Origin of the sequence: Metabacillus fastidiosus NBRC 101226 (assembly GCF_001591625.1) — a bacterium.
GTDB lineage: Bacteria > Bacillota > Bacilli > Bacillales > Bacillaceae > Metabacillus > Metabacillus fastidiosus.
On sequence record NZ_BCVG01000014.1, the window covers coordinates 1 to 57671 of the forward strand.

Here is a 57671-nt window from a genome sequence, read left to right on the forward strand (position 1 = left end):
GTCATCACGCTCAATTTCTTTCCAGACAAATTTATTTCCACCGATTAGCACTGCAAAATATCCTTTTTTATACTCAGATCCCAAAATACCTAAGTAATGCTGCACTTAGATAATATAGCTCTCTGGAATTTCTTCACTTTCCCATTCCTTATCGTTATAGGCCGACGTGGGACGATATACATTGATCCCGATCTTGAAGCAATTGAAAAGAAAATTTTATTAGCTGAAGAGTTCTGCCATTGCTATGCTCACCATATTTCGCAGATCAGAGCTGACAAACACATTGTTGGCAAAACAGAAGCTCAAGCAAAACGAATGTCAGCTTACCTTCTCATGCCAGCAAAGTTCATGGAAAATATTTATTTCACCGCAGCTGAAGAACCTGTAATGATTTCTGATATAGCTGATTATTTTGCTGCTACTGAGGAATTTGCCCATTTCCACCACCGGGTAGATGGATTTAGTAATGTTAAAGGTAATGTTGGAAGTATTGAGTGGTTGGAATAAAAATAAAACGACTACTGAAAACATAAAAAATTCGATTGCATGCATGAATTAGAACATGCTATACTTCATCCAAAAGTAAATACACTTTTTTAAAGAAACACATCCTCTTTCCTATTGAAAAAATAGAAAAGGAAGCTAATAGATTTGCAGTTGAACTTTTGTTCCTCAATGATAAATTAGAAGAATATTGAGGCACTAATATATTGATATATAAAATTTATGGAATTCTAAAGAATCATTATTCCCTAAATTTTTTTAATATATATCTAGTACTATTTACATTAGCCAAACTACTCACGTTATTTATTACGTGTTTTTATTTTAGGTGTTACTGGGTTATTAGCCCATTTATACATAAATTTTATATTTGAGTAATTTTATTTGAATGGAGGAATGAAATTGAGCTTCTTGAAAAAATTATTGGGACAAGACAACCTGTCTCCTGAAGAAAAAGAAGAAAAAAAGCAAACCGAAATACAATTAATGGAGAAGTATTTTGGAAAAAGCACTGGTTTTTTTAATAAGTTGAACCTGTCTCTTTATAGAACAACGATTCAATATTTTGAAGACTTTGTAATCAATACTGATGAAAAAGTCTTATCCGCTATTCTAGCTGAATATGACACACATGATACAGCTGAAGATATAAAAGGTATGCTTATTGCTACTAGTCAACGTCTAGTTTTTGTAACAAATAATCTTGAACATGGTAAAATAACTGAAATTTTTGAGTATCATAAAATAAGCCGTCTGGCATTAGCTCCAGATGAATTAGGCCAAAAAGAATTTTTAATATATTATGGCGATGCTCGTAAAAAATTTGATGATATTCTTAATGATGACCACTTTAAGAACTTTTTACAGATCGTTCGTAAAAAGATACAGGAAGCTAGAGCGAACAAAACATCATCCCAGTTCTAATACCGGTGCTTCAAAGAAAGATGATAAATATGGAAAATTGGCCCAATTAGGAAATTTACGTGATCAAGGGGTCTTAACAGAAGAAGAATTTCAGCAAGAAAAACTAAAGATATTAAATTCTTAGAGGTGCAATAATTTGAAGATTATTAAATGGATTTTAATTATTCTAGCTTTCTTAATTATACTTTCAAGCTTAATTATAACTCCCCTTGCATGGATTGGGTTATTAATATTTGGATTTGGAGTATATCAATCAGTTCAAAAAGATAAAGGAAAAGGGAAATTCTCAAAACCTGGATTAATAGTTGCATTAGGATTCGTATTTAGCTTCATTATGGCGATGGTATTTGTTGAACCAGTGTCAGAGACATCAACTAAACTTCAAGAAGAAAAAACTAATAATGAAACTATCGAAAAAGAATTAGCTGGACAGCAAGAAAAGGAAAAACTAGAACAAGAGAAAAAAGAAAAAGAGCTAGCTGAGCAGAAGGCTGCTGCTGAATTAAAAGCTAAACAAGAAGCTGAAGCAAAGGCTAAAGCTGAAAATGAAGCTAAAAAGCAGCAAGAAGAACTTGCAACAAACTTAGGTTTAGAGACTGTAACTATTTCACGAGTTGTTGATGGTGATACTGTTGAGCTATCAGATAGAAGAAAAATTCGATTAGTCGGTGTAAACACTCCTGAATCTACAACTAGAACTGAAGAATATGGTAAAGAAGCAAGCAATTATACTACTGATAAATTAGAAGGAAAACAAGTTTGGATTCAAAAAGATGTTTCTGACACAGATCGTTATAACCGTGATTTAAGAATCATTTGGTTAGCAATCCCTTCTGATGATATGAATGAAGATGAAATTCGTTCAAAAATGTTTAATGCTGACTTAGTTATTAATGGATATGCAGAACCCTCTACTTATCCACCAGATGTAAAATACAGTGAGTATTTTGTTAAATTCGCAAGAGAAGCAAGAGAAAATAATACTGGATTATGGGCATTCGGAGAAAATGGAACAACTAAAGGTGATTTAGATACGAAAGAAACTAAATCACCTAATACAAATCCAAAACCTGCTCAACCAGCTGAAGAACCTAAGAATCAAGCTACATCTAATGCAGGATGTAACATTAAAGGAAATCAAAGTGGAATTTATCATGTACCTGGTGGAGCATATTACGAAGTTACAAAAGCAGAAGAAATGTTTTGTTCCCCAGAAGAAGCAGAAGCAGCTGGGTATAGAGCGTCAAAGAGATAAATTAAGTAAAGCCCTCTTCTCGGCTTTGTTTAAATAAAAAATTAAAAGGAGCTAATTTATTATGAAACGTGTAACAACAGCTATTTTATCATTGTCTTTAATTTTAGGAGCTTCAGTTGTCTCCCCTTCTTCTATTGATGCAGCTGCAAAGTCTTATAAAAACTGTACAGAATTAAACAAAGACTATAAAGGCGGAGTTGCTAAAGATTCAAAAGTTACAAATAAAGGTGGAAAAACAAAGAATACTCCACATGTTTCAGCCGACCTTTACAATGCAAATAAATCAAAGGATAGAGATAAAGACGGGATTGCTTGTGAGAAATAAATAATAAAGAATTAGTCCTCTTGAGGGCTTTTCTTTTAAATATCACATCGAACATATATTCCTTTAAGGAGGGTGGTGATTAATTGAATGGTCCTCTTCATTTAAAAGTTTCTCTAAAATGACTAGAGTAAGGAGTGATTAACATGGCGAGTTTCAGAAAAAGAGGAGAAAAATGGGAGTATCGAGTAAGATATATAGACCCTTCTACTGGTAAGCAAAGAGAAAAATCAAAAGGCGGATTTAGAAGTAAAAAAGATGCACAAATTAAGGCTGCTGAAATAGAAAAGCAGCTTTATTTCAACCAATATTCCGTTATTCAAAATCAGGATATAGTAGTAAAAGATTGGCTGAAAGATTGGTTAAATGAATATGGTCCACAATGCCAGCCCAGCACTCTAGAAAATCGAAAAAACTATATAAACAATCAAATTATACCTAATATAGGGCATTATCGATTAAGTAATTTAAAAAGGTTAGATTATGAGAAATTCCTAAATGAATTATTAAAAAAATATGCAAAAACTACTGTTCAAACTATCCATTCTATTTTTTCTACAGCCATTAATAAAGCCGTTGAATTAGAAATGTTAACCCATAATAAATATCAAAATATTAGTCTAAAAAAAGAAAATGAGTTTTCCGAAGAAGACAGAAATTATTTAACAAAAGAAGAAGTTACTATTTTCATGGAAGCTGCGAAAAAGTCACAGTACCACCACTATATCATCGCTCTTCTTCTTCTTAGAACCGGACTTCGAAAAGGTGAAATGCTTGCCCTTTATTGGGATGACATTGATCTGGACAATAAAACTTTATCCGTCACTAAATCTAGAAACGAATTCGGCATAAAAAAACCGAAAACAAAATCAAGTATCCGCACCATCAGTATTGATAACACACTTATAGAAGAACTCAAAAAATATAAGACTTGGCAAAAGAAAAACAAATTAAAATATGGATTAGCGTATAGAGACTCAAACTTTGTAATTACTTGCCCAAACGGAGCTGAGATGGGTACTTTCGGAGTTAAAAGAGTAATGGAATCTATTCTGAAGAAAACAAATCTACACCACATTTCCCCACACAGATTACGTCATACACACGCAATCATGCTTTTAGAAAGTGGCGTAGATATAAAAACAGTTAGTGAACGTCTTGGGCATACAACTATCAATATGACAGCTGATGTTTATCTTCATATTACGAAAAAACATGAAGAAGAAAGCATATTAAAATTAGAACGTTACTTAAATGATTAGTGGGCAAATATATTTTGGTGGGCATTTGGTGGGCAAATCAAAAACAAAGGCCCACAAACCCTGCTACATCACGCGTTTAAACATCTTCTCCATCTCATACGTCGAATAATGTACAATAATCGGTCTTCCGTGCGGACATGTAAACGGGTCCGCGGTTTTTCTTAATGTTTCAAGAAGGGCGAATATTTCATCATTGCGCAGATGGTGGTTTGCTTTAATAGATGCTTTGCAGCTCATCATAATCGCTGCTTCTTCACGGAGCTTTTTAATGTCCGCTTTTTTGTCTTGGAGTACCTGTTCGATTATATCTGTAATAATTTCTGCTTCCTCGCCTTTTGGGAACCATTGGGGATGGGATCTGACGATATAACTGTTTCTTCCGAAAGGCTCGAGGAAGATACCGATTTGGGCAAACCTTTCGATATGTTCTTCGATAATCATTGCTTCATTGCTTGCATATTCGAAGGTAAGCGGGACTAATAATTCCTGGACTTCGTCGCTTACTTGTCCGACTTTTTCACGGAAGTATTCATATTTTATTCTTTCCTGTGCCGCATGCTGGTCGATAATATACAGACCGTTCTCGTTTTGAGCGAGTATATACGTGCCATGCATTTGACCGATCGGATACAGTACTGGAACTCGTTCCTTTTCTTCTTCAAAATGCTGTTCGGCATCTTCATTTACTATTTCTGCTTGCTCTTTTTCCACAGTAATACCAAATCTGTCTATTTCCACTTCTTCCTTTGTTTCCTGAATAAAAAGAGGTTCCTCATATTCCTTTACCTCAGCAGGCGATTCTTTTGGAATATATACCGTTTCTGCCGGCGTATGTTCAAAGGTCAATATTTGCTGTTCGTCTCTTTGAACTATTTTCCCCTTTGGTGCCTGGACACTTGGGATTAATTGCTGTTTGCTGAAAACTTCTTTAATTCCAGCCGCAATTAATTCATTCAGTTCCGCTTCCTTACTTAATCTTACTTCGAGTTTTGACGGGTGGACATTGACATCTACTAAAATCGGGTCCATCGTAATTTCTAAAAACACGATCGGATAGCGGCCAATCGGCAGCAGCGTATGATACCCTTCCTGAATCGCTCTCACCAATGAATAGTTTTTTATAAACCTTCCATTAATAATAGTAGAAATATAATTTCTTGATGCCCTCGTTATTTCCGGCAGAGTAATATAGCCGTTTACTTCAAAATCCAATGACTGTAATTTGAGCGGAATCATTTTCTTTGCGATATTCATCCCGTAAATGGCCGCTAATACTTGTCTTACATCTCCGTTGCCGTTTGTTCCGAAAATTCTTTTTCCGTTATGCATAAGCCTGATCGATACTTCCGGATGGGCAAGCGCAATTCTGTTTACGATATCGGTAATATTGCCGAGCTCTGTATGAACAGTTTTCATATATTTTAGTCTGGCCGGAGTGTTAAAAAATAAATTGGACACAGTGATATCTGTACCTTGCCGGCTTGAAGTAGATCCGTGTTTCTCTATTTTCCCACCATTAATAACAAGATGTGTCCCAGCACCTTCTCCAGTGCTCGTCTTCATACTAAGTTCAGAGACAGAGGCGATACTTGGCAAAGCTTCTCCTCTGAATCCTAACGTTCTAATCCGAAATAAATCATTTTCATCTTTAATTTTACTCGTTGCATGCCGGGAAAATGCATTCAGACAGTCTTCCGCTTCGATACCGTCTCCATTATCAAGGACGCGGATTTTGCTTAAACCCGCTTCCTCAATCTCGATTTCTACGACAGTACTGTTCGCATCGATCGCATTTTCCAATAATTCTTTCACGACGGATGCAGGCCGCTCCACAACTTCCCCTGCCGCTATTTTGTTCGCAAGCTGATCATCAAGAAGAATAATCTTTCCCAATCGTATCACCCCCGTTTTTATTTCAGCTTTTTCTGTAACTGGTACAGCTCATTCATCGCATCAAGCGGTGTCATTTCAAGCAGATTAATTAATTTTAACTGCTCTAAAATAGCCTGTTCTTTTTTAGACGGCTGAGAAGCTTTTTGTTTCACTGGTTCTTCTGTGAAAAATGAAAGCTGTGCTTCAGGCTCCTTCGTTTCCTTTACAACTTCTGTTACCGGAGTCTCTTTTTTACTTTCACTCTCAAAATGATCTAAAATTTCCTTCGCTCTCGCAATAAGTACATCAGGAAGTTCCGCCAGCTCTGCAACATGTATTCCGTAACTTTTATCTGCGGCTCCTTCTTCAATTTTATGAAGGAAAACGACTTTACCGTGCTCTTCAATCGCCTGTACATGCACATTTTTCAATGTCTTTAGCTCTGCTTCCAGCACTGTCAGCTCATGATAATGCGTCGAAAATAACGTTTTTGCACCGATATGTTCATGAATATATTCGATCATTGCTTGTGCAAGCGCCATTCCGTCATATGTGGACGTTCCTCTGCCGATTTCATCGAAAAGAATTAAGCTTCTTCCTGTCGCATGGACGATCGCATTTTTCGCTTCAAGCATTTCCACCATGAATGTACTTTGTCCAGAAATTAAATCATCTGCCGCCCCGATTCTCGTGAAAATCTGATCAAAAATTGGAAGTGATGCTTCTTCTGCCGGGACAAAACAGCCAATTTGCGCCAAAATAGCAGTAAGCGCAATTTGCCTCATATATGTGCTTTTACCAGACATATTCGGTCCTGTAATAAGAAGGATATTACGGTACTCAGACATAGTACAGTCATTAGGCACATATTCCTGTGCGTCCATTACCTTTTCCACGACCGGATGTCTGCCGTCTTTTATGAACAGCTCACCCGCTTTAGAAAATGATGGCTTTGTATAATGTCTTTTCTCACTTACTGTTGCAAAACATTGAAGAACATCAAGCTCGCTTAATAATTTCGCAAGCTCTTGCAGTCTCGGAATAAATGTTTTTACTTTTTCTCTTAATTCCACGAATAGATCATATTCAAGACCAACGATTTTCTCTTCTGCTTCTAATATTAAAGACTCTTTTTCTTTTAAATCAGGTGTAACAAACCGTTCTGCATTCGTTAATGTCTGCTTCCGTTCATATTGCCCTTCTGCTAATAAATGAAGATTCGCTCTTGTCACTTCAATATAATAGCCGAACACTCTGTTGTAGCCGATTTTCAACGATTTAATTCCTGTTTTTTGCCGTTCCTGCTGTTCTAATTCAGCAATCCACTGTTTTCCGTTCCGGCTAATATAGCGGTACTCATCGAGTTTTCCACTATAGCCGTCTTTTATAATATTTCCTTCTTTAATCGTGAGCGGCGGTTCTTCTACAATTGCTTGTCCTAAAATAGATGTGAGCTCTTCACATGGGTCAAGTCTTTTTGCGATTGATTTAGAATAATCACTGTTTAATGATTCAATAAGCTCTTTAATTTCGGGAACCTGCTCTAAAGATTTTTTCAGCTGATTCAAGTCACGAGCATTTACATTGCCGAACGCAACTCTCCCTGCGAGTCTTTCTAAATCATACACTTCCTTTAAAAGTGTTCTGAAATCTTCCCGCTCGAAATAATGTCCGATAAATGTTTCCACCATATTTAAACGTTCTTCAATTTTCTTTTCACTCACTAACGGTTTATCAATCCATTGCTTTAGAAGCCTTGCACCCATCGCTGTTTTCGTTTCATCTAAAAGCCAAATGAGTGAGCCTTTCTTTCCTTTTGCACGAATCGTTTCCGTTAACTCTAAGTTTTTCTTTGAGAAAAAATCAATTTTCAGCGTCTCATCGAGTTCATAAAGCTGGACAGCTTGTAAATGGTCGAGACTCCGTTTTTGTGTACGTTTTAAATAATGGATTAGTCTTGCGACAGTTTGCTGCAAGCATTCATCCTTTATTTCTTCTATTAATATAGAAAACTCGCTCGTTATCTTTGTTTCTTCTTCGTAAGAAAATGTAACCTGACAGCGGTCTTTCAGCTGCTTCTCCCACTCCTTGGAGAAATTTTCTGAAATAACGATTTCCTTTGCACCGACAGAATAAATTTCATTTAATAAATCATGAAATGTCGGAATAAACGCAGTTAAATTTTCTCCTGTCGTTAAATCAGTTAAAGCAAGTCCGATTCTGGCATCTGAAACAGTAACAGATGCAATATAATTATTTTCTTTCTCCTCAATTGCTTTTCCGTCCATTACTGTCCCAGGCGTAATGAGCTGAACGACTTCACGTCTCACAACTCCTTTCGCCTGCTTCGGATCTTCCGTCTGTTCGCAAATCGCTACTTTATATCCTTTATCAATTAACTGTTCAATATATCCAGCAGCGGAATGATGTGGAACACCGCACATCGGAATTCTCTCTTCCGATCCCCCGTCTCTGCTCGTTAATGTAATTTCAAGCACTTGGGATGCATTAATCGCATCTTCAAAGAACATTTCATAGAAGTCCCCCAAGCGGAAAAATAAAAAGGCATCTTTATATTCTGCCTTAATCTTTAAATATTGCTGTATCATCGGCGTATATGCAGCCATCGTTAAACCTCCCAGAACAAAACAAAACTGTGATTATTATAACATATTTAAAAACTTGTTTTTCATTTCAAATCTTAAGAAGAAAAAATCGGCTTTTTCAGCCGATTTCCTCAAATCATTTATCCCAAGCCTTAACGAGCAGTAAGACTCCCCATAAAGGTCCGATTGGTTCAACTAACCATCAGTGGAGAATGAGGAAGACCTCCACTGATGGCAGTTTTACTTTATAAAGTATTGATTAAAATACTAGCAATGAGTACAACTGCTGCATATACATGCTTCTCCCCCTAAAAAAAGAAAAACCAGGGAGAAACGCTCCCTAGTTACTCTTCCACATCTCCAACTAAAAACTCCGGATCTAAATCTTCAAATTCATCATCTAATTCTTCTTCCCATTCTTCCTCTTCGCAGCCTTCGTCATTTACTTGAACACATACTTTCGTTTCACCTATCACTTCAGCAAGATGCTCACGTTCTGCTTGAACGACAATTTTATTGCCATTAGGAGAAATCGTCACTTCTAAGCAATTCGGCTGCTGAACCGCTTTACAAATCACTTCATGTTCGTCATCTAAGAAATTTTCATCTTTATATCTTAATTTCACAACATCGACATATGAGACAGATTCTGTCACAACTTCCGTTTTCGTATTGTCCTTATACGAATACCAGACGTTAATATCATAAGTACCTTCTATTTCCACCGTTTTTCCAACTTTATGTGCATCATACTGATGATTTATAATCCAGCCGCCTAAAATGCTCGTTGGTCTTTGTGATGGCGAAACTGTATGTGTACTTTGAGTAAACTTACGACCTTTCGCCACCACTGCTTTTGTAATAATTTCTCTATATTTAGACATCCTGGCATACCCTCCTCGAATCAATCTCATTAAATCCTATGCGGAAACAATAATGAATGTGCCTAGTAATTTTGAAATTGACGATAATTTTAAAAATGAATCCGTACAATTCATTGTATGCGGGAGGGTAAAATTATTTGCCTAATAGTTAGAAAAACAGTTTTTTCTTACCTTATAAGAATCTTCTGTTGAATAATAATAATCAACTTTTCAAAGAATAACCTAGTGTAGAATTATTTTTTTTGGAGGCATTAAAATTATGGCAGAAAAACTCCCTAAACTCACTTCAGCAGAAATTGCATCGATTTGGACTGCTTATGTGAATGACAGTATGTCAAAATGTATTTTAGGTTATTTTTTAAAAGATATAGAAGATGATGAAATCCGTCCTATTGTCCAATATGCTTATGATATTTCATCTGCTCATATAGAAAAACTTACTCATTTGTTTCAAGGAGAACAATTACCCTTGCCTATCGGATTTACTAATGAAGATGTGAACATGAATGCCCCTCGTTTATATACTGATTCATTTATGCTTGCTTATATTGGCCAAATAACGAGAGCTGGCTTACTTGCATACAGCGGTTTTATTGCTATGAGTGCAAGAAAAGACATAAGAACTTATTTCATTGAAGCACTTAAAGAAGTATCTAACTTATATGATACCGGTGCGGATGTATCTCTTTCAAAAGGATTATTTGTAAGGGCGCCTCATGTCGCTTATCCAACTACAATTGATTTTGTAGACAGCAAAAAGTATTTAAGCGGTTTTTCATTATTCAGTAAGCAAAGACCTTTAAATACAATGGAAATCGCCTACTTATATATGAATGTTCAAACGAATGTTATAGGAGCTAAATTAGCCCTTAGTTTTGCTCAAACATCACAAAGCGAAGAAATTCAAAAATGGATGTTCAGAGGAAAAGACATTTCACAAAAACATGTTGATTTATTCACTAAAACTCTAATTGATAATAATATAAATTCTCCGGTTTCATCAGATGTTTCTATAACTGATTCAACGATAGCGCCATTTTCTGACAAATTAATGTTATTTCATATGGACTTATTAAGTACACTGGGAACAGGAAACTATGCAACAGCAGCGGCTGCAAGTCAAAGAAGTGATCTCATACTAAATTACGAACGTCTATCTATTGAAATTGCTCAATATGCGAAGAGCGGTGCTGATATTATGATTCAAAATGGATGGTTAGAACAGCCTCCAGGCACGCTAGACAAAAAGCAGCTTGTAAAAGATAAAAATAGAAATAGCTAAAATAGATACCTCCGCGCAATGGATAAATGTCAAAGAAAGGATCATAGAGGTATAAAAATCAAGTAACTTTATTGTACATAAACACAACTGTCAATAATTATTTCGTTCTCTGTTTTATTATAGCTACTGAATTGTAAAAATAAAAAAGCTAATATAGGTAATCTATATTAGCTCATCGTACAATATTAACTACAGCTTCCACCTGGGGAGTTGCGAACTTTTGAACCTGTCTCTCCCTGAAGGAGATCTCCTCCAGTAGAAACGATAATTTCATTCGTTACTTTATTAGAGATCGTATGCGATACAAGCTGAAGCAGTTCATTTACTTCCACTTGTGATTGCTTAAATTCTTGAATAATCGGAATCTCATCTAATTCCGCTTCAATCTTTGCAAGCTTTTCTTCTGTTAATTTTAATGCTTCTTCTTTTCCGTAATGCTGAAAATTAACAGCCTGCTTTTGCAGTGTTTTAATGCTTGCGATTAATTCGCGAACTTTCTGGTTTTCGTTAATCTGTGCCTCTGCACGTTTGAAAAAGTCCACTTCCTCTGTTTCTGCAATCATTTGCGCAAGCTCGCGGGCTTTTGCAACGATATCGTCTTTCGTATACAATGTCGTCATTTTATTTCACCTCAACCGCTTCTTCGACCATCTCTCCATCAAGCGTCCATGTTTTTGCTTTCTTAATTTTCACTTTTACAATCTTGCCAATAACAGATTTCGGTGCTCTAAAGTTCACTAGCTTGCTTTTCTCTGTGTAACCCGCTAATACGTCAGGATTGTTTTTACTTTCTCCTTCAACGAGCACTTCCACTACTTTTCCTTCGTACTCTTTTAATTTCTGTGCTGAAGTGTCATTAACAAGCTTATTTAAACGCTGCAGGCGTTCCTTTTTCACTTCCATCGGTACATTGTCCTGCATTTTCGCAGCCGGTGTACCTTCACGTGGTGAATAAATAAATGTATAAGCACTATCAAATCCAACTTCACGATATAACGATAACGTTTCTTCAAACTGCTCATCTGTTTCATTTGGGAAACCGACAATAATATCTGTTGTTAATGACGCATTTGGCATCACTTCTTTAATTTTGCGAACTAATTCTAAATAATGCTCGCGACTATATTTACGCGCCATAAGTTTTAATACTTCTGAGCTTCCTGATTGAACCGGCAAGTGAATATGGTCAAGCAGATTCCCGCCTTTTGCCAGCACTTCAATAAGACGATCATCAAAGTCACGCGGATGGCTCGTTGTAAAACGGATTCTCGGAATATCAATTTTACGGATTTCATCCATTAAATCACCGAGACCGTATGTCATATCTTCGAAGTCTTTTCCGTACGCATTTACGTTTTGACCGAGCAGCGTAATCTCCTTATACCCTTGTGCCGCTAGATGGCGTACTTCCTGAATAATATCTTCCGGACGGCGGCTTCTTTCTTTTCCTCGAGTATAAGGCACGATACAGTACGTACAGAACTTATCACAGCCATACATAATGTTAACCCATGCTTTAATGTCGCCTTTACGCACTTTCGGAAGGTTTTCGATAACGTCCCCTTCTTTAGACCATACTTCAACGACCATTTCTTTTGAAAGATATGCTTCGTTTAAAATATTTGGAAGGCGGTGAATATTATGCGTCCCGAAAATCATATCAACGAATGGATGCACTTTTAAAATTCTGTTAACAACAGATTCTTCCTGTGACATACAGCCGCACACACCTAAAAGAAGGTCTGGACGTCCTTTTTTCAATGTTTTTAAATGACCAAGTTCACCAAACACTTTATTTTCCGCATTTTCACGAATCGCACAAGTGTTTAAAAGAATAACATCAGCATCTTCCACACCATCTGTCGGCTCATAACCAAGCGCCATGAAAATACCCGCCATTACTTCTGTGTCATGTTCGTTCATTTGACAGCCGTAAGTACGAATATAAAACTTGCGTCCTTGCCCCATACCGCGGAATTCTTCCGGAATTCCGAAATCATCATATTTCACTTCTTCTTTCCCGCGCTTCTTCGCATCTTTTAATGAAGGCGGCATGTAGACTGCTTGGAAATACTGGCTGTAATCCTTTTCGGATTTTTTGTCCGCTGGATTTACTTGTGAGCTCTCCTGTCTTTGCTTTTCATTCATAAAAAAATCTCCTTTCAAGCTGTCTTTATTTTCTAAGTTGTTTTATTTAAAATGTCTTTTTGAAAAGTTGATATACAACTTAATAGTATATAGATTATGGTAAAAGAACACAATAATTAAACGGGTTTGTTAAGAAAAACGTCAAGGACTGCCTCATCATAAGACAGTCCTTTTGATCATTTAAAATTTACTTATTTGTTATAAATCACTTTTCATTTAAGTCTCTATTAATGAAGAAATACTATTATTATTTTTTATGAACTTAAATATAAATAGGCTTTCAACATTCTAAGCTCATTGTTCCCCTATATGACGCTGGAATTTCTCGATAAACCGAAGCGGATATTCATCCGGCAGTTTACTCACTTCATCCAGTTTTGTCCAATCCTCTTCTGTAAGCGTCCATCCAGTACTTCCTATATTTTCTTCAAATTGTTCAATACTCGATGCTCCAAAAATAGGAGATGTGATTTCTTTCTTGCCCAGAAGCCAATTCAGAGCGACCTGTGCAGGAGTTTTGTTTATTTTCAGTGCAATTTCTTCGACTGCTTCCAATACTTTGAAATTTTGTTCTGTCGCTCTGTTTTCCCAACTCGACTCTCCAATTCCATTGGAAAGTCTCCCGCTTGCCGGCTTTTCATTCCTTTTATACTTTCCGGTTAAAAATCCGCCGCCAAGCGGTGCCCACGGAATAACTCCGACATTCTCTTCTTCACATAATGATAAGACTTCCCGATCCATTTCACGGTTTATTAAGCTGTACTGGGGCTGTACTGATATAAAGCGGGCATATTGATGAAAATCACTGTACGCTAAAGCTTTCATTAATTGCCATGCTAAAAAGTTAGAACAGCCTATGTATCTGACTTTGCCGGAAGTTACGAGATCATCTAATGTTCTTATTACTTCCTCTATCGGTGTTAAATTATCCCATACATGAAGCTGATATAAATCAAGATAATCAGTACCTAGTCTCTCCAGGCTTTCATCAATACCGGCTAAGACCCGCCGGCGCGAATAACCGGAATCATTAGGATACGAACCGACTCTCATCCTTACTTTGGAAGCTAATACTACTTCCTCCCGACGATCTTTAATAGCTTTTCCAACAATTCGCTCTGATTCTCCTCCAACATACACATCAGCAGTGTCAATAAAATTTCCTCCATTATGTAAAAACTGATGGATCATGCGAATGGAATCTTGTTCATTTACTTCTTTACCGAATGTCATGGCACCTAAACAAAGCTCTGATACTAATACTCCGCTTTTCCCCAATGTTTTATATTTCATTTATATCTCCTGTCGTAATTATATTTTTCCCACTTAAAAATTAATCTTTTTCTTCATTCTCGGTCCGAAAACACTAAATCCTTCCTTCTCGTAAAAATTCAAAGTCTTTTCATAATCTATGAAACTATGAAGGGGAAGATATACTTCTAAAGTATTCATCCCCTTTTCTTTGCAATACTGTTCAACAGCATAAATAAGCTGGGAGCCTATTTTCTGATTGCGGAACATCGGGTGTACATAGAGCTCTTGAATGAGCGTATAGGAACCTCCTATATAAATAGCCTCCTGAATGGAGGCAGTAATACAGCCTAAGAAAAAAGCTTCAGGAGAAACCGTTTCAGCAATAAATATGACTCCCCGTGATTGATTTTTTATCAATCTGTTACATACATCTTTCGCTGTATCCGGTAAAACTGCATCACTCCCTCCACTCAACTCTGTTATTAAAGAAGCTATCGCTTCTATAATTCGATTAATGTCTTTATCCTCTGCAGGACGAATAATCATTTCATATGAATCACACATAAAATATTTCCTTCCAAAAGAATATGCTGCTTAAAAACTTCTAAAACTTTTTTCAGTACTTCCTCTTTCTTTCCCTCTCGCTCTTTTCAAACTCTTCCTCAAGTTCTGTCAGCGTTAATTCTTCTAATCCATGGATAGAATAACCTGAATCAATTAATCTTTGAATTAAATACCGTTTTTTCTTATTGATCGCCGCTCTTAATAGTGTTGACATTCCTATCCCTCCTTAATTAATAGATGCTAAAAATTCATTTAATCTTTTCGTCAGTCCCCCATGTCCGAATCTAATAAATTTAAGCCCCTGATTCCCTAATGTAGATTGCACAAAATCTAAAAAAGCTAAAATATATAAACGCCGAAGAATGATTTCCTCAATCCCTTCATAATAAAACCAATTATCAATCGTATTAAATACTCCTTTATTAATTGAAAACCGTTCGCTGCACCATTTGAAAAAAGCTATATCAGGCAAATTAAGATATTTGCTGTTTATTATTTTCCGATTATAAGAAAATGCATGAATAGTCGCCATTTATCTTCTCCTCTCTTTAAAATTGGTATAAAAAAACTCTTAATCAAAGACGAGGTTTAATAGTAAATACCCGACTTTTAATTAAGAGCCTTGGTGGTCCAGTTGGCCATTATTTAATTATATAATATTCCTATTTGTTAACTTGGTTTTAGGTGTAAAAAAACCTTCCTTTTAAATAAAGAAAGCTTTTTTAATATGAAAGAAATTTAAAAGATGGATGAAACCTATTTGCTGATTAGTAATGTCAGCTGCTTTTCCAGTCTTTCTTCCACTTCTTTGTCTAATGAAAATTCATTATTTTCAAGACGCTCCACCTGTTGGTCGATAACATATGCACCATTTAAAATATTTGTTGCGCCTAAAGAATTTAAAACCGGCTTTATCGCATAATCGATGACGAGTAAATGTCCGAATGTGCCTCCGATTACAAGTGGTAAAATTGTTTTATTTACTAAAGCCTTTTGCGGTAATAAGTCAAGATATGTTTTTAAAACACCTGTATAAGCTGCTTTATAAACCGGTGTTAAAATAATAACTAAATCAGCGTTTTCCACCTTTTTATTTGCTTCAATAATCGCTGGGCTGTCAAATTTCGCATAAATTAAATCTTCTGCTGGAATATCACGCACATTAACAATCTCTGTATTAACATTTTTTCCCTCAAGAAAATTTAAAGCAAAAGATAAAATCCCATTTAACCGTGAATGTTCAGACGGCGTACCTATAATAATTGCCACATTAGTCATTGCTGACACTCCTTTTATTTACTGTTTACACGAGGGAGTTTTGCAGTTTTCGCTAATGAAAATCGTTTCTTTTCTGTCTTATCAATTTGTGTAATTTGACCTTCGTGTACGGTAATAATCAATGAACCGTATTCTAAGTTTTTAAGAGCAGAGACGATATAGTTTAATTTCAATTCATCAACTGTTTGCATTCTCATTCTCCTCCAATATAATGATAAATTTTTCTAATTAAATATGCAACTTTAAGCCGCTTTTGAAGCTTTCTCTACATGTTTAAATTTATTAATTGTTAAAAAGATTGCACCGATCCAAAGAATAATAATAGTGCCATAAATATAAGGATAAAGATGTTCATTTCCAACCCAAGTATGTAGCAATGTTCTTGAGTTCGTTAAAACGATAAATCCGCCGACGGAAACTCCCATTAAATGTGCCGGAATAATTCTTACGAGCCAAGCAGCGATTGGAGCTGCAATAATTCCACCAATCATAAGAGCAATTACCCACTGCCATTGAACTGCTTCCCAGCCAAGTGAAATAAAAAATCCTAATGTTGCAGAAACAGCGATTGCAAACTCACTCGTATCAACAGTACCAACTACTTTACGTGCCGTCATTCCATTTTTTGATAAAAGAACGGGTGTCGCGATAGGACCCCAGCCACCGCCTCCAGTTGCATCAAAAAATCCTGCGATAAAACCGAGTGGAATAGACTGTTTTACAGATAAACGCGTTCCTTTTTTTTCTTCACTAGGTTTATAGAGAACTAGAAAACGAATAACAACATATATACCTAATGCTAATAGAAAAATAGAAACATAAGGTTTTACTAATTCACCTGGAATATTGCTTAGGAACGTTGCTCCGATAAATGCTCCAATAGAACCTGGGATAATAAGGCGGTAAACCATCTTTTTATCCACATTTCCAAATTTAATATGTGATACACCTGAAGCAGCGGTCGTCACCACTTCTGATAAATGGACAGAAGCAGAGGCAATTGCCGGACTCATACCAAATGCAAGTAGTAAGGATGTCGATGTTACACCGTAAGCCATACCGAGTGATCCATCAATTAACTGTGCTAAAAAACCAATGAATGCAAAAATAATAAGTTTTTTCATGTCTGTTTACTCCTTTGCGACTCCTATCTGCCTCCTTCACTCAAAAAATCCATTCATAAATTCCTTTAAAGGACTTTCGGTTGTCCGATCAGCAAAACAGAATCATAAGATAATGTTATAGGGTATTCGATTAAGTTATATGTTAATCATATTAATCCGACATGTCAACTATATTTTATATGAATTCTGAAAATTTATTTTTTTTCGTTTCTCTATTTGATTACTGTATATAGCGAGATCATTGACAAATAAGCGCTATTTCCCTAGTCTCCGAAGATATATTCACGATTTGATATATAAATAGTTCCTATCAGATGAGAAGAGTCTAATTCCGGGGGAAAAGCTTGGATAAATAAAAAAGCAGTAAATCCATCAAAGGATTTGCTGCTAATATTTTTAAGCTTGGCTCGCTTTTAACGCTTGATCTAAATCAGCTAAAATATCATCAATTGACTCTGTTCCGACAGATAGACGGATAAGTCCCGGTGTTACCCCTGTAGATGCCTGCTCTTCTTCACTTAACTGCTGATGCGTCGTGCTTGCAGGATGGATAATAAGTGATTTTGAATCACCGACATTTGCTAAATGTGAGAACAGTTTAGAAGAGTGAATTACTTTCTTCCCTGCCTCTATTCCACCTTTTACTTCAAAAGTAAGGATTGCTCCCTGCCCTTTTGGTAAATATTTTTGCGCTAATTTGTAAGATGGATGGCTTTCCAGTCCAGGATAGCTTACAGACTCCACCGCTTCATGTGTTTCTAAGAACTTCGCTACTTTTAATGCATTTTCACTATGGCGCTCAAGTCGTAAATGCAATGTATCTAATCCTTGAATTAAAAGGAATGAGTTAAACGGTGATAATGCCGCACCTAAATCACGGAGCAATTGAACACGCGCTTTAATAATATAAGCAATCGGTCCTACTGCTTCTGTATAAACAAGGCCGTGATAACTTGGATCCGGAGTCGTTAAACCAGGGAATTTACCGCTTTTTGCCCAGTCAAACTTACCGCTGTCAACGATAACACCACCGATTGAGTTACCGTGTCCGCCTATAAATTTCGTTGCAGAGTGAATAACGATATCTGCACCATGTTCGATTGGACGCAGTAAATACGGACTTGGGAAAGTATTATCAACGATTAATGGGATATCATTTTCATGAGCAATTTTTGCAACTGCTTCAATGTCCAGTACATCACCTTTTGGATTACCGATCGTCTCAGCAAAAATTGCTTTCGTCTTATCAGTAATAACTGCTCTAAAGTTTTCTGGATCGCTCGGATCAGCAAATTTCACATTAATTCCGAGCTTTGGAAGAGTATGAGCAAATAAATTGTATGTTCCGCCGTAAAGGCTTGTCGCTGAAACTATTTCATCTCCAGCTTCTGCAATATTTAAAATCGAATATGTAATGGCTGCTTGTCCTGATGCAACACCAAGCGCACCTGCGCCGCCTTCTAACTCAGCAATTCTTTTCTCAAAAACATCTGTTGTCGGGTTCATAATACGTGTATAAATATTACCGAACTCTTTTAAGCCGAAAAGGTTTGCTGCATGGTCTGTATCGTTAAAAGTATAAGAAGTCGTTTGATAAATCGGCACCGCGCGGGCATTTGTCGCAGAATCAACTTCTTGTCCGCCATGCACTGCAATTGTTTCTAAATTATATTTTATTTCATTTGTCATTTTTTATTCCTCCTCTTGAAATATATTACTTTTTTATTCTATCAATAAATAATGATTTAAGTCGATTAAAAAGAAAAGACTTCCATAGTTATACACAAAACTATGGAAGTCTTCGGTAGTCCAATCGACTTCTTTTCACATTTATTTTATTAAGAAGAATTCTAATATGATTATTCCTATTTGTCAACTATGTTTAATTAAGATAACTGAATTCCCTTTTTAATAGTATTCCTCCACCTGCTAATCCCAATAATTAAAAATGATCTCCCCTATTGTATTAGGCTTCCAATAAGCGATCTCTTCCCATTCCGCACTGTTTAATTCATGTTTATTTTTCTCTTCAAGGATTCTACCAATAGGAACATTTAATGAAGCAGTATCCATCACTTGATAAAAAGGAGAAAACCGTTCAAAAAGAACCGGTATATCAACAAATTTCATATTTCCAAATTCAACAGCTGTAGCAAAAGCAAGATAAGGGTAATGTTCATTAAGCAGTATATAGAACTGCATATTAAAAATCTCTACTCTGACATTATAGAAATTCATCGGATATTGAGGGACATTAAAATCGATTACTTTCCCTCCTTTATGAGATACAAAATGAAAACATAGTTGTTTGAATTGTTTTCCATCTACTTGTGGAGGATTATTAGCTTTGGAAGAATAAAAGCCGGTTATCCCATTTGGAAGTCTCATTCTTAATTCACGCCCAGTCAAAAATATTAAAAGTATAATTATTTCGAATAGAAAATGTAATAAGCATTCTTTATCTTTAATAGAGAGAAAAGAAAAAATCCTCCTTTTAACCTGCTCCCACACCAATTAAATAGACGTTCTATTTTGCAGTTCACAAGGAACTTTAATATATGATTCTCCACACAATTTTCTACTATTATATCAGCTTTTAAATGAATACATGTGAATAACTGTCGAATTCTCTCCCACCCTCTCGACACAGAATAGTTTTAAGTTTATACTTAAAAACGATTATATGAGGCTGCTCCAAATACATTTAAATAAAAACGTCAAATAAAAAGAAAGGAGCTGGTTTTTATTTACCATCTTATAAAAAACCAACTATTTAAACTTGATCCTGAACACGCCCATGAGCGTACAATTTCAGCATTACAATTAGCTAAAAAGACTGGAACGACAGGACTGCTTCGCCAGATGTACGGATTTAGTGATAAGCGCCTTGAATCGGAAGTTTTAGGAATAAAGTTTCCGAATCCGGTCGGTCTCGCAGCAGGCTTTGACAAAAATGCGGAAGTTTACCGTCCTCTTGCAGCACTTGGCTTCGGCTTCATTGAAGTAGGAACAATGACTCCAGTTGCACAGCCAGGTAACGACAAGCCCCGTTTATTTCGACTTGTTGATGATAAATCTATCATCAACCGCATGGGCTTTAATAACCACGGTGCTCAAACTGTTGCCGAAAATCTTGCTGATTATGCTAATGCCGGTGTACCGATTGGCGTCAATATTGGGAAGAATAAAACAACTCCAAATGAGAATGCGGCGGATGATTACGAGAAGTGCTTAGATATTTTATATCCTTACGGCCACTACTTTGTCATTAATATCAGCTCCCCAAACACACCTAACCTGCGTGATTTACAAGAAACGGAAAGCTTAGTTCAATTAATAAAGGCTATTCGAAATAAAGCGAAGGATTTAGAGCAAAAAGGCGCAAGCGAAAAACCTATTTTATTGAAAGTTGCGCCGGATATGACAGATGAACATATGCGTGATGTCGTTCAAGTAGCGGTGGCGGAAGGAATATCCGGCATTATCGCGACAAATACTACTTTATCGCGGGACGGACTTATTTCCCCTGTGCATACTAATGAAGCAGGGGGCTTGAGCGGAAGAATCTTAGCTGCCAGATCGACAGAATGGGTAAGAGAAATCTATCAGGAAGTAGGAAGCAAGGTACCGATCATAGGTGTTGGCGGAATCTTCAATGGAGACGATGCTTATGCAAAAATCCGTGCCGGTGCCAGTCTTGTACAAGTATATACTGGAATGATTTACGAAGGTCCGGGAATTGTAAAAGCAATTAATAAACGTTTAGTTCAATTAATGGAACGAGACGGATTTACGAATATTAGTCAGGTTATTGGAGTAGACCGCTAAATAGGAAACAGCCACTTTTTAAATGAAAGTGGTTGTTTTCATTTTTATTTATTAAAGTTAATCTTCCACTTTCACTACAAATTAGTATGCTTCTTCAAAGCACGAAGAGAGTAATTCATAAAATACCAACAGGAAGCAAATATATTCAATTTTTCTATTTTTCTATAAGTATTCCATGTTTTCAAGGCAGATTTCAGCTTATTGCTTGAAAGGGAATTCTCACATTTTCTATACAATGCCAACTCTTCATTTATGCCGTAAGCTGTTATTCCCTTTGCGAGAATCGAGAGCCATAAACCGTAATCTTCAGAGCAATTTCTCGCTGGAAACAGCTGAATATTTCCCGTTTTTCTCTTATCAAGCATTACGGTTAATGTTCCGATAATTGTATTTTTCAACAGATCTTTATATACGATACTCGGCGGCACATGGATTAAAGTAACTTTCCTTTCTCCTTTTTGATCCATCATTTGATACATCGTATAAGAAAAAGCAATATCACGCTCCTCCATAAAAGACAGCTGCCGTTCCAATTTATGGGGTAGCCATAAATCGTCACTGTCTAGAAATGCAAGAAAATCTCCTTTCGCCTCATTAATAGCAACGTTGCGGGCATTTGCCGGCCCCCCGTTTTGTGGCAGTTCGATTAATTTAATCCTTTTATCATTCTCCATTTCTTTTCTCACTATTTCCCTTGTATGATCAGAAGAGCAGTCATCAACAATAATCATTTCCCAATTACTGAAAGTTTGAGCCTTTACTGAATCAATCGTTTCACTAATAAATTCAGAAGCATTATATGCCGGGGTAATAATCGATACTAAGCTTTTAAACACAAAGACTCCCCCTTTGGAATAGTTGCTCACAGGAAACGGTCTTTCAGAAGCAATTTACATATTCCTGCAGCGTCTTATTAACCATTTCTTGCAAAGAAAAATCTCTCTCCACTTTTTGCCGGGCTTCCTCTATCATTTGCCGTTTCTTTTCTTCATCAGATTTGATCATTAAGATTTTTTCGCAAAAAGCATCTACACAATGATTAGAAATAAGGAATCCTGTTTTATTGTCAATCACTACCTCTCCTATTCCCCCTCTATCAATGGAAATGATAGGTGTTCCAACAGCCATCCCCTCTAATATCGACATTGGAAATACTTCCCGATGAGATGTGAAGAGTAAAATGTCCATCGCCTTTATAAACTTCTCAGGATTCTGGACAGCTCCTAATAATTTCACATTACCGGCCATTTTCAGTGCATCAATTTTATTTTGAATATTATTCCGCTCCGGTCCTTCACCGGCTATATAAAACGATAAATCGGGGACACCTCTTAGTTCATAAGCAATATCAAGGAACAATTCATGATTTTTTTCCTCTGACAATCTCGCCAGTATACCTATTTTCGTTATTTCAGCCGTTTCTTTGTTATGAAACGTGAATTGTTGCATATCCACTCCATTGTAAACAGTCATAATTTTGGCAGGATTTACGCCCAGTGAAACGAGGCTTTCTCTTCCGAAATTACTAACTGCTATTATCCGGTCAACGTGATTATTCAGTAATTTTATAAACAAAGACTCATATTTTTCTTCCAACATTGTTACATTGTGCTTCGTATAAATAATCTTAAATTCCATGCCCGTAATTTTCTGTAAAAGCACAGAGTACAGCACCATCCTGAGACTGTTTGCGTGGATTAAGCTAATTTTATTAGCAATTACTACTTTCCTTATTTTGAGCACATTACCCAAATGATTTTTTCTCATCATCGGGATAAATTTATTTTCATTTTTTATTTTTGAAAATAACTCTCCCGGCCCTGCCGCCGTATAAAATGTCAGATCCGGATGCTGAAGTTCATTTTCCAGTTTACAGAAATAATTTTCCGCTCCGCCTGTAATCAATTTATCTGTTAGAAGCAGCACATTCATTTATGCACCTTCCCTTCTCTTTTAGGCTGTTTATAAAGGTATGTCGCTAGAACAGCGAGGTATAAAAAGAAGATGTCATTAATAATGACTGTGAGCATAGACATTTGCACAATAAATCCGATAAACGTTAAGAGTAAATACTGATGATGTTTATGAATATTGCTTCGGAGAATTTCAAAAATAACTAAAAAGATAAAAAGACAAAATAAGAAAATCCCCACAAGTCCCGACTCTGATAAAATATCAAGAAACGTATTATGGACAGTTAACCGGTCTCCATAATGAAACTCATTATATTCGAAAAAATTAAAAGCACCCATTCCGAGAATAAAATTTGAAGAAAAAGCTTCCCATGAACGTCCCCATAATTCGAACCGTCCACTCCCACCATCATTTAAAAAGTCATTAGCCCTGGATGATAAAATATGAAAAATATCAAACTTCAGCTTGTTAATAACGAAATATCCAATAATAGAAAGCGATCCGATTAATCCTGCCGCAAGCTTCATTTGCCTTATAGGATTATTCATCAGCATGTACATGACGAGAAGGAAAAGAATGACGAGTAAGCCTCCTCGGGAAAATGTTAAGAGATTAGTAATAAGGCAAAGTACTAGGCCAATCTGATTTTTCAATGAATGACGATTGCAAAGATAATAAGCAAAAAAGAGTGTATTATAGAATACATAGAAATTAGGATCTTGCAGCAGTCCGATCAAACGAGGGTAATCCCGATCGATTAATACACCGAATTCGGTTATTCTGTCTCCTGTAAACACAAAGCCAAGACTTTTAAGTCCGGTAAAATAAAGAACAATGCTCACTATATTGAAGATAATTCCTGCATTTGAGAGTAGTTTTTCAATAATCGGAATAGTGGAATGTACTAAAATGGATTTCATTATAAAGTAGCATGTAATGTAGAGAATAATACCGAATATAATCCGGATGCTTGATTGAGGATATAGTGAAAAAGCACCAGTGTAACTGTACAATAAATAAAATAGGAGCATGACGATTTCAAAGAGTTGCAATTTCGGAAAGCAGAAAGAGTAAATATGAATAATAAAAAAAGCGAATAATAAAATCATATACGGCTTCAAAGCAAAACCGATATAAATATTATATTTATTGCCCAAAGTTATAAATATAAAGAGGATGAATAATAGATATTCATATTTTGGTGTTTTAGCAGCGAGACTAGAGTCCATCTTCAGCCTCCTTCGCTTTCCTTACTCTCCACTTTTGATAGTATTTGCTTGATCTTACATAATTTTTTATTTTCCCGCTTACCTCTTTATCAATGATTATGAGTGTGATTAATAAAAGAAAATGTAATGATACGGCAAGGAAAGATAGAGAATAGAAAAAATAATCGATACATAAAAGGGAGACTGTAAAAAACAGTAGATATGGTCCTGCAGCTTTTTTAAAAATTTTCCATCGGTTCGGGATAAACATTATAAATCCAAGGAATGTAATACATTCAATAAAAATCCCGGCATAGGCAGCACCTGTTATCCCAAATCTTGCGCTCATGGTAAAATAAAGAATAATACCGCTTATAACAGCAATGCACTGAACGACTGTTCGATGCGTTTGCATCGCCCTTGTCGTTAATCCATCAGCGAGTGCGATATTAAATGCCTGAAGAGTGAGCAAAATCGACAATATTTTTAAAAGCTCTGAAGCTCGTATCCATTCCTCGCCAAATAGTATTGTTATAATCGTTTCTGACATATAATAGAAAGGTATTGTCATTGCCATACCGACGAGAGACATAATTTTTATTAAACTGATGTTTAACTGAAGATGGTCTTCTAATTGATTGTTGTTATAATACCGGAACAGTACCGGGCAATACGCACCAGCAACGATAAAAGGAATTTGCTGTAATGCCTGGGGTATACGGTATGCTACAGCGAAAAATCCAACCTCTTTAAAAGTCAATGTTTTTTCCAGTACGAGAGGTCCTAAATGCGGGAGTATAACAAACAGCAAACCGCCGATCGCAAAAGAACTTAACTTTTCCAATAACCCCCGATGAAATCTTCCTTTTAATGTAAGACTAATATTCCTTCTTACTAGATAAAGACCGATCAGCCCCGACAGAAAATACGAGAAGCCATATAAAAAGCAAACGACAAAGGGATTTAACGAAAAGAGCATTCCTGCTAATATATTGAGTACGAGCAGAACGGCGGAAACCATTCTGATCATCCCGCAATACTGCATTTTTTCAATCAGCTGAAAAAAAGTAGTGCCGATACTTTGCAAAGCGAGTCCAGTAACCATTGGGATACTTAAATAATAAGCGGTTCTCATTAATTCTTGATCATCGGAATGCAGTAAATGAAGAAGTATAAAACCAAAGAGAAATGTCCCTGTAAGCAATACTGCCCTCACCTTTATGTACGAGGACATAATAATGGAAACATCCGCTTCTCTTTTTGACCCTTCCCTCAATACAATTTCACTTAATCCAGCATCAGTGAAGTAACCCATAATCATTACCGAAGCGAGTGCTACACTGAACATCCCGTAATGATGCGATTGCAGATAATAAGCCAGACATATGAGTGCTGCTGCATTCAATGCACTGGACAGAGCTGTGCTGTAAAATAAATGAACAATATTTTTCGCAATGGAATTCCTGACTGTTTTTTGCATGAACAAGCCACCTTAATCTTCTTAACCAGTCTGGTAAATGACTCCTAAAATCCGCTTTTCCGCTCTCTCTAAGAATTGTTTTGTTAGGAGCGTATCTTCTTTTTTTGTGTCATTCTCCCGCAGTACTAAAATAACGCCATTACACTCGTCTGCGAGAATTTGAGAATGAGAGGCTGAAAGAAATGCAGGAGCTTCTATAATAATGACATCATATACCCATCCCCATTGGCTCATCGCATGTTTAATTTTGCTTGACTGCCATACTTCGAGCGGATTTACGAAAGGTGATCCTGCCGGTAAAAGGAATAGTCCCGGTATAAATGTTTCCCTTGCATGCAGTTGAACTTCCTCATTATGAACAATAACGTTCGCAAGCCCGGTTTTATTTTCAATATCAAACCATCTGTGCAGTGACGGTCTCCTTAAATTCGCATCCACTAATAGAACCCTTTTTTTCTGTTCAGCGAAAGATATTGCCAATTTCGCTGAAATTAAAGACTTCTGTTCCTCAATGTTAGGAGATGTGACCATCAGTAAGGTCGGGTAGTCACTAAGTGTATTTTCAATGTTTGTCCTAATCATTCTAATCTGTTCCGTACTTACATAATCATCAGTGAGTTTTATTTTCCTAAGCATCCGCTTTTCTTTCCTTCTATTTTTAGGCACCCATTTCACCCCTGTTTTTCTCTCTAATAACTTCTTTCTCCCATTGGCTGTCTCTTTTCTTTGCTTTTAAGTTAATATAGCCAAGAATCGGCAAACTGAGCATATTGTCCACTTCTTTTGGATTTTTTATCGAATCATCCAAATGCTCTCTAACCATGGCTAAGCTGATACTTATAAATAAACCAACAGTAAGACCAATTGCCATATTGAGGAGCGGGCTGTCAATTCTTTTTGGGGAGACTTCTCCTTCAATATCATTCAATACTTGAATACTTCCTACTTTTAATGATTGGTTTAATTTCTTTACGGATGTAACTGCGATACTGTGAGCAAGCTCCTTTGTCAAATCAGGATCACTGTCCCGGATGACAATATTAATAATCTGCGAATTATTATTATTTTTAATCGCTATATTTTCCTCCAGCTTATCCCCCTTTATGTTAAATTCTTTCTTTACTGAGTTAAGAACAATCGGACTCGTTATAAAGTCGATTGAGGATGCGAGAAGCATATTAATTCGCTGTACCTCTTCATATCCTCCCTCTTCTTTTTTCGTATTATCAACGAGAATATATTCTGTTGCTTCATAAGTGGGCTTTATAATATATATTGTTGCGAACACTGTAACAACAAATATGCAAGCAGTCGTCAAAATAATAAGGAGCATTCTCTTTTTCAATATTGAAAGAAACCTTTTTAAATCGATTCGATCTTCCATTTAACCCTCCTATAGCAACTGTTTAGATTTTGTACAGCTGAACAATTGAAAACTACATTTTGACTGCTTATATTTGCTGAACAGCGGAACTGGAAGCCCGTTTATTTCTCTATCCTTTGATACAATTAAATGCTCCCCTAAAGGTCACCCGTATGAAGACGGATAGGCTGTTTCTCTCCAATATTCTTCTTAATAATGCATAAACTGATATATCCATCTGATAATACACTTTATTCGGGTCTTCCCTCCTATTCTTTTATGTAAGGCTTAACTCATGTTTTCATTGTATGTCCACAAGCCTCGAATATTCCTTCTCCATACACTGTTTTTTTGCAGAGATTCCTCAAAGAAGACAGCCACTTTTAATTTTTTCGATATATTTCTCGATATATACAATTGTATGTTTAATATTAGCCCCTTAAGGTTAATGTATTGATAGAAGAAATTCTCAATGAACAATGGAAAGGGTGGAATATATTATGCATGAAAATCAAGATTTACACCAAAGTGGACAAGAAGTATCAGAATCGGGTAAATATGTTTGTGCGGCGGGGGAATTAACAGAACTTCAAAAAGGGGACCACTTCCCGGATTGTCCAGAAAGTCAGGGACTAACTACATGGAGACATGTTGACCATGAGCACCTGACGGGGAATAAAGTAGAAGAAACCGGAAGTTATGTAAATGAAGTCGGTACCCAAGTTAACTTAAAAGAAGGAGACATTTTCCCCGAGTCTCCAAAAAATAATAAACCGACTGCTTGGAGACATATCGAAAATAATCAAAGCTCATAAACATCTATATAATAGACATGTTATCGCTTAATACGGGACATTGAGAGCCTTGCCACATGAAAATGTGTAGCAAGGCTCTCATTTTTCACTATAAACGAAACGTCTTTCTTATATCTGAGATCCGTTTCTACATATTCAGAATAAGATTATTAGATTCAATATGTATCTGTTCCCAAAATGTTAGCTATCTCGCTATATCCAAGCCGTTTAGCCGTTTCAATAGGAGTTTCCCTTAATTTCTCATTATTCGGCCTGCTGTATAATGTCGCTCTGGCATGTAAGTCAGGATCATACTTGATTAATATTTTTACAACTTCGATAAAGCCTCTTTCACATGCAAGATGTAATGGCGTTTTTTGTCCAGCCCGATACTATTAATATTCGCTCCTCTTTCCAGAAGCAGCTCTGCCATTTCCGACTGATTACGGTCGCAGGCAAGAGCAAGCGCACTTCTTTTATAATTTTCCAGTAACTCCATATCAATCCCGTTCTCTATTAGAGCAGTAACCCCTTCAAGATTATTACTCTCTACCGCGTAGTGCAGGGCTGAATATTTCATACTCGTAACAGCATTTATATTGATTACCCGGTCTAATACATATTCTACTATTTCCTTATTACCGGATTGACTTATCAAATGAAGCGGAGTTACTTTTCTAGCCATTACTTCATTTACGTCTTCTCCTTTGCTAATCAAATATTTTACTGTTTCAGCGTCTCCTTTACTGCAGGCGAGAGCAAAAGGGGTATCCCCCTGATATTTAATCTTAAGATCTGCTCCAGCTCCAACTAATAATTTTACAATTTCAGCATCCCCATCTAGACAAGCAATATGGAGCGGAGTCTTTCTATTAGGATCTTTTTTATTTAATTTCGACTGTTTAATATTTATTAACTGCTCCTTTATTGCACTAATATCTTTCTTATAACAGGCATAATTTAAAGTTTTCTTAAATTTCTCTGCTTTGATAGCACTTTGCAGCAGTGATTTATCAAAATCAGAAGCAGGTTCAATATTGTAATGAGCATATTCAAGCCAGCGTAAAGCTGAACTACATTCTAATGTAGGATTTAAATCATCATAAAAATCAATTTCATAAGAACTGTCCTTTTTGACAGCTAAGACAAAAGCTGTCCATTCTGCTTCATCACTGTCACGCACTCCTTGAATGTTATCCATAACTTTGTCAGATGGAAGTTCTAATGAACCAAGCTCCACAGCTCTAGAAAATTCATAATAAAAATAATCATATGTAGTGACAACACCATTACAAAATGCAAATAACAGCGACTTATCCGCATTTTTCGGTATATTTTCCAATATAATCTGAACAAGTGATTGTAAATATCGATTTTCCACGTGCTGTTCCTCCGTCTATATATTTTATGAATACTTCATCTTTATCATATTTTGACATACAATACAGTTTATCGAATGTGCCAAAATATATAAAAATACAAATAAAAGAGGGAACTTAAAATCCCCTCTACTCTCTTTCATATACTATGCTACTTATCAAATTCCATTTTCCAGCTAAAATAATCGTTATCCGCATTTTTCTCGTATTTTAATTTCGCATCAAACTTATTCCCTTTTTTACTCGTTAAACCTTTTACCGGTGCAACCCCGTTTTTCAATAAAGATTTTACCATTGTCTTAGTCGGCTTTTTCTTCATCGTTGCTAAGAATTTATCATTTTTCCAAATGACAAATTTACATCCGCTTTTCCAATTACTGCAGCCAAAACCTTTTTGTCCTTCGATGACCCCATGACCGCATACAGGACATTTCCCTAAAACTTCATTCGTTTTCTTTTCACGGGAAACTTCATGAATAACGATATCTTCTTCCTCTTTGATCGTATGGACTGCTTTCGTCGTAAAGTTGAAAATGAAGTGAAGAAATTTCTCACGGCTGAATGTTTGTTTCTCAATATCTGACAGGGCTTTCTCCAGTCTTCCGGTAAACTGTAAATCAAATAATTCTTTTACCGGAAAAGTTTCTACGAGCTTTCTTCCTAGTTCCGTACAAACGAGATTTTTATTTTCCATTTGAATATAACCGACATCTTTTAATTTTTTAATCGTTTCCGCTCTCGTTGCAGGTGTCCCGATGCTGTAGCCGGCTAACACTTCTGTGAGCATTTCCTCACTCTCTTCTTCCCCCCGGGATTTCCCGCACGTTTCCATTACTCTAAGCAATGTCTTCTCCGTATGCTGCTTCGGTGGTTTCGTCACATGGGAAGTGAGTTTATGATCGATAACTGAGACCGTATCATTCACATTTACAAATGGTAGAAGAACATCTTTTGATTCTATTTTCTCTACTTTTTTCCATCCTTCTACGAGCTGTACCTTCCCTTTTGAAAGGAAAATTCCTTTAATCACCGGGTCATTCACTTTCGTTGTAATTTTCGTCTCCTCATGTTCAGCAATCGGCATAAACTGCATAATAAAGCGGTTTTTAATTGCGGTATAAACGATTTCTTCATCTTTCGTTAACGATTTAGGAATTAAATAAGTCGGTGTAATCGCACTGTGACTTTCCACTTTTGCATTGTCAAAAAGCCGCTTCGTCTTCATAAATTTAATCTCATTTTCATATGGCAAACCTTTTTTCAAAGTTTCCAGCACTTTTGACACTTTGCCAACGAGACTTTCTTCTAAAACGACACTAGCGGTACGCGGGTACGTAATGTATTTTTTCTCGTAAAGCGACTGAGCGACTTTCAGCACTTTATCTGATGTCCATCCTCTGTACTTACTAGTTACATAACCTTGTAAATTGGAAAGGTTAAATAAATATGGTGGATATTCTTTTTTCTTTGCCACTTGTTTATCTATAACTGTTGCTGTTTTATTCGCTAAAGCTTTTTCGATTTCCTCAAGCATTTCTTTCTTTTTAAATTTATCTTCCCCGTCTTCAGAATATATTCCTTCATATTCTTTTTCATCCTTTGTCTTAAATACAGCAGCAAGCTTAAAATAATCTTCCGGTACAAAGTTTTCAATTTCTTTATCACGATCATAAATAATTTTCAATGTTGGGAGAAGCACCCTTCCAATATTCAACGCCTGCCCGGACCCTTTTTGATATTTCAATGTCGCAACAGATGTTAAATTAATTCCGATCACCCAATCCGCCCACTGCCTGCCGATTCCCGCATCTTGAAGCGGTCTCATCTCTGTGTTCGGCTTCATATTTTGCAGCCCTCTCAACACCTCATCAGCTGTCCATTCATTTAATAGAAGGCGGTACACCTGCTTATTTGTTTTTAGCTGATAAATAATCGTATCACCGATAATCTGTCCTTCCCGGTCATAATCACAGGCGGAAATAATCGCTTCAACATCGGGTCGCTTTATTAAACCGTAAATAATTTTCAGCTGTTTTTTCGCTCCCAAATCTTCCTTATCCCGGTTACGGGGATCACTTTTCACTTTATAGCGGAAGCTCTCCGGAATAAACGGGAAATTTTCCATCTTCCATTTCGTCATCTTCCCGTCATAATCTTTCGCATCATAGAGCTGTAATAAATGGCCGAAAGCCCATGTAATATAATAGCCGTTCCCTTCAAAATAACCATCCTGCCGATTTTTTATTTTGAGGGCATCTGCGATATTTTTTGCGACAGACGGTTTTTCCGTTATGATTAATTTCATTTTATGATCACCCTATATGTAATATTTCCAACTCAAATTTACTAGTGTTATCATTTTATCATATACAAGTATAAATGGACTAAAGGGTGCTCTATAGATATTTATGATAGCATTAGTAGTTTGGAGAAGTTTAGATTAACAAGGATTATCTATAATGATTATAGAATTAATAGAATATGAAAATATTTAGGGGGACAATTGATGATTAATAAAATTGGTCAAATTATGTTGTATGTGAATAACCAAGATGAAGCAGTGAATTTTTGGACAGAAAAAGTAGGATTTAGCGTAATTTCTGAAGAAAATAACGGTCAAGGAATGAGATGGATTGAAATCGCTCCAACAGGGGAGACAGAAACAAGCATCATTCTGCACAATAAAGAATTCGTTGCTAAAATGTCACCTGGATTAAATCTCGGTACACCTTCTTTAATGTTTTTTTCGGAAAATCTCGATGATTTATACAGCAATTTATCAAATAAAAATATCAAAGTCGGAGAAATTGTAAATATGCCTTCTGGCAGAGTATTTAACTTTGCAGATAACGAAGAAAATTACTTTGCTGTTATGGAAAAGAAATAAATTTCCAATAAATATTATTGTCGGCTGACCGAACTAGTCAGCCGTCTTTTTAATTATCGGGAGACATTTTCCCAATAAATCTATTTCTAATAGGTCCCTTCAAAGTATTTGAAGAGACAATGTACCTAATTGACAAAAACAACATTTCACACGGAATTTTATATTTGCCTCTGAATAAGGGCTTTTTGAGTTGTTTATAATGTTTTTGTTTAGGAGATAGTTACTATCACGTAGTGAGTGAAAAGAGGATTTATAAAGATCTATAGAAAGTAAATTAACTAATGATCCCTCTTAAAAGTTTGTTTAAACCTGGCTTAGAAATTCTTGTAAGCTGCTGCGTAAGCATCAAAAAGGTCAAATGCAGCTGGCTTATTTTTTTTATTTTTGTTTGTTAATTTTACTACCTTGTCATTTTTTTTAAAGAAAAAGATTGTTCTTAACATGAAGATTCCTCCTGGATGTTTGTTTAATTTGTGTATAAACTTCTGTTATTTAGAGTCTTTATTATCATTAATTTTAGCTATTTTGACAAAGTCCGAATTCAGTTATGAAAACGAAAACAAATGAAATGAAAGCCATTATCATCATAAGTTTTCTTATAAATTCTCCCTTTTTCTCTATTTTTCATAGCAAGTTAATCTTCTTTCTAATGAGCATAAAGCACATTTTATCGGCAATAAAAAAAGAGATCTTTTATTTAAGATCTTTTTAAAAATTCAATTAACTGTAACTTTAAATAAACCTTTAATCGAAATAATGCTATATCAAAAAAAAATCAGACAGCTGCTCATGCTGCCTGATTTTTCATCAGTTAATATAGGACATATCATTTTCATTATATTGAACTGTATAACCGCCGCCAATATCAAGTTTATCTCCATCAATTCCATACACAGGGTAATTAGCTCCCTTTTTAAGTGTACTGTAAGGAGTTCCATCTGGACTGTACATAGTAATATCTGCTGAGAGCTCAAGACGGCCCAAGTGATAAACCGGATTATCTGACTTTTCTACATAATAACCTCCGCCTACCTGATAAACATTTTCATCGTAATCATAGACCATAAGTGCTTCACCTGGTGTAACGATCCGGAAAATAGTCCCGTCAGGCTTATACATAACGGTTTTAGAATCTTTAATAAGAATTCTCCCTATGTACATACTCATTTTACCGCTGCTCGCTTCTACAAGATATCCTTCACCAACATCGTAGCTATTACCTGTAACTCCATAAACTCCGAATTTTTCACCCTTTTTAATCGTTCTATACTCTGACCCATCCGGGGCAAACATCGGAACATTGGATTTTATTGTAAGTTTAGCAACAGGAAGCTTGTGATTAACCGGTAACTCTACATGTGGAATAGTAAGAGTCGTTTCTGCTATATTAGAATCGTACATATTAGAATGATATTGGAGAATCTTCTCTCCATATCCTCTTCCAGGTACCGCCCATCTTCCATTCAAGTCTGTCCATAGAGGTGCAATTCCGCGTTTCACAAAATGAAACCTTGGATCTGCAAGCTCAGTATTCAATGGTTCCTTGCTGGCATATGCCTTTAAATGCTGAATCTGTGCGCGAACTCCTTCTTCAGGTGTTGCAAAAAAAGCACCTTTCACTCCTCCGCCAGTCGTTCCGATTCCTGAATAGTTATTTTGTTCAGGTATAACATCTCCACCATATCTAAAAAAACCAGTCTCATGGATCGCTTGAGCAAATGCAATATCACCACGGACTCCTTCTATTCTTCCAATTTCAAGGTATAGTTCAGCAAGCTGATAGATTGATATATCTGTAAGTTTCGGGTCTGATTCATTCTGAAGAACATAATCGCCCATTTGCTTTGCCGTCAGGTCAGAAGATCCCATGATCGTCGGGGATTCTGCCTTAGCAGGAGAACTTGGAAGTAAAAAAAGCAAAACGATCCCAAGAATTAAGGGATAAGGACGGATGCCTTTTAACATAGTAATCTAACTCCTTTTTCCATTTTGTAAACAACATGTCATATTATAGCAAATAATAGATAAATAGATACCTATTTATCGTAAAATATCAAAAAAAATTGTAATTGATATATAAAAGTGAGTTCATTCAGAATGAGATGTTTATGATCTGGAAGGGCCAAGGATTGTGCTTTACTACTTATCTTTATATAGATTTTGGATAAAGTTTGAGCAAAAATACTTCTCAAACACGTACATATGAACAAAATAAAAAAGAATCTATTTTGAAAAGCTTAATCAAAATAGATTCTTTCTTTCGTTTAATATAAATATAAATGACGGGAATTAATTAAAATGCTGCTTCTTTACTAACCTTTAAATTCATCCCCTTACCTCCTTTCCTTTTTAATAGACTCACTGTGATTTAACTTTTTTAAAAGCGTTAATTCTATTTTTAATTAAGTAAAAATAAAATTATGCTAGAATAATAGACGCTGTTCTCTCTATCATATGTTCTCTTTATTTTTTGGATGTATGCTTCTTAATTACTGGAAGTATTTCTGTTGCAATCAGCTCAATATTTTTCGCAATTTTATCGAATGGTACACCACCAAAGTCAATTTGTGCCATGAATCTCTGCTGACCGTATAGTTCATATTGATAGATCATTTTTTCAATAATTTGCTGTGGACTGCCTATCATTAATGCATCTCGATAGTCAGTTGCTTGTTCAAATTGCTGTTTTGGATAGCCGCCACCTCTTAAAGCCTGCATGCCTGAATTCGCATGTGGATAATATTCACTAACTGCATCCTGTGAATTTTCTGCCGTGTAAAATAAACTTGTTGTAGCAATTGGTAATGCTGTTGGATCAAAACCATTTTGCTCTGCTGCCTGACGATAAGCGTCTACAGATACCTTAAAGCTGCTCGCTGGTCCTCCAAGTGTCGTGAGCATCATTGGCACACCTGCATGTCCTGCTTTAATAGCACTTGCTGGTGGACCACCTACAGCACGCCAAATGGGCATATGGCCATGGAGAGGCTGTGGAAGAATATACGCATTTTCCAATGGTGCACGGAACTCCCCTTCCCATGTTACCCTTTCTTCGGTATTTAACTTCATTAGAAGCTCCATCTTCTCTTCAAATAATTCTTCATAATAACGGACATCATATCCAAGTAAGCTATACGCTCCAACACGTGAGCCACGCCCAGCAACAATTTCAGCTCGACCTTTTGAAATTAAATCAAGTGTTGCAAAATCTTCATACACACGAACGGGGTCTGACGTACTTAACACCGTTGCCGAGCTGGCAATTTTAATATTTTTTGTTGCTTGTGCAATAGCGCCTAAAATAACTGTATGCGCTTGTGTTGTAAAATGCGTTTGATGACTTTCCCCCACAGCAAATACATCTAGTCCCGCCTCATCTGCCAGCTTACTTGCCTCAATTAACTCATGAATACGTTGTTCGGCACTAATACGACTTCCTGTTAATGGGTTTAGTAAATGATCACCAATCGAATATAAACCGAATTCAATCCCTTTATTTTTATCAATACGATATTGCTCCATTTCTATACTCTCCTTTTTAATCGATAGGCTTTAAATTCGCTTCAATTTCTGCACGTTTTTCTTCTAAAAATGGTGGTAAATCTAATTTTCCACCTAAAGCTTCTACTGTTGAATCTGCTGTAAACCCAGGTCCATCTGTCGCAATCTCAAATAAAATGCCATTCGATTCACGAAAATATAAGCTTTGGAAGTAAAAACGGTCAACAATACCTGATGACTGGAAGCCACGCTCTTTCACTACTTCATCCCAATAACGTAACTCTTCCTCATTTTTCACACGAATCGCCAAATGATGAATACTTCCTCGACCCGGTTTTTCACTTGGTCCCTCCTGCTGCTTCACTACAATTTCACCGAATGCCTGCCCTGCAATAGACTGGTAAATGGCTTCATTTTCTGAACGAACCAATTCTACATAACCAAACATGTCCTTTAAAGTTCTAGCCGTTCGTTCCAAATAGCGCACTGTTATTTCCACAGCCCCCATGCCTAAAATGCGATGCTCTTGCTCCACTAAAGAATCTTCCCAAGCTGACCAATATTCTGGTATCTCTTCGCCATTATTATTTAGTAAAATAAGACGCAATCCTTCCACATCCTCAAATGGAAGTGCTGCTCGTCCTGCATACGTTGTAATTTCTCCGTGCTTAACATCAAATGTTTCAAATCGCTTTTTCCAATACTCTAAACTTTCAAATGATGGTACAAGTAAGCCAATTTGAGTAATGGCATTTGTCCCACGAACTGTTCTTCCAACGATCGGCATTTCAAAAAATGATAGCTCTGTACCTGCGCTTCCCGTTAAATCTCCGTAAAATAAGTGATACATAGAAGGATCATCTTGATTCACAGTCTTTTTAACCCGTCTCAAACCTAACACTTTTTGATAAAATTGATTATTTATTTGAGCATTTTTTGTAATCATCGAAATATGGTGATGTCCAGGAATTTTATACATAGTGATTTCTCCTTTTTAAACTTGATTAGTCAAGTGATAATGTAAAAAAATTACTCAGGCGGTAATTCTTTTTTTTGGCTATTTTTATGAACACGTGTCATCAACATGTATAATGTTTTCATTTCTTCCTCATTTAATACATCGTCAAAAAATGACGATTGAAACGCAAGCTGAGCTGGCATCGCCTCTTCTAAAATCACTTCACCCTTCTTAGTAAGGCTAATCGTTTTCGTTTTCCAATCTTGCTTGCGCACAATATAGTTTTCTTTCTCAAGTCGTGCAAGCATACGGGAAATACCACCTTGCGTGACTGTTACTTTTTCAGCTAACTCAATTTGAGTGAGTGGCTGATATACATGAATTTGCATGAGGACATCAAATTGTGCTGTTGTTAAATCAAAACGCTTTAAAAAATCATTTGACATCTGGTTACTATGGTTCGTAAAACGCATTAAACGTAACCATATTAAAGACCCCATCGTATTATTGCGCATTCCATTTCCTCCCCAATCACTAACCTCAACATCACTTTACCAGTCAATTGAAAATAAATCAAGTTAAAAATCTCGAATTCAAGATTTTATTTTTTAACAATACTTTCCCTTTAATGAAACAATAAATAAACTTCTATCTTAAGGACAGCATTCCATTACTATTGCTTTAAATTGAAACAGCAATCATGAATTTTTCTTCTTTATAATTATTAAATCTCGTGTGTAACATATTTAATTTCTTTCCCATTCTAACAAGAAAGGTCCCTATCCTGCTAAAAGATAACAAAACCTGTTTCAGATAAATATCTAAAACAGGTTTGAATACGACTCTTTCTTATAAACATAGTTATTAACATTAGATTTTTATGTATGAAAATTAATTAAACTAAATATTATTATTCTATTTAGTTAGCATAAATACTGGTTAAAACAGGATACTTCCTGAAGAAAAATGATTTTATTACTCATTGCTTTCATAAATCCTCGAACTGCTTCCCCAAGGATGATATCCGTCACCGATATAGGTAAATCCATATTTTTCGTAGTATCCAATGTGATCCGTACAAAGGAAAACTTTATTAAACCCTGCTTTTTCAGCATCAGCTTTAGCACGTAAAAGCAGCTCTTTCCCTAAAGACTTACCGCGATAATTCTCTTCAATATAAAGAGCACATATCCAAGGCCATAAATCCATCCGGCTAATAAAGTCATTACTTATAAGACCGGCACAACCGATAATCTCACCCGCTTCCTCCATTAAGTACCAAATAGGAAGCGGACTATCAGTCGTGACACTATGGATAATACAATTCTCGTATACTTTCATACTATTCTCATTTGCCCATATGCTCTGAATATATTTAATTGCTTTTTCCTTATACTCTGGCTGTTCTCTAACACTAATAATTCGCATAATAAATTTCCTTCCGTTTTAAAAGTTTATTTTAAATTGATACATAATCCTGACGTCATGAATCTATTCCTCTTAAAATCAAATTTTTCAAGAAGTTGTTTTCACTTTATTGATCATATTTTTTCGAAATCACTTAATTATTTTTGCTATTCTTTTACCTGGTTTTCTTGTGTAATTGTATATTTCCCCAATCAAATTGTACTTAATTTCTTTACTCCTCTCATCTCGCCCTTCCTCTTCTAAACTTCACTCAACTAATATAAAATTCTATAAAAAGCGACATATCCCTTTCTCAATTAATCTTTGGTTAACATAATGGATCTTATAAATATTAAAGAGGAAAGAAGAATTATAATAACGTTTGATTATTAAAATTGAATAATCTATAGGAGAATGAGTAATTAAACACCTCGGATTTGCATAAAGTTAAGGGTATGAAAATTTATGAAGGGAGGTAATATTTTGCAATCTCAAAATTTTCATGCTGAAGAAGCCGATTTTTCACAAGACGAATATAATTCAGCTGAAAGACAGCCACTATACTATCCAAGACCACCATATCACCATTATCCATATTATCCATACTACCCGCCTTATTATCACTATCCTCATTATCCATATTATCCACCTTACTATCATCCTTATCCTCATTATCCTGGTTATGGATATGGTGGAGGATACGGCTACTAATATTAAAAGTACTTAGATTAGAAAAAGAATGTCAGGTTGTTGAAAAAAGACAACCTGATTATTTTATTTAACACGTGAATTTTTTGAAAGCTTATGAAAATTTTAAATGAATCATGTATTCAATAAAGATGATAAGAAATAAATTCATATTAATACGTTATATAAAGTCAGGTAACATAATGAACATTTTAAACAGAAAAAAAGATCTTTTAAATTAAAGATCTTTTTTAATTATTTACTGAGTTAAATTACCCGTTAGCTGAAAAAATTTGTTGTCTGCTATTCTTGAGTGTCTTCGTCACTTTTGTATTCTAAAATATCTCCGGGCTGACATTCTAAAGCCTTACAAATCGCTTCTAAAGTTGATAATCGAATCGCTTTTGCCTTTCCATTCTTCAATATAGAAAGATTTGCCATCGTAATTCCAACTCTCTCCGAAAGTTCTGTTACACTCATTTTCCTTTTAGCCAACATCACATCAATATTGATTATAATCGTCATCTTATTCACCTCAGACTATTAAGTCATTTTCTGACTTTATATCGATGGCTTCTTGTAAAAGCTTTTGGAGAACAGCAGCAAAGACTGCTATAACCATTGAAGCAAAAATCAGGACCATTCCGATTATTATGATACCTGGAGCATCGTCTGCCTCCGCCACAAGATAGAAAAGCGGCAATCCGAGAACAAAGATGCTGCTGATTGTAATTGCACATTTTTTAATATTGTTTAAAGCCTTTACAGATAGTTCCGAGAATGCACTGTTCTTATCGATATAGCTTAAAAGTTTAAAAGCTTGATACAGTGCAAAGTAAAATGGTATCGCCGCTGCATAAAAATCGATGAAAACAAGATACTTTATATAAGCAATCTCTGGATACAACTCTGCTGCAAACTTCGCTATCTCCGGTACCAAAAAGATGCACAAAGCAAGAATTGGGATTCCAATAAGAATAACAGCTATTTTTAAAAACAATGTTGTTCCACGTTTCATAAGTTTCATAAAAAGCACCTCTCTTAATTATTGTTAAATCAATCTTAACATATTTTTATCGTTTTACAATAAAAAAATATTGTTTTTTATTATATTATTATTGTTAAATAAATATCCTTTTAATTTTAAAGAAAAATAAAAAGCATCCCTCATTACAAAGAAATGCTCTATAACTTTAAACTATTCAATTTATAACTCGTTCAACTAACCGCTTACTTCAGTTCGAGATAAACTAAGAAAGTGGGTTAACTCCTTCTCTTGGGTCAACATCTTGATCAGCTCAATATAACTATCATGAAGCTATCCAATTCTTTAAAAAATATTCCAATATTTTTATTATTCTTAACTTCTATGCAATCGAATAGATAACAACTATCTTGATAATTCTCTACCCTTTTGAGAAAACAGCCCATGTAAAAAGAAAGATCTGCAAAGCGGATTTAAAGTATTTCTAATCGCCCATTCTCAAAAGAAATCTGTCGTGTATAACTGTCCTTTGGAAATATAAACGTCCAAGGCATACTCACTTGGGATGAGATAACAAGTGCAGGTAAAGTGAATGCCTTATCTGCAATGACATCTCCCTGAATACTGTAAACTAATCTTGCTTTATTAAAAATAAGCGAATGGTCCGTAAAGTTATGGACCAGTACAGATACGAGCAGGTCCTCTTGATGGTTGATTGCTTCTCGAATAGGATAGCAAAGAATATCAGCACTGTTTAGATATTTTGTTTCACTAAAGATTCTTTCTATATTTTGTCGGTCCTGAGCAGATAATGCTTTGTCCCAAGACGCTTCAAATTGTAATTGCTGCATAACTAAAACCACCTCTTGAAGGCTAAGTTTAACATAAGCGAAAGAAAGACTGGATTAAACTAATCTGCCTCGTTACTTCAATAAGAGATTAAAAGTCCCCTAGATAATTAATTTATATCACTCTAGTTATCATACTTTACATTTTACACATTAAACTCGTTCATCGGTCAAAAGTTACGATTTTAGAATCCTAAATCTCTTACACTAAAGAGGATATAAGAATAAGAAGTGAAATATCTATTCAGAAAATATTAGATTACCTTAAAAAGTGGAACCCTAATGACCTAAAAACATATCTATTAATAATTCTTTGAATCGCATCTTTTCTCTGTAGTAAGTCACTTATAGAATTTAGATGTAAGAAAGAAGAAATCATATGCCACATAAAATCATTTTAACTAACAAAGCAGCAAATCCATATTGGTAAAAAAATACTTGTATTGTTAGATTTTCATTATTACTTTATAATTCTCTAGAAAAAATAAAACTGTGAAGAAAAGGTGAACAACATGAAAAAACTAGGAGTACTTTTACTTTCATTCTCATTATTAATTGGTTTATTTCCGCAGTTAACACTAGCTGCTCCAAACACGAAGTTTGAACAAGAACTTACCCAATATTTAAAAGAGATCAGCAAGGTAAGAGGATTTGAAGTAACAAAACAAGATATAGAAGCATCCCTTGCTGCTTACGATGAAACTATTGAAAACTTTACATCTGTTAAAGAGATTCGTAATTTCTTAGATGAAGTCATTAAAAGTGATTTAAGTAACCTTAATTATATTTATGAAGAATATGAATTGAATAAGGAAAGTCTTGATCAATTATTAGAAGAACATGGAGAAAGTGTTAATGATTATATTTTCCTTGATGATCTCGATTCAGCTGTTTCTTTCTATATAGAAGACAAGCCTTTTGAACGTGATCCAAACTTTGACCAAGATTTTGTAGATTATTTAGCCGAAGTAAGCAAGATTAGAGGATTTGAAGTAAAAAAGGAAGATATAGAAGCAGTCCTTGCTATTTATGAGACTAATACTGAAGAATTTGAAACAGTTGAAGATTTAAAAGACTTCTTAGGTGAAGTTATTAAAGCTGACTTAAGCAATTTAGATTATTTTAAAGAATCTTATGGAATGGATCAGTCAGCTGTATTCGAACTGTTAAAGGAAAACGGGAAAAATATTAATGATTATGTGTATATGGATGAATTGGAAGAAATGATTTGGTCTTCAGGAGTGTTCCCTGGACTGGATGAAGAAATAGCTGATGAACTCCTTGCTATTTTTCAACAAGAAATTGATCTGACGGACGAGGAGCTTGAGCGCCTCATGGAGCATTTCATGTCATTAGAGGAAGAACTCTCTAACCCTGCAACAATTGAAAGACTTGAAACATTAGGTAACCGTATGATGGCTTTCGAGGACTTTGATATGGCTGCTGAGCTTACAGCAGAACAAGTTGGCGAGTTAGCATCTATCTACGAAGAATTACTTTCTATTTTCAAATTAAAAGCATCTTATAGTCTTGTTAAAGAAGGATCGGAAACACCGATATCATTAATGGACTTAATGAACTTAACAGAACTTAAAGGGGCTAACTTGAAAGTAAAATTATATAATACTGACGGGGAATTTTTAGCTGACTTCATTATAACAGGTGAAATGGTCGATTCGGAAACTGTTGTGGACACAGGAAAACAAATTAAAGACTCTGCAGACAATATAACAAAAACAGTTGAACGACCATCAACAGCTAAATCAGAAAAACAAAAAAATCTTATCCAGAAAAAATCGGAACAAAAAACTGTAAAAGGTGCGAAACTTCCAAAGACTGCTTCTGATTATATTCCGAATGCCCTATTGGGACTTTTCATTTTACTTGCCGGGATTTTCATGTATCGAAAAGTAAGGAATGCATAAAGTGAAATTATTAAAAATGAACAGAAAAAAAGGAGTTATTTTTCTTTCGTTAGCGATCATCATGATTTTATTCGGGTTATGGTTTTCTACCACAAATGTATATAAGTTTGCAAAAGGATATTTTGCATACAATACTCAGCCAGAGAATAGCCAAGTAGAAGAAAAGACAAAATCAACAAAAAAAGAAATAAAAGAAGACAAAGAGTTATACCCTACCCGTCCTAAAATCGGTGAAGAAATAGGTGAACTGTATATTCCAAAGTTAAAGGCAACACTTCCTATCTATCATGGAACGGATGAGGATGAATTGGAAAAGGGAGTTGGACATTTCGCTGAAAGTGTACTACCAGGTGAGAAGGACAACTCCGTCCTTTCGGGTCATCGAGATACTGTATTTCGAAAACTCGGTGAGGTAGGCGAAGGAGACTCGTTAATCGTTCGAACGTCAGCAGGAGAATTTAAATACAAAGTGAACAAAGTCCGAATTGTTGATGAAGATGACCGAACCGTTATTGTTCCAAAGCCAAGAGCAACACTAACTGTTAGTACATGCTATCCCTTTGAATATATTGGGTCAGCACCTGAACGGTATATACTCGTTGCCTACTTGGCTTCAAAAACATTAAATTGATTAAAAGGTTTGAACAAAGTATTATTCATTGATAAACAGTAAGAACCTATAACGAACAAGTGTTAAATGACAATATATCTGATTTATTGTTTATGCAGGATTTTCTACATTGTTGATAAATCAATATTTACATTAAAATACTCCTGATATTGTTTAAAAAGTAGGGGTTATGCAAACTCTTACTCCAATTCATTAAGCAGAGCGCATTTCTTTCTTCAGAAATGCGCCCTTTTTAATTAAATAAGACAGATTTTACACTTGGAAAAGACTACCCCAAACTCATCTCATATTCAAAATTTCAATATAAAATATCCGTTTTAAGTTTTGAAATGGCCTTGTTTTTTCCGGCCCCTATAAAAGAAATCCTCCTGATACATCCAAAATTTGTCCCGTTATCCAACGACTATCAGAGGAAGCAAGGAATGCTACTGCATCTGCAATATCTTCCACCTTCCCCAACCGCTTGAACACAGAAGAGTCAGTAGCAAAATTTCGTATTTCTGGATCATCCAGCAACTTAGCATTGATATCCGTCTGCGTATATCCCGGCATAATCGTATTAACTGTTATACCTCTTTCTCCAAGATGTTTAGCTAAAGGAAGAGTCATAGTGTTAAGTGCCCCTTTACTTAAACCATATGCAATTGATCCAGTTAAACCAATTCGTACTTCAGCTGATGAAATGTTAATAATACGAGCTTGTTCTCGTAGACGCGGTAATGCTTGCTGGATTAAGAAGAACGGTGCTTTAATATTGACAGCAATAATTTCATCAAAAGCTTCTTCTGTCGTATCTTCAATAGTTCCCTGTGTACCTATACCTGCATTGTTTACTAGAATATCAATTGCTGATGTACCAACTCTTAATTGCAGTTCATTATCTAATTGTTCTATTAGTTTTTTGACACCACTGATCGAATTGAGTTCAGCTTCAACTGTGAAGGCTTTTCCTCCATTAGATTCAATCTCTCTAATCGTTTGATCTGCTGCAGTTTTATTTCTACCAAAGTGAATGGCGACTAATGCACCATCTTGTGCCAACCTCTTTGCGATAGAACGACCTATTCCACGACTTGCTCCTGTTACTAACGCTACTTTCCCATCAAGATGCTTCATTTTTTTCATCCTTTTCGATTTGTTTATTCATCGTCATGTTTTATCGTATAGATGTATATTTATATTTTTATTTAAAATTTAGGATTTTTAAATACATATTTATAAATAAATTCCTTATTAAACTTATGATATTATAGGTATAAATCGTCATTTACTTTATAAAACAAAATAAGGAGGTTAGGTATGAAAAATACAGTAAAATTAGATGAAATAGATCATAAAATCATGAATTTGTTGTATGAAAACGCGAGAATCCCCGTTACAGAAATAGGACGGGTTATATCGATGACGCAGCCTGCTGTTAAAGAACGGATTAACAAGCTTGAAGAACAAGGGGTTATAGCTGCTTACAGGACGAGATTTGAGCCTTCCAAAATTAATAAAAACATTCAGGCATTCATTATGTTTAAAACAAGCCAATGTTCTGATTTTGTACAATTTTGTAAATCTGCTTCTGAAGTAACGGACTTATATCGGATTAGCGGGGAATTTAATTATTTGATGAAAGTAATGATCGATTCGATGGATTCTCTTGCTACTTTTTTAGATTCTTTAATGAAATTTGGATTATCGTCTCCTTTAATCGTTTTAAAGAACGAATTCGAAGAGAAGATATCGTTCTGATAAGAGATTACAAAAATCCTAAGGGTCAATCTCTAATGATAAACAAGTAAGTGTGGCTTTGAAATAAAGTTCGATCATTTATAAAAAGTCTGATCATTTATAATGAATTTCGATCAAAAATCCTGTATTGAAATGCGGGATTTTTTCTTGTTTCGCAATCGGGCGAGATTGTGGAATGACACTTTAAATTGAATGATGAAGGTGTAAAGAAATGTACTTAAGCTAACGACACAGTTTTATTTAGTAAGGATTTTCTCTTTATTTTAGCGAATTATTAATATTGAAAGTATTCTTAAAAATAAGAAGTTGATTTGTTTTGTATAATTTAACTGGAAAGGAAGAGAAATACGTTATGGATATTACACCACAAGAAGAATCCATGATTAAGGCTTTTCGTGAGACCAACTTACCTCCTTTATTTGTGCTCATACGAGTCAAAAATGATATTGCAAATGACATTGTTAAAGCATTAGAAAAATACATCGGCTCACTATGGGAGAACTATCATGAAGAGAAGAAATTATAAGCTAAAGAAAGCCCTTAGCGTTGAAAATTAAAGATAGAAAACAATCAAACTTTTTTTATAAAATCGAAACTTAAATCTGCTGCAAAAGATCTATTTTGATCAATCTTTTTTCAAAATAGTTTCTTTTTATTTATCGCATGATGCTGGTTTGTGAGATATTTTTGATCAAACTTTATTTTAAAGCAACAAACGTTGTTTAAAAAATAGAATAAAAGTCCGTCACCACTCCATTTTTTATTAATAAAAATATTTCGATATTTGGTTAGTTAAGAAAAGGGCAGGAAAATTATCAAAAGGGGATTTATATTTATGGCTGTTCACGAATTTGGCGTAATTAATGAAATCAATGATCAAAAAACCTACGAGGGTTACACTCCAGATGTACATAACTGTATTTCTGTTGATGATGATATTCTTGAAAATTTGCTTAAACCCTTATCGACAATGAAAACATATTTTCATTCGTTAAATCGTCCCGAATATGGTTTAGCATATTGTGGGATTACGATTATTCCACCTGAATCATTATCTCAATTCTTAGATGTGATTATATCTGCCAAAGATATGAAGCAATCTATTGATCTTAACGAATTAGCTAAAAAAATTATTCAAGCAAAAGAAGAGAATAAATATATGATTCACTTTGGCATTTAAATAGGGGCTATTATTAACAATTCTCCTTCCATAATTAAATAACTTTATTATTCCTAAAGACCATAGAATTGAAGTTTTTAAATATCTTTAATAACCATCTATAAAAGTAATTGATAGATGGTTATTGTATTTCTAAGAAAGTACATTGGCTTCGGTTTAACTTGAACTTTCACAAACTTATCGGTCTGTAATTTAATGCTTTTTCTACTATTTCTCTTGCAGTAAGTTCTTCCTCGTTCCAAAAGATTAAATCACTGGGAGCTGGATGAGGTACATTTTTTTCTAGAAGTTCAATCTTTTTATTTATTTCATGTTCCTCTAATTTTGGATTAACAATGTCTTCAACAAGTATTACTAATTGTTCTTTGCTTAATGTATCATTCAAATTGAACACTTCCCCCTCTCATTTTCATTCTTTTAAATAAGAATTAGAAGTTTTATATTATTGATCAACGCCTAAAATAAACCGATTTTTAACATTTATAAAGCTCACGGCTCCAGTTAAAATAATTTACTTCAGGCAGTAAAAAGAATCTCTAATTAGAGATCCTCTGTTTTTAATAATAATATTTTATTTTGATCAATTAGATCATTTTACAATCAATCCACTGAAAACCATTAAGAAATTAAGAGCTATATGCCATATTATAGATGGAATGATACTTTTAGATTTGACAGTAATAGCACCATAAAAGAAACCGCCGAATGAAAAAGCGATACAAACAGACCATGGAAAACCGAGTGAATAATGCTGCAAACCAAATCCTAAACTGGTAAGGATAATTGCCCATGTTTCACCTATTTGCTCTGAAAAACGACTCAGCAGAGCCCCTCTCCATACAAACTCTTCAAGAATGGCATTTGTAAACGAAAAAATCACAGCTATAATAAAAAACTCCTGTATAAATGACCATCCATTTGAAACTATAAACGGCAGCATTGCAATAATATTGATTATGAGTGCAATCGGCAGAAAAAACTTTAATTTTACATGATGAGCCCCTGATAAAATAAAAGGAAACTGAATGATGTTATCCCAATTTGGTTTCTTTAAATAATGGATAAATGAACTTTTATAAACCAACGATAATAACAATAATGGAATGAGAATTAAAACTAATGACAGTCTATCCAATAAAATATGTATTTCTCTCCAGTGAATGCCTTCAAGTAAATATGTAGTCACATATAAGTATGCATAAAAACCAAAGCCAAACAACCCACTCGTCATAATAAATAATCGACCTGATTGATCTGATCTTATGTATAGAAGTGCAGCAATAATACACCAAATACTTAAAAATAAATAATTATTCGTTTGAATCAAAATAAGCAAAGATATAAACAAACATGAATGAATAATATTTCTGAATAATAGCTGATTAATAATCCACCCTCCATTTGAATTTTATACATAATTGAGTCTTAAAATTTATCCAATGGCAAGATTACCATAAGTAAATATTACCATTTTTAATATATAAATAATATATTGAAATTTTTTAAGTTGAGTTAACATAAGCAACATTATAGGTACTAAAAAAGAATCTATAAAATAAGATCCTTTTAGCTTTCTATTGAATCAAGGTACCCTTTAATTTAAGGATAAACATTCACAATCTCTTCAAATTTGAGGGTTTCCTATCGTATTATGACTTATTTGAGTTAGATAATTCATCCTGGCGATCATACTGTCAATTTCAATCTCAAAATTGACAATCCAAGGACTCGGATATATCGCTTATTCTCATAACAGAAGAATAAAACAAAAATAGGCAGGTATGAATCCAGTTCAATACCGAATCCATACCTGCCTATTAATTACTTAATCAAAACTCGAACTTTTGGAGTTCACCTTAATTGAACAGCATCCTTTTTTTCAAAACGGCAGGTTATTTCTTTAAAGGTTTTTATATAATTGATTGATATAAAGTTCGAAATTCGGACCCAGGTTTTCATTGTTTTCACCGATGATTTTACCTTCATATAGCGATTCCCCTGTACGCAAATCACCGATAAATATCGAATGGCCGTCAGAAACATGATTCACTATATACAGTTTCCCATTTTTAAGCTGGAAAAACGGCTCGTCTTCCTCACTCGCAGGGTTCGTAAAACTAAAGTTTTCAGGACTTTCCCATTGTTCCTTTTCAATATTATAACGATTCAGTTCCAAACCAGTGTCTGAAGGAACAGGAATAAATATATCATTCTCATGAATGACCATCATGTCAATATATGGTTTTAATTCAACAGGAACTGTCCATTCCTCCACTTGATTGGTGATGTTGCTATAAAGATACACTTGGCTGGAGATTTGTTCAGGTTCAGCAGATACATGATCCCCCCTTTGATCCTTATATTTTTCTACCATATATAAGTAATAGTTTTCAGTTTGAATTATTTCGGAATCATTAAATATACGGATACTGGATATCATTCCCTCTTCCAGCTCTTCTTTTGCAATAATTGAGTCATGTTCTAATTCCTTTTTGTTTTCATCAATCGTATAAATGCGAAGTTCCTCTCCTCCATTAATGAGATAGCCACTTACGAAAATTTTTATTTTTCCGTTTTCTGCGTATACATTATTCACGTTCTCCCAATCGTAGCTGGCATGGACTGGCGTATTGATTTCAAAAGATGACTGTTTATTTGTTTTTTTATCCAGAATATGAATCTTAAGAGTTAAAGGAATTCCCTGAATCACTCGCCCATCATTGGGAATATTAGTGTAAATCAAACGCTCTTCATCTTCAAAATAATAAGTTGGATTCAATTTTTTGCCGCGCATAAAATTACGATGTTCTTTAATATATTTTTGAAACATCAAATTTCCATAAGTATTTGAATTGATCAATGTTTCAATAAAAGACTGGTTCATCGTATCAGTCGTACCATTCTTTGAAATATCCAGCCAACGATGAATATCGCCATTCTTATAGGCCACACTTAAGGAAACATTTTCCATTTCTTCTTCATTTCCGCTGATAGTTTCTATTCTAAAGGACAATTCGGTGTCATTAGCCATTGCTGTCTGGATATAGAAAGCACCAATTGTAATAATTATAACTAAACCGATCAATATGGTTTTCCAATATTTTTTCAATATAATTCCCCCCCTCAGACCCTAATTTTACGTTTTAGCAAATGATTTGCTATCCAAACTGCACTTACTAAAACAATGACACCTGCCACCAATTCCATTACAAAGATTTCAATTGGGTAAAAATAGTTCCTTGCAAAAAAGATACTCAATAATACCGGTGCAAAAAAGACAAGGAAGGAAAGAATTCCATAAACAATTGCGAAGAAAATTCCTTTTAAACGGTAACTCCGCTCCAATAAAATGGCGGTGAATAAGACCGATACAAAAATCAGACCGGTTCCATAAACAAGGATAAATTCAATAATTGTATTTGGATAAAACCAGTTCATTATATTGAGATTAAAAATCTCATGAAATGGCAAATCGGTTCGAAAGTCGGCAGGCACAATACTTTTTAATATTTGAATTTCAATTGGAATCAATAAGATTTGCAAGGCAATAAACCCGATTACAAAAAACATGATAGCCGTCAGTTTTGCGAAATATATATTAATCCGTTCGACCGGCAACATTAACAATCTATAAATGAAAGTATTTTTCCCAAACCAGTCCCGATACCAAATAAAGAAAACATAAATCATCAAAGTTGTGATACAAAGAGCGATTGGCAGCAAAAACCACCCAGAAAAAACGAGTTGGTAAAAAGACAAGGTCCCGAATTGCTCAATGAATTGACTCTTTGGCATTAGATTTTCATTAATCATCTGATTTGCCTCATTCATATATCCTTTTGAGACGGCAAATGAACCAATGACTTGGGAGAGAATTGTGATCCCGATTAAAATCAAATATATATTGAAAAATCGATTCACTTCAAAATTAACGAGTTTTAAATAACTTTTCATCCCAAATACACCTCCCGCATCACATCGACGACCGATTTTCCTTCATTCTCACGTACTTCTTCCACACTGAATTCCTTTAGTACTTCACCGTTATCAAGGATTACTGCCTTGTCAATCAAATATTCAATATCATTAATTTCATGAGTTGTGATAATCACGCCTCGGTCTTCAATCAAATGACTTGTAAACACATCCGCAATCTGCTCACGGCTAAAAATATCGATCCCGGAGAATGGTTCATCCATCAGCAAGTAATTCACATCCAGTGCCAAACCTAATAACAGATTGACTTTAGCCGTATTTCCCTTTGATAAATCGGAAATACGTTCTGAAGCATTCAACTTAAAAAATTGCAGAAGTTCCTTTGCTCTTTCCGGGTTCCAGCTTTTATAAAAATCCGCCATGAACGTAAAGGCATCATCAATCTTCATTTGCGGCAACATCGTGATGGTATCGGGAATAAAGGTAATTTTTTCAAAGCTTTCTTTACCGATTTTTTCACCGTCAATTAAAATTTCACCACTATCAATCGGAGTAAGTGCCATAACAGCTTTCATAATTGTCGTCTTTCCGACCCCGTTTATACCGATCAGACAAGTAATTTCACCTTTTTCAGCAGTAAAGGAAACACCTTTTAAAACCTGTTTCTTACCGTATTTTTTCTTGATATTTCTCACTTCAATCATTCCGATCCCTCCTCTTCTTCGTTTTCCGTATCATACTTTTTCTTGACTAGTTCCAACACTTCGGAAAGCGGCACATTGATCGTTTTGATGGAACCAATAAAATTGTCAACTGCTTCGACAATCAATTCCTCACGAACTCTGTTAAGGACCACTTCATCTTTCGTAATGCGGCTCGGCATATTCCCCTCGGTAAAAATCAATCCTTGTTCCCCCATTTCCTTATAAGCTCGTTGTACGGTATTTGGATTAATCTTCAGCTGATTAGCCAATTCCCTTCTTGATGGAATCTCCTGGCCCGGTTCAAAATAGCCCATGGCGATTTTTTCTTTAAAAAGCCGGATGACCTGTACATAAACCGGATCCCTAGTATTAAACTTTACATTCAATCGACCCAACTCCCAGAAAATCATTTTGTGTATTAACTATTTAATACAGATTAAGCATAGTAGGCTATGTACAGTGTATAAAAGACTTTGATACAGAACTTCCCAATAAACTGTTGCAGTGAGTACCGATAAAACATCGAGCCATTGCACTGGCTAATCTGTTTATTGTATTAAACATTTAATACACTACCCACAAAAACATGTATTAAGTAGTTAATACACTCTTCGGAATGTATTATATGCTTAATACACATTTCATGTCAACATATATTCAATAATTCTAATTAATAACTCAATGCCTTTCACCTCCTCGACTCGCAAATGTTCGTCTGTGAGGTCTCTCACCTTACGCTTTGCCTGTAGGAGTCACCGCCGATTTGATGAAAAACAACAATGAAGTTAAACACAGCCTTTTATTTAATTTTATAGTGTCAATTTTACCAGTTTCACTTAAAGTTTTAGCCGCTTTTCTTCTATCATTCTTTTACTAATCTACCCCTTTCTTATTAGATGAAGAGTGTTTCTATGTACATATAAAGCTGAAGGCTCTTATTCAGGAAAAGGATTTGAAAGAAAGCAATAAGAAAAGACAGCCTCCTCTTAAGCCGCTGTCTTTTTTATATTCTATCCCCTCACTTATTTGTTAGCAGCTCTGGAATAATAATAGTAATTATGCCGCTCATAACAGTTGGAATTATTGATTTACATGTATATTTAAAGTAATAAGGTTCGTTTTATACCTTTCTAATCGTGAAAAATTTCCTTAAAAGCCAAGGTCCCTGGGCGAATCCAAGTGTTAATTGCCAAGCACCTATCGCCTGTAAACCAAACTCGCGTACTAATATCATTTTTGCACTCATGCTTCTGCTGTCTTCAAACCATACCTCATGTGTTTTTCCCTGTTCATCTCTATATTGAAAAAACGGTGATTCATATTCCTCTGAATATTGTATAGGTGACTGATACCGCATAGCTGTTTCAACTGCTTTCTGATTTGATATACCAGGTGCCACTGTACCTGGTATGTATGGAATTAACCAATCATACCCGTATAAAGGAACCCCGAGTATAATTTTCCTTCGTGGAACACTCTTTATAGCAAATTGTATCGTTTTTCTCACTTCAGTAATTGGTGCTACAGGTCCTGGCTCGCTGCCGGAATGATACCAATCATATGCCATAATAAACATATAATTAACAACGGCTCCAATTCCTCCATAATCATACCCTCTTAACCAAGGAATATCCTCACTCGTTTTTGCCGGAACAGCTATTGTTAAAACATAGCCTCTTGGTCTTAAACGGTCTCTCAATTGACGTAAAAATCCGGTGAACAAGTCCCTATCTTCAGCTCTCACACGTTCAAAATCAATATTTACTCCGCCATATCCCTTTCTGGATACTAAATAAAAGATATTATTAACAAGATTTGTCCTTGCTGTTGGATTATTCAGGACTTGGTGAGCAAGTTCTGAACTAAAGCCTTCTGATGTTAGATTAGTAATGGTAACGAGCGGAGTAACCCTGTTCCTCCAAGTCGTTTCAATCGCTGTTAGATCATTTAGATCGTTTACTATATCTCCATTGGTACCAAAATGATATTCAAAAAGGGAAATAGAAGATGAATAAGGTGCGAAATCATTAATCAATGTTCGATCCAATTCCGGAGTCCGGACAACATAATAACTCAACGTACCTGCAACATAGTTCGAAATATTAGGAATCCTTATTTTCATTCCAGGCTTTAAAACGTCGAGATTAAGGGAAGGATTAGCTGTTCTTAATTGTTCTAAGGGAACATAGGCCTTTTTGGCAATACTAGTGAGTGTGTCCCCAGGCTGAACAGTATATACGTAAAGAGCAATAAGCAGAGCTTGACCCGGAACAATATTTGTTTGCTCCAAGCCATTGACCATACGAAGCTGACTAATAGAATAATCATACCTGTTGCTTATTGAAAATAAAGTATCACCAGGTTGAACTATATGGATAAACATAATTACGCCCCCATTTACTTTTTATCAATGCATCTGACAGAAAAAAATTAAATTTTTAAATAGATATATAAAATAATATTAATGTGTCTGCCAATAAATGATGATATTTCAATAAGAATAAGGGCGATATACATTTTATACAGCTTCTGTTAACATAACTGATATTTTAAACTATAAAAAAAGATCTTTTTAGCTGTTTATTCAATTAACGTACTTATTAGTGAAAATTCCATTAAGAAATTAATGTGATGATCAAATATATTGCTGTTCCCCACATAATAAGAGCAGATACTTTGTTTAAAATGATAATAAATCTTCCCGAGTTATCTAACCTTCCAACTTGTCTTCCAACTAATGAGAGAGAAAAAAACCATATCCAAGACGTTATAATACAAGCTAAAGTAAATCCAATCTTCTCTGTATCTGAGTATGATATTGAACTTGTTCCGATTACTCCGATCGTATCCATAATGGCGTGAGGATTTAATAAAGAAACCGAAGCGGCAAAAACAATTTGTTTTTTTGGAGTAAGAGCTTTTTCACTCGATGATGTTGTGGCAGGCTTGCTTTTCCAAGTCGTATATCCCATATACACTAAAAAAATAATTCCACCCGTTAATAGGACAATTTTTATCCAGTAAACACCTAAAACAATGACTGATACACCTAAAACAGCTAAAGTTATAAGAATGGTATCGCAAATGGATGCCGTAATGACAACTGGTAAAGTTCTGCTGAATTTTCGTTGAGTTGCACCTTGATTAAAAATAAAAACATTCTGAACACCTAATGGAAGAATCAATCCAAAGGCTAAAATAAAACCATGAATAACAGCACTTATCATATAAAACCTACAATCCTTTCTAATCTCCTAACTGCTACTAAATTATAATACAACTTCATGAACAATGAAGATTTCTTATTCCAGTAAAATATCTTTTTATTGGATAATACCAGGTTAATATAAAATATTCTTATAGAAAATAAAAAAGATTTTCGAATGAAAGATCTTCTTACTTGTTTATTTAACGCAACAGTTAATTAAATAAGCTTCATCCGCTATACAATCAGGGCACCTTTACCTCTGCAACATAGTACATACCGATGATGTTCTTTTTTAAATAGATATACGGAATCGGCATTTTTGTTTCTCGATCTATCCAAGTTTCTACCTGATATGCCATTTCACCATTATTTAATTTTCCATTATAATCAATATGAGCAGTTATACTGACAATAGGATAACCTTGGAGAAGTATATAACTTCTTATCGTAAGAACTGGGGAAACATATAACATGATAATGATTCCAAGAGCAATCGCTGCTCCAATTACTTTTGTTTTTTTGTTCATACCCATCTACCTTTACTTTTCTTTACTACACATTTTATAGACACTACACAAATTCCCAGATTTACACATATTTTCGTTTAAATAACGTTTTAAAATATCTAATACAATACTTTACATAATTCAGATTTTAGCCAGTATAAAAGGACCTTCGATTGAAGCTCCTTTTATACTGGCTTATGGTCCAAATTCCATTTGACCGGTAAATAATAAGATAATTATGATTAACCAGAAGATAAAGAAAGAGGATGATAGAATTAAAGATATAACAGGAATTATATTTTTCTCTGTTTTCTTCACTATACCAGTCAGAGATAATATGATGCCGACACCTGTAAGTGAAAACGTTATATAGTCTCCAATCGAACTGCCAATGTTTGCAATTCTTGTTGGTGTTACAAAAACAATAAAAAAGCAAATAACTCCAATTGCAAGAGAAATAAAACTGATGATGCCATGTTTCTTTTGAGCAATCACTTTGTCTTTCAAATAAGAACAACCTTCCCACTTAAATTATAACTCTTAAATACTATCTAATATCAGTTTATTGTAACATAGCTCAAATTTGATAATATTTAATAAATATTCAAAGAATTAAATGCGTAATAAGCTAGCTAACATTATCGACATTTTAAGCTCAGTTATTATTGAATATTACGTGTAATAACATCTCCTTTTTGAGGCATAGATTCTCCATTAATGTCTTCAAAAAATAACGGCAATCCTTCTGCCAAGATCGGATATATAACTTTAGTTGGATCTTGTTTTTGATGATGAATATGTAAATGAGGTTCCGAAGTTGAACCGCTGTTTCCTACTCGTCCAATTACATCTCCTTGATTTACATGATCTCCCACTTTTACAGAAACACTATCTTTTTTTAAATGGTTTAACAATAAATATGTTCCAGTTTCATCTATTTTAATATAAGCATAGTTTCCTTCCATTGAAGTAAACTGTTCTGAACCTGGTACAATATCTTCTTCCTTATCATAAGCAGCAATTACTGTTCCAGAAACAGGGGAATAAACTTCTTTGTTCCAAATTCCATAATCTTCGTTATTGCTACTTCCAATATCGTATGGTTCTATAACTAAATCATATGCCCATCTTTCTGATGCCCATATAACATGGGGAAGATTATTTTCAACAGTATCGCCGCCCCATCCTACAACTGTTTGTTCAATGAAAGGCCATTCCACAGTAACAGCTGGTTTAGCATGCTAAAGATCATTTGGATATGCAAGAATAATAATATTCATTGTCATTAATAAAGGAAAAACTAATACTATGTTGACAATTAAATTCACACATAATTTCATCATGTTTTTCTTTCTGATTATAAAAACAATGAATAGGATAATATTTATTATTATCCCTAATAATCCTACAATCGGTAAAATCATCTTAAGGAATGTCCATGCATATACACTAAATAATCCACTGATGAAAAACAAACTAATCCATAATAAAAAGATAATTCCTATCAATATACTATTTGTAAATCCTATATTTCTCATTAACCGCATCAATTTAAAGCCTCGCCTCCCATTTGCTAAACTCTGCTAACCGATTTAAATTATTTCTTCTGTAATTAATTAAAAATGAAAAGTATAATTTCTTAATTTCCTCATCCTTAGTTATATAACTTTATTAGTGCTTAAATTTTATTCATTTATTTTCACAATCTCTCGGTAAAGAGAATCCTTTTCCTATAATATCGGAAGCATTTAAAAATATAACAAAAGAGTCTATATCGTGACTCTGTATTAATCCCTTTAAATAAACGGCTTCCGATTGTTCCACCACACTGAGTAACAGCACTTTTTTCCGATTCGAAAATCCTCCTTCTGACCATACTTTAGTAAAACCTCTATTAACTTCATTTCGAATTAAACTTGTTACTTGCTGCTCATTTTCTGTAATAATTAATACAAGTTTAGTAGCAGAGGAACGAAGCTGTATAAAATCTATCGATTTACTTGCTATAAAAGTTGAAATCATGGCATAAAGAGCAAGCTCTAAATCAAAAATAATAATTGCCACAACGACGACACAGCCATCAATTATTAGCTGTGCAAAACCGCTTGATAATCCTGTGTATTTTTTAATAAGCTGGCCGATAATAGTTGTACCGCCAGTGGAACCTTTTCCTCGAAAGACTAAACCAAGACCGATACCGCATAATATTCCCCCGTATATGGAAGAAAGCAAAGGATCTTTCACAGTAAAGGGTAAGTAAGATGTTATCCAAACAGATAAAGGAAGAAACGTAGTTCCAACAAATGTTTTCACACTGAAATCTCTCCCAAGGAAGTAGTATCCGAGAAAAAAAACAGGAATGTTAATACTCCATTGAACAAAAGCAGGATTCCAGCCATACAGACTGTAAAGTATCGTACTTATTCCGGAGACCCCTCCTGCTGCTAAAAGAGCTGGTAATAAAAAGATATTAAACCCCAATCCAACAAAAAAAGTACCAAATATAATCAAACTATAAAACCTTAATTCTTTTCTTATATCCATATATGTTCTCTCTTTCACTATAATAAAATGAAATAATTTTATATCTTTATTAATAATAGCAAATATATAATATATTAATTGGCTTTTAAAACAACAATTTAAAATATTTAGTTATTTTTACGAATAAAGTAAAAAGGCATAAGCCCGGTTCCATACCGAATTCATGCCTTGAGAGCCGCTTAAAATTTTCTACGGGTACTTTATCTCATCTCCAAGTACTGACTTTGGAAAATACACATTCTTATAACACTGTGATAGCTGCCGTCAACGAAAAATTCATCCTGCAGTTCCCCTTCAATTGAAAAGCCGGCTTTTTTATAAATATGAATTGCTTTTTCATTTCTCTTATCAACTACTAAATAAAGCTTATGCATATTTAATACACAAAAGGCGTAATCCATTGCTAAGCGAGTTGCTTCAGCCGCATAGCCCTGACCTTGATATCTCGGATCAATAATAATTTGGAATTCCGCTCTGCGGTGAATATAATCTATTTCCACTAACTCCACCATTCCGAGCATTTCTTCATTTCTTTCTACTATAAAACGGCGCTCACTCTGGTCGTGAATATGCTTATCATATAAATCCCGCAGCTCTACAAAAGCCTCATACGGCTCTTCAAACCAATAAGACATAATATTAGCATCATTATTAATCTCATGAATAAACTTCAAATCTTCTCGTTCTAAAGGACGCAATCTAAGTTCCTTGCTCATCTTCTCAAACCTCCAAAAGTATAAATGTTTTATCCTTATTGTAAAGATTGTTCTATAGTAGAA

62 protein-coding genes and 2 pseudogenes (1 of these 64 running past the window's edge) are annotated in these 57671 nt (G+C 34.9%); 16 read left to right on the forward strand and 48 right to left on the reverse strand.

Annotated features, from left to right (window positions below; translation table 11 throughout):
• Window positions 1-174 (reverse strand): annotated as a pseudogene (locus BFA01S_RS23180) (hypothetical protein); the annotation flags it as partial.
• Window positions 175-213: 39 nt separating this feature from the next.
• On the opposite strand from BFA01S_RS23180, the gene BFA01S_RS05725 reads away from it, so the two are divergent.
• The 6 genes from BFA01S_RS05725 (at window position 214) to BFA01S_RS05745 (ending at window position 4267) form a co-directional block, all read left to right on the forward strand.
• The gene (locus BFA01S_RS05725; protein WP_328014444.1) at window positions 214-507 is read left to right on the forward strand and encodes an ImmA/IrrE family metallo-endopeptidase; all 294 of its coding nucleotides are present in this window, start codon (window positions 214-216) and stop codon (window positions 505-507) included.
• Between the two features lie 399 nt (window positions 508-906).
• Window positions 907-1428 carry a PH domain-containing protein gene (locus BFA01S_RS23080; RefSeq protein WP_066226825.1) on the forward strand — a complete coding sequence of 174 codons (522 nt, stop codon included), beginning with the start codon at window positions 907-909 and terminating at the stop codon, window positions 1426-1428.
• The gene (locus BFA01S_RS23635) at window positions 1346-1552 is read left to right on the forward strand and encodes an SHOCT domain-containing protein (RefSeq protein WP_218011630.1); all 207 of its coding nucleotides are present in this window, start codon (window positions 1346-1348) and stop codon (window positions 1550-1552) included. The genes BFA01S_RS23080 and BFA01S_RS23635 overlap by 83 nt, the downstream gene beginning before the upstream one ends.
• Window positions 1553-1564: 12 nt before the next feature.
• Entirely contained in the window at window positions 1565-2683 is a 1119-nt protein-coding gene (locus tag BFA01S_RS21755) for a sunset domain-containing protein (protein WP_169800437.1), read from the forward strand.
• Between the two features lie 61 nt (window positions 2684-2744).
• On the forward strand, window positions 2745-3008 hold the full coding sequence (locus BFA01S_RS05740; RefSeq protein ID WP_066226829.1) for an excalibur calcium-binding domain-containing protein: 264 nt from the start codon (window positions 2745-2747) through the stop codon (window positions 3006-3008).
• A 143-nt stretch (window positions 3009-3151) separates the two neighbouring features.
• Window positions 3152-4267 (forward strand): site-specific integrase, encoded by a 1116-nt coding sequence (locus BFA01S_RS05745; RefSeq protein WP_066226835.1) that lies wholly within the window; start codon window positions 3152-3154, stop codon window positions 4265-4267.
• A gap of 63 nt (window positions 4268-4330) precedes the next feature.
• Here BFA01S_RS05745 and mutL read toward each other — a convergent pair whose 3' ends face one another.
• The 3 genes from mutL to cotE form a co-directional block, all read right to left on the reverse strand.
• Entirely contained in the window at window positions 4331-6160 is a 1830-nt protein-coding gene (gene mutL, locus BFA01S_RS05750) for a DNA mismatch repair endonuclease MutL (protein ID WP_066226838.1), read from the reverse strand.
• Between the two features lie 17 nt (window positions 6161-6177).
• Entirely contained in the window at window positions 6178-8766 is a 2589-nt protein-coding gene (gene mutS / locus BFA01S_RS05755) for a DNA mismatch repair protein MutS (protein WP_066226840.1), read from the reverse strand.
• A 323-nt stretch (window positions 8767-9089) separates the two neighbouring features.
• Window positions 9090-9629: an outer spore coat protein CotE gene (gene cotE / locus BFA01S_RS05760; RefSeq protein ID WP_066226846.1), complete on the reverse strand. Its 540-nt coding sequence runs from the start codon at window positions 9627-9629 to the stop codon at window positions 9090-9092.
• A gap of 259 nt (window positions 9630-9888) precedes the next feature.
• On the opposite strand from cotE, the gene BFA01S_RS05765 reads away from it, so the two are divergent.
• Window positions 9889-10911 carry a DUF3231 family protein gene (locus BFA01S_RS05765; protein ID WP_066226849.1) on the forward strand — a complete coding sequence of 341 codons (1023 nt, stop codon included), beginning with the start codon at window positions 9889-9891 and terminating at the stop codon, window positions 10909-10911.
• Window positions 10912-11096: 185 nt separating this feature from the next.
• Here BFA01S_RS05765 and BFA01S_RS05770 read toward each other — a convergent pair whose 3' ends face one another.
• The 11 genes from BFA01S_RS05770 to BFA01S_RS05810 all read right to left on the reverse strand — a co-directional run bounded on the left by BFA01S_RS05770 (window position 11097) and on the right by BFA01S_RS05810 (window position 19667).
• Complete coding sequence (locus tag BFA01S_RS05770) at window positions 11097-11531, reverse strand: YlbF/YmcA family competence regulator (RefSeq protein ID WP_066226852.1); 435 nt, start codon at window positions 11529-11531, stop codon at window positions 11097-11099.
• 1 nt (window position 11532) lies between these two features.
• Window positions 11533-13059: a tRNA (N6-isopentenyl adenosine(37)-C2)-methylthiotransferase MiaB gene (gene miaB, locus BFA01S_RS05775; RefSeq protein ID WP_066226854.1), complete on the reverse strand. Its 1527-nt coding sequence runs from the start codon at window positions 13057-13059 to the stop codon at window positions 11533-11535.
• A gap of 294 nt (window positions 13060-13353) precedes the next feature.
• Window positions 13354-14352 carry an aldo/keto reductase gene (locus tag BFA01S_RS05780; protein WP_066226857.1) on the reverse strand — a complete coding sequence of 333 codons (999 nt, stop codon included), beginning with the start codon at window positions 14350-14352 and terminating at the stop codon, window positions 13354-13356.
• A gap of 33 nt (window positions 14353-14385) precedes the next feature.
• Window positions 14386-14877, reverse strand: a complete 492-nt coding sequence (locus tag BFA01S_RS05785) for a GNAT family N-acetyltransferase (RefSeq protein WP_066226860.1) — start codon at window positions 14875-14877, stop codon at window positions 14386-14388.
• Between the two features lie 52 nt (window positions 14878-14929).
• Window positions 14930-15091: a Fur-regulated basic protein FbpA gene (gene fbpA, locus BFA01S_RS22285; RefSeq protein WP_156483544.1), complete on the reverse strand. Its 162-nt coding sequence runs from the start codon at window positions 15089-15091 to the stop codon at window positions 14930-14932.
• Between the two features lie 12 nt (window positions 15092-15103).
• Window positions 15104-15409 (reverse strand): hypothetical protein, encoded by a 306-nt coding sequence (locus BFA01S_RS05790; RefSeq protein ID WP_066226863.1) that lies wholly within the window; start codon window positions 15407-15409, stop codon window positions 15104-15106.
• A 224-nt stretch (window positions 15410-15633) separates the two neighbouring features.
• A complete protein-coding gene (gene ssuE, locus BFA01S_RS05795; RefSeq protein WP_066226865.1) occupies window positions 15634-16155 on the reverse strand; it encodes an NADPH-dependent FMN reductase in 522 nt (173 codons plus the stop codon).
• A gap of 14 nt (window positions 16156-16169) precedes the next feature.
• Window positions 16170-16346: a YezD family protein gene (locus tag BFA01S_RS21760; protein WP_082799873.1), complete on the reverse strand. Its 177-nt coding sequence runs from the start codon at window positions 16344-16346 to the stop codon at window positions 16170-16172.
• 51 nt (window positions 16347-16397) lie between these two features.
• Entirely contained in the window at window positions 16398-17279 is an 882-nt protein-coding gene (locus tag BFA01S_RS05800) for a sulfite exporter TauE/SafE family protein (RefSeq protein WP_066226868.1), read from the reverse strand.
• A 396-nt stretch (window positions 17280-17675) separates the two neighbouring features.
• Window positions 17676-18968 carry a homocysteine synthase gene (locus BFA01S_RS05805; RefSeq protein WP_066226871.1) on the reverse strand — a complete coding sequence of 431 codons (1293 nt, stop codon included), beginning with the start codon at window positions 18966-18968 and terminating at the stop codon, window positions 17676-17678.
• 240 nt (window positions 18969-19208) lie between these two features.
• Window positions 19209-19667 (reverse strand): hypothetical protein, encoded by a 459-nt coding sequence (locus BFA01S_RS05810; protein ID WP_066226972.1) that lies wholly within the window; start codon window positions 19665-19667, stop codon window positions 19209-19211.
• Window positions 19668-20024: 357 nt separating this feature from the next.
• Here BFA01S_RS05810 and BFA01S_RS05815 point away from each other — a divergent pair, with 357 nt between their 5' ends.
• Entirely contained in the window at window positions 20025-21107 is a 1083-nt protein-coding gene (locus BFA01S_RS05815; protein WP_066226874.1) for a quinone-dependent dihydroorotate dehydrogenase, read from the forward strand.
• A 74-nt stretch (window positions 21108-21181) separates the two neighbouring features.
• On the opposite strand, the gene BFA01S_RS05820 is transcribed toward BFA01S_RS05815, so the two are convergent.
• Genes BFA01S_RS05820 through BFA01S_RS05845 form a run of 6 tightly spaced genes read right to left on the reverse strand, consistent with a single transcriptional unit; the run spans window position 21182 to window position 27093 of the window.
• Window positions 21182-21943, reverse strand: a complete 762-nt coding sequence (locus tag BFA01S_RS05820; protein ID WP_235842970.1) for a glycosyltransferase family 2 protein — start codon at window positions 21941-21943, stop codon at window positions 21182-21184.
• Between the two features lie 43 nt (window positions 21944-21986).
• Window positions 21987-23039 carry a glycosyltransferase family 4 protein gene (locus BFA01S_RS05825; RefSeq protein WP_066226880.1) on the reverse strand — a complete coding sequence of 351 codons (1053 nt, stop codon included), beginning with the start codon at window positions 23037-23039 and terminating at the stop codon, window positions 21987-21989.
• Window positions 23036-24250, reverse strand: coding sequence for an O-antigen ligase family protein (locus BFA01S_RS05830; protein WP_066226881.1), 1215 nt, complete (start codon window positions 24248-24250; stop codon window positions 23036-23038). The genes BFA01S_RS05825 and BFA01S_RS05830 overlap by 4 nt, the downstream gene beginning before the upstream one ends.
• The gene (locus BFA01S_RS05835) at window positions 24240-25709 is read right to left on the reverse strand and encodes an oligosaccharide flippase family protein (protein ID WP_066226882.1); all 1470 of its coding nucleotides are present in this window, start codon (window positions 25707-25709) and stop codon (window positions 24240-24242) included. The genes BFA01S_RS05830 and BFA01S_RS05835 overlap by 11 nt, the downstream gene beginning before the upstream one ends.
• A gap of 21 nt (window positions 25710-25730) precedes the next feature.
• On the reverse strand, window positions 25731-26375 hold the full coding sequence (locus BFA01S_RS05840; RefSeq protein WP_066226885.1) for a CpsD/CapB family tyrosine-protein kinase: 645 nt from the start codon (window positions 26373-26375) through the stop codon (window positions 25731-25733).
• The gene (locus tag BFA01S_RS05845; protein ID WP_066226887.1) at window positions 26368-27093 is read right to left on the reverse strand and encodes a YveK family protein; all 726 of its coding nucleotides are present in this window, start codon (window positions 27091-27093) and stop codon (window positions 26368-26370) included. The genes BFA01S_RS05840 and BFA01S_RS05845 overlap by 8 nt, the downstream gene beginning before the upstream one ends.
• 479 nt (window positions 27094-27572) lie before the next feature.
• On the opposite strand from BFA01S_RS05845, the gene BFA01S_RS05850 reads away from it, so the two are divergent.
• Window positions 27573-27887, forward strand: a complete 315-nt coding sequence (locus tag BFA01S_RS05850) for a hypothetical protein (protein ID WP_066226890.1) — start codon at window positions 27573-27575, stop codon at window positions 27885-27887.
• A 155-nt stretch (window positions 27888-28042) separates the two neighbouring features.
• Here the strand turns inward: BFA01S_RS05850 and BFA01S_RS05855 are convergent.
• Window positions 28043-29247, reverse strand: a pseudogene (locus BFA01S_RS05855) (ankyrin repeat domain-containing protein).
• A 149-nt stretch (window positions 29248-29396) separates the two neighbouring features.
• The gene (locus BFA01S_RS05860; protein ID WP_066226893.1) at window positions 29397-31550 is read right to left on the reverse strand and encodes a type IA DNA topoisomerase; all 2154 of its coding nucleotides are present in this window, start codon (window positions 31548-31550) and stop codon (window positions 29397-29399) included.
• Between the two features lie 201 nt (window positions 31551-31751).
• Here BFA01S_RS05860 and BFA01S_RS05865 point away from each other — a divergent pair, with 201 nt between their 5' ends.
• Window positions 31752-32132 (forward strand): VOC family protein, encoded by a 381-nt coding sequence (locus BFA01S_RS05865; RefSeq protein WP_066226895.1) that lies wholly within the window; start codon window positions 31752-31754, stop codon window positions 32130-32132.
• 314 nt (window positions 32133-32446) lie between these two features.
• On the opposite strand, the gene BFA01S_RS23395 is transcribed toward BFA01S_RS05865, so the two are convergent.
• From BFA01S_RS23395 to BFA01S_RS05890, 6 genes are all read right to left on the reverse strand, one after another.
• Complete coding sequence (locus BFA01S_RS23395) at window positions 32447-32575, reverse strand: hypothetical protein (RefSeq protein WP_268874814.1); 129 nt, start codon at window positions 32573-32575, stop codon at window positions 32447-32449.
• Window positions 32576-32939: 364 nt separating this feature from the next.
• On the reverse strand, window positions 32940-34097 hold the full coding sequence (locus BFA01S_RS21765; RefSeq protein WP_082799874.1) for a glucosaminidase domain-containing protein: 1158 nt from the start codon (window positions 34095-34097) through the stop codon (window positions 32940-32942).
• Between the two features lie 498 nt (window positions 34098-34595).
• Entirely contained in the window at window positions 34596-35654 is a 1059-nt protein-coding gene (locus BFA01S_RS05875) for an LLM class flavin-dependent oxidoreductase (RefSeq protein WP_066226898.1), read from the reverse strand.
• Between the two features lie 16 nt (window positions 35655-35670).
• The gene (locus tag BFA01S_RS05880; RefSeq protein ID WP_066226901.1) at window positions 35671-36612 is read right to left on the reverse strand and encodes a ring-cleaving dioxygenase; all 942 of its coding nucleotides are present in this window, start codon (window positions 36610-36612) and stop codon (window positions 35671-35673) included.
• 50 nt (window positions 36613-36662) lie between these two features.
• On the reverse strand, window positions 36663-37106 hold the full coding sequence (locus tag BFA01S_RS05885) for a MarR family winged helix-turn-helix transcriptional regulator (protein ID WP_066226903.1): 444 nt from the start codon (window positions 37104-37106) through the stop codon (window positions 36663-36665).
• 460 nt (window positions 37107-37566) lie between these two features.
• Window positions 37567-38019, reverse strand: a complete 453-nt coding sequence (locus BFA01S_RS05890; protein ID WP_066226905.1) for a GNAT family N-acetyltransferase — start codon at window positions 38017-38019, stop codon at window positions 37567-37569.
• Window positions 38020-38481: 462 nt separating this feature from the next.
• Here BFA01S_RS05890 and BFA01S_RS21770 point away from each other — a divergent pair, with 462 nt between their 5' ends.
• On the forward strand, window positions 38482-38709 hold the full coding sequence (locus BFA01S_RS21770; RefSeq protein ID WP_082799875.1) for a hypothetical protein: 228 nt from the start codon (window positions 38482-38484) through the stop codon (window positions 38707-38709).
• Between the two features lie 279 nt (window positions 38710-38988).
• Here the strand turns inward: BFA01S_RS21770 and BFA01S_RS05895 are convergent, their stop codons facing one another.
• The 3 genes from BFA01S_RS05895 to BFA01S_RS05905 all read right to left on the reverse strand — a co-directional run bounded on the left by BFA01S_RS05895 (window position 38989) and on the right by BFA01S_RS05905 (window position 40521).
• Window positions 38989-39210, reverse strand: coding sequence for a helix-turn-helix domain-containing protein (locus BFA01S_RS05895; protein ID WP_066226908.1), 222 nt, complete (start codon window positions 39208-39210; stop codon window positions 38989-38991).
• Window positions 39211-39220: 10 nt separating this feature from the next.
• Complete coding sequence (locus BFA01S_RS05900) at window positions 39221-39703, reverse strand: DUF2975 domain-containing protein (protein ID WP_066226975.1); 483 nt, start codon at window positions 39701-39703, stop codon at window positions 39221-39223.
• Between the two features lie 440 nt (window positions 39704-40143).
• Window positions 40144-40521, reverse strand: a complete 378-nt coding sequence (locus tag BFA01S_RS05905) for an SLAP domain-containing protein (protein ID WP_066226913.1) — start codon at window positions 40519-40521, stop codon at window positions 40144-40146.
• 509 nt (window positions 40522-41030) lie between these two features.
• Between BFA01S_RS05905 and BFA01S_RS05910 the strand changes: the two genes are divergently transcribed.
• Both BFA01S_RS05910 and BFA01S_RS05915 read left to right on the forward strand, forming a co-directional pair.
• Window positions 41031-42443, forward strand: a complete 1413-nt coding sequence (locus tag BFA01S_RS05910) for a processed acidic surface protein (protein ID WP_066226916.1) — start codon at window positions 41031-41033, stop codon at window positions 42441-42443.
• A gap of 16 nt (window positions 42444-42459) precedes the next feature.
• Window positions 42460-43074, forward strand: a complete 615-nt coding sequence (locus BFA01S_RS05915) for a class D sortase (protein WP_174521581.1) — start codon at window positions 42460-42462, stop codon at window positions 43072-43074.
• A 351-nt stretch (window positions 43075-43425) separates the two neighbouring features.
• On the opposite strand, the gene BFA01S_RS05920 is transcribed toward BFA01S_RS05915, so the two are convergent.
• Window positions 43426-44190: an SDR family oxidoreductase gene (locus BFA01S_RS05920; RefSeq protein WP_066226924.1), complete on the reverse strand. Its 765-nt coding sequence runs from the start codon at window positions 44188-44190 to the stop codon at window positions 43426-43428.
• A gap of 183 nt (window positions 44191-44373) precedes the next feature.
• Here BFA01S_RS05920 and BFA01S_RS05925 point away from each other — a divergent pair, with 183 nt between their 5' ends.
• The 3 genes from BFA01S_RS05925 (at window position 44374) to BFA01S_RS05930 (ending at window position 45994) form a co-directional block, all read left to right on the forward strand.
• On the forward strand, window positions 44374-44814 hold the full coding sequence (locus BFA01S_RS05925) for an Lrp/AsnC family transcriptional regulator (protein WP_066226927.1): 441 nt from the start codon (window positions 44374-44376) through the stop codon (window positions 44812-44814).
• A gap of 316 nt (window positions 44815-45130) precedes the next feature.
• Window positions 45131-45340, forward strand: coding sequence for a hypothetical protein (locus BFA01S_RS22290; protein ID WP_156483545.1), 210 nt, complete (start codon window positions 45131-45133; stop codon window positions 45338-45340).
• Window positions 45341-45649: 309 nt separating this feature from the next.
• Complete coding sequence (locus BFA01S_RS05930; RefSeq protein WP_066226930.1) at window positions 45650-45994, forward strand: short-chain dehydrogenase; 345 nt, start codon at window positions 45650-45652, stop codon at window positions 45992-45994.
• Window positions 45995-46163: 169 nt separating this feature from the next.
• Here BFA01S_RS05930 and BFA01S_RS05935 read toward each other — a convergent pair whose 3' ends face one another.
• From BFA01S_RS05935 to BFA01S_RS06000, 15 genes are all read right to left on the reverse strand, one after another.
• Complete coding sequence (locus tag BFA01S_RS05935; RefSeq protein ID WP_066226933.1) at window positions 46164-46379, reverse strand: bacteriocin immunity protein; 216 nt, start codon at window positions 46377-46379, stop codon at window positions 46164-46166.
• A gap of 204 nt (window positions 46380-46583) precedes the next feature.
• Window positions 46584-47330: a CPBP family intramembrane glutamic endopeptidase gene (locus BFA01S_RS05940; protein WP_218011631.1), complete on the reverse strand. Its 747-nt coding sequence runs from the start codon at window positions 47328-47330 to the stop codon at window positions 46584-46586.
• Window positions 47331-47894: 564 nt separating this feature from the next.
• A complete protein-coding gene (locus BFA01S_RS05945; RefSeq protein WP_066226937.1) occupies window positions 47895-49103 on the reverse strand; it encodes a hypothetical protein in 1209 nt (402 codons plus the stop codon).
• A gap of 14 nt (window positions 49104-49117) precedes the next feature.
• On the reverse strand, window positions 49118-49948 hold the full coding sequence (locus BFA01S_RS05950) for a hypothetical protein (protein ID WP_066226939.1): 831 nt from the start codon (window positions 49946-49948) through the stop codon (window positions 49118-49120).
• On the reverse strand, window positions 49945-50634 hold the full coding sequence (locus BFA01S_RS05955) for an ABC transporter ATP-binding protein (RefSeq protein ID WP_066226941.1): 690 nt from the start codon (window positions 50632-50634) through the stop codon (window positions 49945-49947). Before BFA01S_RS05955 ends, BFA01S_RS05950 begins: the two co-directional genes overlap by 4 nt.
• The gene (locus BFA01S_RS05960) at window positions 50631-51020 is read right to left on the reverse strand and encodes a GntR family transcriptional regulator (RefSeq protein WP_066226944.1); all 390 of its coding nucleotides are present in this window, start codon (window positions 51018-51020) and stop codon (window positions 50631-50633) included. Before BFA01S_RS05960 ends, BFA01S_RS05955 begins: the two co-directional genes overlap by 4 nt.
• A 734-nt stretch (window positions 51021-51754) precedes the next feature.
• Complete coding sequence (locus tag BFA01S_RS05965) at window positions 51755-53017, reverse strand: glycoside hydrolase family 18 protein (RefSeq protein ID WP_066226947.1); 1263 nt, start codon at window positions 53015-53017, stop codon at window positions 51755-51757.
• A gap of 232 nt (window positions 53018-53249) precedes the next feature.
• On the reverse strand, window positions 53250-53861 hold the full coding sequence (locus BFA01S_RS05970; RefSeq protein WP_066226951.1) for a LysE/ArgO family amino acid transporter: 612 nt from the start codon (window positions 53859-53861) through the stop codon (window positions 53250-53252).
• A 223-nt stretch (window positions 53862-54084) separates the two neighbouring features.
• A complete protein-coding gene (locus BFA01S_RS05975) occupies window positions 54085-54369 on the reverse strand; it encodes a hypothetical protein (RefSeq protein ID WP_066226953.1) in 285 nt (94 codons plus the stop codon).
• Between the two features lie 174 nt (window positions 54370-54543).
• Window positions 54544-54855: a hypothetical protein gene (locus tag BFA01S_RS05980; RefSeq protein ID WP_066226958.1), complete on the reverse strand. Its 312-nt coding sequence runs from the start codon at window positions 54853-54855 to the stop codon at window positions 54544-54546.
• A gap of 155 nt (window positions 54856-55010) precedes the next feature.
• The gene (locus tag BFA01S_RS05985; protein ID WP_235842971.1) at window positions 55011-55568 is read right to left on the reverse strand and encodes a M23 family metallopeptidase; all 558 of its coding nucleotides are present in this window, start codon (window positions 55566-55568) and stop codon (window positions 55011-55013) included.
• A 21-nt stretch (window positions 55569-55589) separates the two neighbouring features.
• Window positions 55590-55898 carry a hypothetical protein gene (locus tag BFA01S_RS23185; protein ID WP_235842972.1) on the reverse strand — a complete coding sequence of 103 codons (309 nt, stop codon included), beginning with the start codon at window positions 55896-55898 and terminating at the stop codon, window positions 55590-55592.
• Window positions 55899-56037: 139 nt separating this feature from the next.
• Complete coding sequence (locus BFA01S_RS05990) at window positions 56038-56892, reverse strand: YitT family protein (RefSeq protein WP_066226960.1); 855 nt, start codon at window positions 56890-56892, stop codon at window positions 56038-56040.
• A 200-nt stretch (window positions 56893-57092) separates the two neighbouring features.
• A complete protein-coding gene (gene speG / locus BFA01S_RS05995) occupies window positions 57093-57608 on the reverse strand; it encodes a spermidine N1-acetyltransferase (protein ID WP_066226964.1) in 516 nt (171 codons plus the stop codon).
• Between the two features lie 35 nt (window positions 57609-57643).
• On the reverse strand, window positions 57644-57671 hold the 3' end of the coding sequence (locus tag BFA01S_RS06000; RefSeq protein WP_066226966.1) for a hypothetical protein. The gene runs 320 nt beyond the window's last position; only the last 28 of its 348 coding nucleotides appear in the window; its start codon lies beyond the right edge, outside the window — the gene reads right to left on this strand; its stop codon occupies window positions 57644-57646.

Bases quoted from the DNA above. Each gene is read 5' to 3' on its own strand.
- BFA01S_RS23635 (WP_218011630.1), top strand. From the start codon at position 1,346: ATGACCACTTTAAGAACTTTTTACAGATCGTTCGTAAAAAGATACAGG.
- BFA01S_RS05740 (WP_066226829.1), top strand. From the start codon at position 2,745: ATGAAACGTGTAACAACAGCTATTTTATCATTGTCTTTAATTTTAGGA.
- BFA01S_RS05745 (WP_066226835.1), top strand. From the start codon at position 3,152: ATGGCGAGTTTCAGAAAAAGAGGAGAAAAATGGGAGTATCGAGTAAGA.
- mutS (WP_066226840.1), bottom strand. From the start codon at position 8,766: ATGGCTGCATATACGCCGATGATACAGCAATATTTAAAGATTAAGGCA.
- cotE (WP_066226846.1), bottom strand. From the start codon at position 9,629: ATGTCTAAATATAGAGAAATTATTACAAAAGCAGTGGTGGCGAAAGGT.
- BFA01S_RS05765 (WP_066226849.1), top strand. From the start codon at position 9,889: ATGGCAGAAAAACTCCCTAAACTCACTTCAGCAGAAATTGCATCGATT.
- BFA01S_RS05770 (WP_066226852.1), bottom strand. From the start codon at position 11,531: ATGACGACATTGTATACGAAAGACGATATCGTTGCAAAAGCCCGCGAG.
- miaB (WP_066226854.1), bottom strand. From the start codon at position 13,059: ATGAATGAAAAGCAAAGACAGGAGAGCTCACAAGTAAATCCAGCGGAC.
- BFA01S_RS05780 (WP_066226857.1), bottom strand. From the start codon at position 14,352: ATGAAATATAAAACATTGGGGAAAAGCGGAGTATTAGTATCAGAGCTT.
- BFA01S_RS05785 (WP_066226860.1), bottom strand. From the start codon at position 14,877: ATGTGTGATTCATATGAAATGATTATTCGTCCTGCAGAGGATAAAGAC.
- fbpA (WP_156483544.1), bottom strand. From the start codon at position 15,091: ATGTCAACACTATTAAGAGCGGCGATCAATAAGAAAAAACGGTATTTA.
- BFA01S_RS05790 (WP_066226863.1), bottom strand. From the start codon at position 15,409: ATGGCGACTATTCATGCATTTTCTTATAATCGGAAAATAATAAACAGC.
- ssuE (WP_066226865.1), bottom strand. From the start codon at position 16,155: ATGACTAATGTGGCAATTATTATAGGTACGCCGTCTGAACATTCACGG.
- BFA01S_RS21760 (WP_082799873.1), bottom strand. From the start codon at position 16,346: ATGCAAACAGTTGATGAATTGAAATTAAACTATATCGTCTCTGCTCTT.
- BFA01S_RS05800 (WP_066226868.1), bottom strand. From the start codon at position 17,279: ATGAAAAAACTTATTATTTTTGCATTCATTGGTTTTTTAGCACAGTTA.
- BFA01S_RS05805 (WP_066226871.1), bottom strand. From the start codon at position 18,968: ATGACAAATGAAATAAAATATAATTTAGAAACAATTGCAGTGCATGGC.
- BFA01S_RS05810 (WP_066226972.1), bottom strand. From the start codon at position 19,667: ATGAGACTTCCAAATGGGATAACCGGCTTTTATTCTTCCAAAGCTAAT.
- BFA01S_RS05825 (WP_066226880.1), bottom strand. From the start codon at position 23,039: ATGAATGTGCTGCTTCTAACAGATAAATTGATTACAGGCGGAGCGGAA.
- BFA01S_RS05830 (WP_066226881.1), bottom strand. From the start codon at position 24,250: ATGGACTCTAGTCTCGCTGCTAAAACACCAAAATATGAATATCTATTA.
- BFA01S_RS05835 (WP_066226882.1), bottom strand. From the start codon at position 25,709: ATGCAAAAAACAGTCAGGAATTCCATTGCGAAAAATATTGTTCATTTA.
- BFA01S_RS05845 (WP_066226887.1), bottom strand. From the start codon at position 27,093: ATGGAAGATCGAATCGATTTAAAAAGGTTTCTTTCAATATTGAAAAAG.
- BFA01S_RS05850 (WP_066226890.1), top strand. From the start codon at position 27,573: ATGCATGAAAATCAAGATTTACACCAAAGTGGACAAGAAGTATCAGAA.
- BFA01S_RS05860 (WP_066226893.1), bottom strand. From the start codon at position 31,550: ATGAAATTAATCATAACGGAAAAACCGTCTGTCGCAAAAAATATCGCA.
- BFA01S_RS05865 (WP_066226895.1), top strand. From the start codon at position 31,752: ATGATTAATAAAATTGGTCAAATTATGTTGTATGTGAATAACCAAGAT.
- BFA01S_RS23395 (WP_268874814.1), bottom strand. From the start codon at position 32,575: ATGTTAAGAACAATCTTTTTCTTTAAAAAAAATGACAAGGTAGTAAAA.
- BFA01S_RS21765 (WP_082799874.1), bottom strand. From the start codon at position 34,097: ATGTTAAAAGGCATCCGTCCTTATCCCTTAATTCTTGGGATCGTTTTG.
- BFA01S_RS05875 (WP_066226898.1), bottom strand. From the start codon at position 35,654: ATGGAGCAATATCGTATTGATAAAAATAAAGGGATTGAATTCGGTTTA.
- BFA01S_RS05880 (WP_066226901.1), bottom strand. From the start codon at position 36,612: ATGTATAAAATTCCTGGACATCACCATATTTCGATGATTACAAAAAAT.
- BFA01S_RS05885 (WP_066226903.1), bottom strand. From the start codon at position 37,106: ATGCGCAATAATACGATGGGGTCTTTAATATGGTTACGTTTAATGCGT.
- BFA01S_RS05890 (WP_066226905.1), bottom strand. From the start codon at position 38,019: ATGCGAATTATTAGTGTTAGAGAACAGCCAGAGTATAAGGAAAAAGCA.
- BFA01S_RS05895 (WP_066226908.1), bottom strand. From the start codon at position 39,210: ATGACGATTATAATCAATATTGATGTGATGTTGGCTAAAAGGAAAATG.
- BFA01S_RS05900 (WP_066226975.1), bottom strand. From the start codon at position 39,703: ATGAAACGTGGAACAACATTGTTTTTAAAAATAGCTGTTATTCTTATT.
- BFA01S_RS05905 (WP_066226913.1), bottom strand. From the start codon at position 40,521: ATGCAGCAATTACAATTTGAAGCGTCTTGGGACAAAGCATTATCTGCT.
- BFA01S_RS05910 (WP_066226916.1), top strand. From the start codon at position 41,031: ATGAAAAAACTAGGAGTACTTTTACTTTCATTCTCATTATTAATTGGT.
- BFA01S_RS05915 (WP_174521581.1), top strand. From the start codon at position 42,460: ATGAACAGAAAAAAAGGAGTTATTTTTCTTTCGTTAGCGATCATCATG.
- BFA01S_RS05920 (WP_066226924.1), bottom strand. From the start codon at position 44,190: ATGAAGCATCTTGATGGGAAAGTAGCGTTAGTAACAGGAGCAAGTCGT.
- BFA01S_RS05925 (WP_066226927.1), top strand. From the start codon at position 44,374: ATGAAAAATACAGTAAAATTAGATGAAATAGATCATAAAATCATGAAT.
- BFA01S_RS05930 (WP_066226930.1), top strand. From the start codon at position 45,650: ATGGCTGTTCACGAATTTGGCGTAATTAATGAAATCAATGATCAAAAA.
- BFA01S_RS05950 (WP_066226939.1), bottom strand. From the start codon at position 49,948: ATGAAAAGTTATTTAAAACTCGTTAATTTTGAAGTGAATCGATTTTTC.
- BFA01S_RS05955 (WP_066226941.1), bottom strand. From the start codon at position 50,634: ATGATTGAAGTGAGAAATATCAAGAAAAAATACGGTAAGAAACAGGTT.
- BFA01S_RS05965 (WP_066226947.1), bottom strand. From the start codon at position 53,017: ATGTTTATCCATATAGTTCAACCTGGTGATACTTTATTTTCAATAAGC.
- BFA01S_RS05970 (WP_066226951.1), bottom strand. From the start codon at position 53,861: ATGATAAGTGCTGTTATTCATGGTTTTATTTTAGCCTTTGGATTGATT.
- BFA01S_RS05975 (WP_066226953.1), bottom strand. From the start codon at position 54,369: ATGAACAAAAAAACAAAAGTAATTGGAGCAGCGATTGCTCTTGGAATC.
- BFA01S_RS05990 (WP_066226960.1), bottom strand. From the start codon at position 56,892: ATGGATATAAGAAAAGAATTAAGGTTTTATAGTTTGATTATATTTGGT.
- speG (WP_066226964.1), bottom strand. From the start codon at position 57,608: ATGAGCAAGGAACTTAGATTGCGTCCTTTAGAACGAGAAGATTTGAAG.